Source organism: Oceanimonas sp. AH20CE76 (genome assembly GCF_039654065.1).
Taxonomy (GTDB): domain Bacteria; phylum Pseudomonadota; class Gammaproteobacteria; order Enterobacterales; family Aeromonadaceae; genus Oceanimonas; species Oceanimonas smirnovii.
This window is the reverse complement of the sequence record NZ_CP155481.1, coordinates 2,610,647-2,666,621: the sequence shown is the minus strand read 5'-3', so window position 1 is coordinate 2,666,621 and position 55,975 is coordinate 2,610,647. Positions and strand designations below refer to the sequence as shown.

General features: G+C 56.7%; 57 protein-coding genes (2 of these 57 cut by a window edge). 34 read left to right on the top strand and 23 right to left on the bottom strand.

Annotated features, from left to right (window positions below; all coding sequences use genetic code 11):
• The 3 genes from N2M06_RS13035 to pntB form a co-directional block, all read left to right on the top strand.
• Positions 1-234 carry the end of a divalent metal cation transporter gene (locus tag N2M06_RS13035; protein WP_019935214.1) on the top strand. 1,062 nt of this gene lie to the left of the window's left edge, so only the last 234 of its 1,296 coding nucleotides appear in the window; its start codon lies beyond the left edge, outside the window; the stop codon is at positions 232-234.
• 444 nt (positions 235-678) lie between these two features.
• Entirely contained in the window at positions 679-2,208 is a 1,530-nt protein-coding gene (locus N2M06_RS13030) for a Re/Si-specific NAD(P)(+) transhydrogenase subunit alpha (protein WP_026344859.1), read from the top strand.
• Between the two features lie 4 nt (positions 2,209-2,212).
• Entirely contained in the window at positions 2,213-3,589 is a 1,377-nt protein-coding gene (gene pntB, locus N2M06_RS13025; RefSeq protein ID WP_346350969.1) for a Re/Si-specific NAD(P)(+) transhydrogenase subunit beta, read from the top strand.
• 119 nt (positions 3,590-3,708) lie between these two features.
• Here the strand turns inward: pntB and uraH are convergent, their stop codons facing one another.
• Positions 3,709-4,116, bottom strand: a complete 408-nt coding sequence (uraH, locus tag N2M06_RS13020) for a hydroxyisourate hydrolase (protein WP_019935217.1) — start codon at positions 4,114-4,116, stop codon at positions 3,709-3,711.
• Positions 4,117-4,310: 194 nt separating this feature from the next.
• On the opposite strand from uraH, the gene N2M06_RS13015 reads away from it, so the two are divergent.
• Positions 4,311-4,982: a heavy metal response regulator transcription factor gene (locus tag N2M06_RS13015; RefSeq protein WP_019935218.1), complete on the top strand. Its 672-nt coding sequence runs from the start codon at positions 4,311-4,313 to the stop codon at positions 4,980-4,982.
• Entirely contained in the window at positions 4,979-6,382 is a 1,404-nt protein-coding gene (locus N2M06_RS13010) for a heavy metal sensor histidine kinase (protein WP_317075823.1), read from the top strand. Before N2M06_RS13015 ends, N2M06_RS13010 begins: the two co-directional genes overlap by 4 nt.
• Here N2M06_RS13010 and N2M06_RS13005 read toward each other — a convergent pair.
• Positions 6,333-7,883 carry a serine hydrolase gene (locus tag N2M06_RS13005; protein WP_346350968.1) on the bottom strand — a complete coding sequence of 517 codons (1,551 nt, stop codon included), beginning with the start codon at positions 7,881-7,883 and terminating at the stop codon, positions 6,333-6,335. The two genes, N2M06_RS13010 and N2M06_RS13005, sit on opposite strands and share 50 nt — an antisense overlap.
• Before the next feature lie 159 nt (positions 7,884-8,042).
• Here N2M06_RS13005 and N2M06_RS13000 point away from each other — a divergent pair, with 159 nt between their 5' ends.
• The 5 genes from N2M06_RS13000 to N2M06_RS12980 are packed head-to-tail and all read left to right on the top strand — an operon-like array spanning position 8,043 to position 12,109.
• Positions 8,043-8,723: an AzlC family ABC transporter permease gene (locus N2M06_RS13000; protein WP_346350967.1), complete on the top strand. Its 681-nt coding sequence runs from the start codon at positions 8,043-8,045 to the stop codon at positions 8,721-8,723.
• Entirely contained in the window at positions 8,716-9,045 is a 330-nt protein-coding gene (locus N2M06_RS12995) for an AzlD domain-containing protein (protein ID WP_317075826.1), read from the top strand. Before N2M06_RS13000 ends, N2M06_RS12995 begins: the two co-directional genes overlap by 8 nt.
• Positions 9,046-9,099: 54 nt before the next feature.
• Positions 9,100-9,972 carry a putative selenate ABC transporter substrate-binding protein gene (locus tag N2M06_RS12990; protein WP_346350966.1) on the top strand — a complete coding sequence of 291 codons (873 nt, stop codon included), beginning with the start codon at positions 9,100-9,102 and terminating at the stop codon, positions 9,970-9,972.
• Complete coding sequence (locus N2M06_RS12985; protein ID WP_019935224.1) at positions 9,972-10,643, top strand: ATP-binding cassette domain-containing protein; 672 nt, start codon at positions 9,972-9,974, stop codon at positions 10,641-10,643. Before N2M06_RS12990 ends, N2M06_RS12985 begins: the two co-directional genes overlap by 1 nt.
• A complete protein-coding gene (locus tag N2M06_RS12980) occupies positions 10,640-12,109 on the top strand; it encodes a hypothetical protein (RefSeq protein ID WP_026344861.1) in 1,470 nt (489 codons plus the stop codon). The genes N2M06_RS12985 and N2M06_RS12980 overlap by 4 nt, the downstream gene beginning before the upstream one ends.
• Here the strand turns inward: N2M06_RS12980 and fabG are convergent.
• From fabG to N2M06_RS12965, 3 genes are all read right to left on the bottom strand, one after another.
• Complete coding sequence (gene fabG, locus N2M06_RS12975) at positions 12,106-12,858, bottom strand: 3-oxoacyl-ACP reductase FabG (RefSeq protein ID WP_346350965.1); 753 nt, start codon at positions 12,856-12,858, stop codon at positions 12,106-12,108. The genes N2M06_RS12980 and fabG overlap by 4 nt on opposite strands.
• A gap of 207 nt (positions 12,859-13,065) precedes the next feature.
• Positions 13,066-14,328: a urate hydroxylase PuuD gene (locus N2M06_RS12970; RefSeq protein WP_346350964.1), complete on the bottom strand. Its 1,263-nt coding sequence runs from the start codon at positions 14,326-14,328 to the stop codon at positions 13,066-13,068.
• Between the two features lie 436 nt (positions 14,329-14,764).
• Positions 14,765-15,325: a tRNA-uridine aminocarboxypropyltransferase gene (locus N2M06_RS12965; protein ID WP_019935228.1), complete on the bottom strand. Its 561-nt coding sequence runs from the start codon at positions 15,323-15,325 to the stop codon at positions 14,765-14,767.
• A gap of 195 nt (positions 15,326-15,520) precedes the next feature.
• Between N2M06_RS12965 and prfC the strand changes: the two genes are divergently transcribed.
• The 6 genes from prfC (at position 15,521) to deoD (ending at position 22,235) form a co-directional block, all read left to right on the top strand.
• Positions 15,521-17,110: a peptide chain release factor 3 gene (gene prfC, locus N2M06_RS12960; RefSeq protein WP_346350963.1), complete on the top strand. Its 1,590-nt coding sequence runs from the start codon at positions 15,521-15,523 to the stop codon at positions 17,108-17,110.
• A 176-nt stretch (positions 17,111-17,286) separates the two neighbouring features.
• Positions 17,287-18,051 (top strand): TatD family hydrolase, encoded by a 765-nt coding sequence (locus tag N2M06_RS12955; RefSeq protein WP_317075830.1) that lies wholly within the window; start codon positions 17,287-17,289, stop codon positions 18,049-18,051.
• 104 nt (positions 18,052-18,155) lie between these two features.
• Entirely contained in the window at positions 18,156-19,439 is a 1,284-nt protein-coding gene (locus tag N2M06_RS12950) for a NupC/NupG family nucleoside CNT transporter (protein WP_019935231.1), read from the top strand.
• Between the two features lie 24 nt (positions 19,440-19,463).
• A complete protein-coding gene (gene deoC / locus N2M06_RS12945; protein WP_346350962.1) occupies positions 19,464-20,237 on the top strand; it encodes a deoxyribose-phosphate aldolase in 774 nt (257 codons plus the stop codon).
• Between the two features lie 38 nt (positions 20,238-20,275).
• Positions 20,276-21,493, top strand: a complete 1,218-nt coding sequence (locus N2M06_RS12940) for a phosphopentomutase (RefSeq protein ID WP_317075832.1) — start codon at positions 20,276-20,278, stop codon at positions 21,491-21,493.
• A 28-nt stretch (positions 21,494-21,521) separates the two neighbouring features.
• Positions 21,522-22,235 carry a purine-nucleoside phosphorylase gene (deoD, locus tag N2M06_RS12935; protein ID WP_019935234.1) on the top strand — a complete coding sequence of 238 codons (714 nt, stop codon included), beginning with the start codon at positions 21,522-21,524 and terminating at the stop codon, positions 22,233-22,235.
• Here the strand turns inward: deoD and N2M06_RS12930 are convergent.
• Positions 22,221-22,751, bottom strand: a complete 531-nt coding sequence (locus N2M06_RS12930) for a hypothetical protein (protein WP_346350961.1) — start codon at positions 22,749-22,751, stop codon at positions 22,221-22,223. The two genes, deoD and N2M06_RS12930, sit on opposite strands and share 15 nt — an antisense overlap.
• Positions 22,752-22,832: 81 nt before the next feature.
• Between N2M06_RS12930 and serB the strand changes: the two genes are divergently transcribed.
• Entirely contained in the window at positions 22,833-23,816 is a 984-nt protein-coding gene (gene serB, locus N2M06_RS12925; RefSeq protein WP_346352182.1) for a phosphoserine phosphatase SerB, read from the top strand.
• On the opposite strand, the gene N2M06_RS12920 is transcribed toward serB, so the two are convergent.
• A complete protein-coding gene (locus N2M06_RS12920; protein ID WP_346350960.1) occupies positions 23,776-26,055 on the bottom strand; it encodes a PilZ domain-containing protein in 2,280 nt (759 codons plus the stop codon). The two genes, serB and N2M06_RS12920, sit on opposite strands and share 41 nt — an antisense overlap.
• 71 nt (positions 26,056-26,126) lie before the next feature.
• Between N2M06_RS12920 and radA the strand changes: the two genes are divergently transcribed.
• Positions 26,127-27,497 (top strand): DNA repair protein RadA, encoded by a 1,371-nt coding sequence (gene radA, locus N2M06_RS12915; protein ID WP_346350959.1) that lies wholly within the window; start codon positions 26,127-26,129, stop codon positions 27,495-27,497.
• A gap of 37 nt (positions 27,498-27,534) precedes the next feature.
• On the opposite strand, the gene N2M06_RS12910 is transcribed toward radA, so the two are convergent.
• Both N2M06_RS12910 and rsd read right to left on the bottom strand, forming a co-directional pair.
• Positions 27,535-27,900, bottom strand: a complete 366-nt coding sequence (locus tag N2M06_RS12910) for a PilZ domain-containing protein (RefSeq protein ID WP_346350958.1) — start codon at positions 27,898-27,900, stop codon at positions 27,535-27,537.
• Between the two features lie 10 nt (positions 27,901-27,910).
• Positions 27,911-28,393 (bottom strand): sigma D regulator, encoded by a 483-nt coding sequence (rsd, locus tag N2M06_RS12905; protein WP_019935240.1) that lies wholly within the window; start codon positions 28,391-28,393, stop codon positions 27,911-27,913.
• Between the two features lie 179 nt (positions 28,394-28,572).
• Between rsd and hemE the strand changes: the two genes are divergently transcribed.
• A complete protein-coding gene (gene hemE / locus N2M06_RS12900) occupies positions 28,573-29,640 on the top strand; it encodes a uroporphyrinogen decarboxylase (protein WP_346350957.1) in 1,068 nt (355 codons plus the stop codon).
• A gap of 55 nt (positions 29,641-29,695) precedes the next feature.
• On the opposite strand, the gene mepM is transcribed toward hemE, so the two are convergent.
• Positions 29,696-31,039 (bottom strand): murein DD-endopeptidase MepM, encoded by a 1,344-nt coding sequence (gene mepM, locus N2M06_RS12895; RefSeq protein ID WP_346350956.1) that lies wholly within the window; start codon positions 31,037-31,039, stop codon positions 29,696-29,698.
• A gap of 182 nt (positions 31,040-31,221) precedes the next feature.
• Entirely contained in the window at positions 31,222-32,163 is a 942-nt protein-coding gene (znuA, locus tag N2M06_RS12890; protein ID WP_346350955.1) for a zinc ABC transporter substrate-binding protein ZnuA, read from the bottom strand.
• An 86-nt stretch (positions 32,164-32,249) separates the two neighbouring features.
• Here znuA and znuC point away from each other — a divergent pair, with 86 nt between their 5' ends.
• The 3 genes from znuC (at position 32,250) to N2M06_RS12875 (ending at position 35,121) form a co-directional block, all read left to right on the top strand.
• The gene (gene znuC, locus N2M06_RS12885) at positions 32,250-32,987 is read left to right on the top strand and encodes a zinc ABC transporter ATP-binding protein ZnuC (RefSeq protein WP_019935244.1); all 738 of its coding nucleotides are present in this window, start codon (positions 32,250-32,252) and stop codon (positions 32,985-32,987) included.
• Positions 32,977-33,765, top strand: a complete 789-nt coding sequence (znuB, locus tag N2M06_RS12880; protein WP_346350954.1) for a zinc ABC transporter permease subunit ZnuB — start codon at positions 32,977-32,979, stop codon at positions 33,763-33,765. Before znuC ends, znuB begins: the two co-directional genes overlap by 11 nt.
• A 342-nt stretch (positions 33,766-34,107) precedes the next feature.
• Entirely contained in the window at positions 34,108-35,121 is a 1,014-nt protein-coding gene (locus tag N2M06_RS12875; protein WP_346350953.1) for an IS110 family transposase, read from the top strand.
• Positions 35,122-35,510: 389 nt separating this feature from the next.
• On the opposite strand, the gene N2M06_RS12870 is transcribed toward N2M06_RS12875, so the two are convergent.
• Positions 35,511-36,083 (bottom strand): uracil-DNA glycosylase family protein, encoded by a 573-nt coding sequence (locus tag N2M06_RS12870; RefSeq protein WP_346350952.1) that lies wholly within the window; start codon positions 36,081-36,083, stop codon positions 35,511-35,513.
• Positions 36,083-37,027, bottom strand: a complete 945-nt coding sequence (locus tag N2M06_RS12865) for a D-2-hydroxyacid dehydrogenase (RefSeq protein WP_019935247.1) — start codon at positions 37,025-37,027, stop codon at positions 36,083-36,085. Before N2M06_RS12865 ends, N2M06_RS12870 begins: the two co-directional genes overlap by 1 nt.
• Positions 37,028-37,177: 150 nt before the next feature.
• Between N2M06_RS12865 and N2M06_RS12860 the strand changes: the two genes are divergently transcribed.
• The gene (locus N2M06_RS12860) at positions 37,178-37,756 is read left to right on the top strand and encodes a YjaG family protein (RefSeq protein WP_346350951.1); all 579 of its coding nucleotides are present in this window, start codon (positions 37,178-37,180) and stop codon (positions 37,754-37,756) included.
• A 17-nt stretch (positions 37,757-37,773) separates the two neighbouring features.
• On the opposite strand, the gene N2M06_RS12855 is transcribed toward N2M06_RS12860, so the two are convergent.
• Positions 37,774-38,247, bottom strand: a complete 474-nt coding sequence (locus N2M06_RS12855) for a MarR family transcriptional regulator (protein ID WP_026344862.1) — start codon at positions 38,245-38,247, stop codon at positions 37,774-37,776.
• A gap of 162 nt (positions 38,248-38,409) precedes the next feature.
• On the opposite strand from N2M06_RS12855, the gene hutC reads away from it, so the two are divergent.
• On the top strand, positions 38,410-39,117 hold the full coding sequence (hutC, locus tag N2M06_RS12850) for a histidine utilization repressor (RefSeq protein WP_346350950.1): 708 nt from the start codon (positions 38,410-38,412) through the stop codon (positions 39,115-39,117).
• 77 nt (positions 39,118-39,194) lie between these two features.
• Here hutC and N2M06_RS12845 read toward each other — a convergent pair whose 3' ends face one another.
• Complete coding sequence (locus N2M06_RS12845; RefSeq protein ID WP_346350949.1) at positions 39,195-39,731, bottom strand: YaeQ family protein; 537 nt, start codon at positions 39,729-39,731, stop codon at positions 39,195-39,197.
• A gap of 253 nt (positions 39,732-39,984) precedes the next feature.
• Between N2M06_RS12845 and hutI the strand changes: the two genes are divergently transcribed.
• The 5 genes from hutI to N2M06_RS12820 all read left to right on the top strand — a co-directional run bounded on the left by hutI (position 39,985) and on the right by N2M06_RS12820 (position 46,425).
• Complete coding sequence (gene hutI / locus N2M06_RS12840) at positions 39,985-41,190, top strand: imidazolonepropionase (protein WP_346350948.1); 1,206 nt, start codon at positions 39,985-39,987, stop codon at positions 41,188-41,190.
• Between the two features lie 45 nt (positions 41,191-41,235).
• Positions 41,236-42,945, top strand: coding sequence for a urocanate hydratase (gene hutU, locus N2M06_RS12835; RefSeq protein ID WP_346350947.1), 1,710 nt, complete (start codon positions 41,236-41,238; stop codon positions 42,943-42,945).
• A 5-nt stretch (positions 42,946-42,950) separates the two neighbouring features.
• A complete protein-coding gene (gene hutH / locus N2M06_RS12830) occupies positions 42,951-44,483 on the top strand; it encodes a histidine ammonia-lyase (protein WP_346350946.1) in 1,533 nt (510 codons plus the stop codon).
• Between the two features lie 119 nt (positions 44,484-44,602).
• The gene (locus N2M06_RS12825) at positions 44,603-45,280 is read left to right on the top strand and encodes a metal-dependent hydrolase (RefSeq protein ID WP_317075847.1); all 678 of its coding nucleotides are present in this window, start codon (positions 44,603-44,605) and stop codon (positions 45,278-45,280) included.
• A 41-nt stretch (positions 45,281-45,321) separates the two neighbouring features.
• A complete protein-coding gene (locus N2M06_RS12820) occupies positions 45,322-46,425 on the top strand; it encodes a phosphoribosylaminoimidazolesuccinocarboxamide synthase (RefSeq protein WP_317075849.1) in 1,104 nt (367 codons plus the stop codon).
• Between the two features lie 335 nt (positions 46,426-46,760).
• On the opposite strand, the gene N2M06_RS12815 is transcribed toward N2M06_RS12820, so the two are convergent.
• Both N2M06_RS12815 and crp read right to left on the bottom strand, forming a co-directional pair.
• Complete coding sequence (locus tag N2M06_RS12815) at positions 46,761-47,108, bottom strand: putative quinol monooxygenase (RefSeq protein WP_019935258.1); 348 nt, start codon at positions 47,106-47,108, stop codon at positions 46,761-46,763.
• Positions 47,109-47,184: 76 nt separating this feature from the next.
• On the bottom strand, positions 47,185-47,823 hold the full coding sequence (crp, locus tag N2M06_RS12810) for a cAMP-activated global transcriptional regulator CRP (protein WP_019935259.1): 639 nt from the start codon (positions 47,821-47,823) through the stop codon (positions 47,185-47,187).
• Positions 47,824-47,987: 164 nt separating this feature from the next.
• Between crp and N2M06_RS12805 the strand changes: the two genes are divergently transcribed.
• Together N2M06_RS12805 and N2M06_RS12800 are read left to right on the top strand one after the other, a co-directional pair.
• Complete coding sequence (locus N2M06_RS12805) at positions 47,988-48,392, top strand: OsmC family protein (protein ID WP_019935260.1); 405 nt, start codon at positions 47,988-47,990, stop codon at positions 48,390-48,392.
• 144 nt (positions 48,393-48,536) lie between these two features.
• Entirely contained in the window at positions 48,537-49,535 is a 999-nt protein-coding gene (locus N2M06_RS12800) for a cytochrome-c peroxidase (protein WP_019935261.1), read from the top strand.
• Between the two features lie 49 nt (positions 49,536-49,584).
• Here the strand turns inward: N2M06_RS12800 and N2M06_RS12795 are convergent, their stop codons facing one another.
• From N2M06_RS12795 to N2M06_RS12785, 3 genes are read right to left on the bottom strand one after another with little or no spacing between them, the layout of a single operon-like run.
• Positions 49,585-50,454, bottom strand: a complete 870-nt coding sequence (locus tag N2M06_RS12795; protein ID WP_019935262.1) for a phosphoribulokinase — start codon at positions 50,452-50,454, stop codon at positions 49,585-49,587.
• Positions 50,455-50,512: 58 nt separating this feature from the next.
• Positions 50,513-50,737, bottom strand: coding sequence for a YheU family protein (locus tag N2M06_RS12790; protein WP_019935263.1), 225 nt, complete (start codon positions 50,735-50,737; stop codon positions 50,513-50,515).
• Positions 50,737-51,717: a hydrolase gene (locus N2M06_RS12785; RefSeq protein ID WP_346350945.1), complete on the bottom strand. Its 981-nt coding sequence runs from the start codon at positions 51,715-51,717 to the stop codon at positions 50,737-50,739. Before N2M06_RS12785 ends, N2M06_RS12790 begins: the two co-directional genes overlap by 1 nt.
• Before the next feature lie 102 nt (positions 51,718-51,819).
• Here N2M06_RS12785 and N2M06_RS12780 point away from each other — a divergent pair, with 102 nt between their 5' ends.
• The 3 genes from N2M06_RS12780 to N2M06_RS12770 all read left to right on the top strand — a co-directional run bounded on the left by N2M06_RS12780 (position 51,820) and on the right by N2M06_RS12770 (position 54,493).
• Positions 51,820-52,407, top strand: coding sequence for a LysE family translocator (locus N2M06_RS12780; RefSeq protein ID WP_019935265.1), 588 nt, complete (start codon positions 51,820-51,822; stop codon positions 52,405-52,407).
• Positions 52,408-52,485: 78 nt separating this feature from the next.
• The gene (locus tag N2M06_RS12775; RefSeq protein ID WP_317075850.1) at positions 52,486-53,589 is read left to right on the top strand and encodes a 1-acyl-sn-glycerol-3-phosphate acyltransferase; all 1,104 of its coding nucleotides are present in this window, start codon (positions 52,486-52,488) and stop codon (positions 53,587-53,589) included.
• Between the two features lie 4 nt (positions 53,590-53,593).
• The gene (locus tag N2M06_RS12770; RefSeq protein WP_346352181.1) at positions 53,594-54,493 is read left to right on the top strand and encodes a LysR substrate-binding domain-containing protein; all 900 of its coding nucleotides are present in this window, start codon (positions 53,594-53,596) and stop codon (positions 54,491-54,493) included.
• A 193-nt stretch (positions 54,494-54,686) separates the two neighbouring features.
• Here the strand turns inward: N2M06_RS12770 and rlmJ are convergent, their stop codons facing one another.
• The 3 genes in view from rlmJ to N2M06_RS12755 are tightly spaced (at most 11 nt apart) and all read right to left on the bottom strand, a layout consistent with a single transcriptional unit that may run on beyond the window.
• On the bottom strand, positions 54,687-55,526 hold the full coding sequence (gene rlmJ, locus N2M06_RS12765) for a 23S rRNA (adenine(2030)-N(6))-methyltransferase RlmJ (protein WP_346350944.1): 840 nt from the start codon (positions 55,524-55,526) through the stop codon (positions 54,687-54,689).
• A gap of 11 nt (positions 55,527-55,537) precedes the next feature.
• Entirely contained in the window at positions 55,538-55,954 is a 417-nt protein-coding gene (locus N2M06_RS12760; RefSeq protein WP_019935269.1) for a TIGR02444 family protein, read from the bottom strand.
• Positions 55,951-55,975 carry the 3' end of an ABC transporter ATP-binding protein gene (locus tag N2M06_RS12755; protein WP_346350943.1) on the bottom strand. The gene runs 1,874 nt beyond the window's last position, so the window shows 25 of its 1,899 coding nt (coding positions 1,875-1,899); its start codon lies beyond the right edge, outside the window; its stop codon occupies positions 55,951-55,953. The genes N2M06_RS12760 and N2M06_RS12755 overlap by 4 nt, the downstream gene beginning before the upstream one ends.

Genomic DNA, 55,975 nt, shown 5'->3' with positions numbered 1-55,975 from the left:
TTGATCATCATGTTTTTTAAAGGGGCGCTGCTGGCCATGCTGGAGTTTGCCATGATCTCCGCCTTTATCAGCGCCCTGGTGTTTGCCTGGCTGAACCTTCGACTGATGCGTTTGCCACAGGTGCCGGAACGCTACCGGCTGGGCAAGGGCATGGTGGCTCTGAGCCGGGTTGGCATTCTGTTCTTTGCCGGTTTTAATCTGCTGTTTGGTTATTGGTATTTGTTTGTGAAATAAGGCTTGCCGGCCCTGTGGTTCCGCAGGGCCGGCTGCGTTATACCGCTATTCCCGCCTTATGTGATCCTGCTCGCTAAATGACCACTTGGCCGGCACTGGATAAGTGTTACCTTACTCATTGAAAGTCAGAGCCTATCGAGGCTCGCGGAAAGATCAATTTATCTTTTTTGACCGTAACCAGTATATTGGCTTTCACGCTGTATTTTTCCTACGCACTACCTTCACTTAAAATTAATTGTATGTGTTTTAGGGTGTTTTTGTATCCAGTATCGCCTAAAAATACAAAAAAAATTACTAGGTATGCGTTGGTAAAGTAAATGCGTTGTAAAAAAACGTCATTTTACTGGTGTGACACAGGCAAGGCTGCCGGAAGTTGAAGGAACAGCTTGCTGAAAACCGGGCGTGTTTGCCCGGGGTAATATCAACAAGGATCAGGGAATTATTATGTTAATCGGAATTCCAAGGGAAACGCTCAGCGGAGAGACACGGGTGGCCGCCACCCCCAAGTCCGTTGAGCAGCTGCGCAAACTGGGCTTTGAGGTCAGCGTCGAGCAGGGCGCGGGCAGCAAGGCCAGCTTTGAAGACGCTGGCTATCAGGCCGCCGGCGCGCAACTGGTAAATGCCGACGACGTCTGGCAGGCCACCATTATTTACAAGGTGAACGCGCCCACTGCCGACGAAATTGAGCGGCTGCAGGCAGGTACTACTCTGGTCAGCTTTATCTGGCCGGCGCAGAACCCTGAGCTGGTCGAGCAGCTCAAGAACAAAGGCGTGACCGTACTTGCCATGGACATGGTGCCGCGTATTTCCCGCGCCCAGTCGCTGGATGCGCTGTCGTCCATGGCCAACATTGCCGGCTATCGTGCCGTGGTGGAAGCCGCCCACGAGTTTGGCCGCTTCTTTACCGGTCAGATCACCGCCGCCGGCAAGGTGCCGCCGGCCAAGGTGCTGGTGATCGGTGCCGGTGTTGCCGGCCTGGCTGCCATTGGTGCTGCCGGCTCTTTGGGTGCCATAGTGCGCGCCTTTGATACCCGCCCTGAGGTAAAAGAGCAGATCAACTCCATGGGGGCCGAGTTCCTGGAGCTGGACTACGAGGAAGACAGCGATTCTTCCGACGGTTATGCCAAGGAGATGAGTCAGGCCTTTATCGACGCCGAAATGGCCCTGTTTATGGAGCAGGCCAAAGAGGTGGATATTATCATTACCACAGCGCTAATCCCTGGTAAGCCGGCCCCCAAACTGATTACTGCCGACATGGTGGCTGCCATGGCTCCGGGCTCTGTCATTGTGGATCTGGCCGCCCAGAACGGCGGTAACTGTGAGCTGACCAAGCCGGGCGAGCTGTTTGTGTCCGACAACGGCGTCAAGATCATCGGCTATACCGATCTCAACGGTCGCCTGCCGACCCAGTCCTCCACCCTGTACGCCACCAACCTGGTTAACCTGGCCAAGTTGCTGTGCAAGGAAAAGGACGGCAATATCCATGTCGACTTCGACGACGTGGTGCTGCGCAATATGACGGTAGTAAAAGACGGTGAAGTCACTTTCCCACCGCCGGCCATCAGCGTGTCGGCGGCCCCCAAGGCTAAAGCGGCTGCTCAGCCTCAGGCCGAGCCTGAAGCCAAAAAGCCAAGCAGGCTCAAATATTACCTGGGCGGTGCCGGCATTGTGTTGTTTGCCTGGCTGGCGGCGGTGGCACCGGCTGAGTTTCTGTCTCACATTACCGTGTTCGTGCTGGCCTGTATCGTGGGCTACTACGTGATCTGGAACGTGTCCCATTCCCTGCACACGCCGCTGATGTCGGTCACCAACGCCATCTCCGGCATTATCGTGGTAGGGGCCTTGTCCCAGGTGGGATCGGAGAGTGGTTTTGTTAGCTTTATCGCCTTTGTGGCGGTGCTGATCGCCTCCATCAACGTGTTTGGCGGTTTTACCGTGACACATCGCATGCTGAAGATGTTTAGGAAGGGCTGATTAAATGTCACAAGGATTAGTAACTGCATCTTATATCGTGGCCGCCGTGCTCTTTATCATGAGCCTGGCCGGTCTGTCCAGGCAGGAGTCGGCCAAGGCCGGTAACTGGTATGGCGTGGCGGGCATGACCATTGCCCTGCTGGCCACCATTTTTAACCCCGAGGTCACCGGCCTGGGCTGGATTATCGTGGCTATGGCCATTGGGGCCGCTATCGGCATTCGCTTTGCGCTCAAGGTGGAAATGACCGAAATGCCGGAGCTGATTGCTATTCTGCACAGCTTTGTGGGGCTGGCTGCGGTCTTTGTGGGCTACAACACCTATATCGATCACGGTGACCTGTCCGGTGCCATGCTGAACATTCACAATACCGAAGTCTTCCTTGGTGTGTTTATCGGTGCGGTCACCTTTACCGGCTCCATCGTCGCTTTTGGCAAGCTGCGCGGCCTGGTGTCCTCCAAGCCGCTGACCCTGCCGCACCGTCACAAACTCAACCTGCTGGCAGTGGTGGTGTCGGCCATGCTGCTGATCTGGTTTGTGCAGGTGGAAGGCTCTACCTTCGCTCTGCTGGTGATGACACTGATCGCCCTGGCCTTTGGCTGGCATCTGGTGGCCAGCATCGGCGGTGCCGACATGCCGGTGGTGATCTCCATGCTCAACTCCTACTCGGGCTGGGCGGCGGCGGCGGCGGGCTTTATGCTGTCCAACGATCTGCTGATTGTGACCGGCGCCCTGGTGGGCTCCTCCGGTGCCATTCTGTCCTACATCATGTGCCGGGCCATGAACCGCTCCTTCATTTCGGTGATCGCCGGTGGCTTTGGCTCCGACGGCACAGTGTCTTCCGGTGAGGAAGAAGAGGGCGAATACACGGAAGTGAACGCCGAAGATGTGGCCGACATGCTGAAGAATTCCAGCTCGGTGATCATCACTCCCGGCTATGGTATGGCGGTGGCCCAGGCCCAGTATCCGGTGGCGGAGCTGGTATCCAGGCTGTGCGCGGCGGGCGTCAAGGTGCGCTTTGGTATTCACCCGGTGGCGGGTCGTCTGCCCGGCCATATGAACGTGCTGCTGGCGGAAGCCAAGGTGCCCTACGATGTTGTGCTGGAAATGGACGAGATCAACGACGATTTCGACGATACCGATACCGTGCTGGTGATTGGTGCCAATGACACCGTCAACCCCTCGGCGGCGGAAGACCCGGCCAGCCCCATCGCCGGCATGCCGGTGCTGGAAGTGTGGAAAGCCCAGCAGGTGGTGGTGTTCAAGCGCTCCATGAATACCGGCTATGCCGGGGTGCAGAACCCGCTGTTCTTCCGGGAAAACAGCGTTATGCTGTTTGGCGACGCCAAAGACAGCGTGGACAATATTCTGCGCGCGCTGTAAGCGCCGGAAACGATTCGAGGGACGCTGCGGCGTCCCTTTTGTTTTGCATGTACAGATAAAAAAGAGAGCCGAAGCTCTCTTTTTTATTCAGGACCTGGTGTTCACTACAGCTGCACAGATTAGTTGCCGCGGTAGGTAGAAAAGCCGTAAGGGCTCAGCAGCAGCGGCACATGGTAATGCTCTACCTGGCCATCGGCACTGAAAATTACCGGAATTTCGGGGAAGAAGGTGGCTGTGTCGTGCTTTTCAAACCACTCACCGGTTTCAAACGTCACTTTATAGGTGCCTTTTTCAAGCTCCTTGCCTTCCGGGTACAGGGCGGTAATACGACCCTGTTCGTTGGTGATGGCACTGTTAAGCTGTACCCAGTTATCTCCCTGCTTCTGCTCCAGTACTACCTTCACATCGGGGGAAGGCAGACCATTTTCCAGGTTGAGTACATGAACGCTCAGCGGGTTGCCGGCAGCGAAGGTCAGGGTGGATACACCGGCCATCATGGCGCCGGCCAGAACATGTTTAAAATTCATGGCGATTCTCCGTGGTTAAGATTGGGTATAGCGTCACTGCTTGTATGTTCGCCGTGTCTGGCGAGATGGGCTCATCATGCCTGAGCTCGTCTTGCAAACCGCTTACTGCTTCATTACAAAACTGTCATTCGGCCGGCAACACACGGTTCTAATGGTAGACTGGCTTTATTAAATGGCACTGAGCGAGGCTGCATATGCGCATTCTGGTAGTAGAAGACGAAGCCAAAATTGCCGATTACCTTAAAAAGGGGTTTACCGAGTCCGGTTATCAGGTCGAGATAGCCAAAGACGGGCTGGAGGGGCGCTATCTGCTGGAAGAAAGCGTCTTTGATCTGGTGATCCTGGACATTATGCTGCCGGGGCTGAATGGCTGGCAGTTGTTACAGTTTATTCGCAGCGAAAGCGATACGCCCGTTATTTGCCTGAGTGCCCGGGATGCGGTGGAAGATAAGGTTCGTGGCCTGGAGCAGGGGGCCGATGACTATCTGGCCAAGCCGTTTTCGTTCGCCGAGCTGCTGGCCCGGGCCCGCAAGTTGTTGCGCCGGGGCAAGCCGGCCGAGCCGGTGTTTTATCAGCTGGCGGATCTGCAGCTGGATCCGCTGGCACGCCGGGTCAGCCGCAGCGGGCAGCGCATTGATCTTACCAATAAGGAATTTACTTTGTTACAGCTGCTGCTGTCTCATCAGGGCGAGGTACTGTCGCGTACTTATATTGCGTCACAGGTATGGCATATGAATTTTGACAGTGACACCAATGTGGTAGACGTTGCCATTCGCCGGTTGCGGGCCAAAATTGACGACGGCTTTGAGCCCAGGGTCATTCATACTGTGCGTGGCATGGGCTATGTCTGCGAGCTGAGAGAATGAAACAGATCCTGTCTTCGTTAAGTTTCAGGCTGGCACTGATGTTTGCGCTGGTCAGTGCCGTGCTGCTGGGCAGTATTGGTTTTTATCTCTATTTTTCACTGGAGCGTGAACTGGCCTGGCGGGATGATCAGAGCCTGCTCGGGCGTCTGGAACACATGCAGGCGCTGTTGACAAGCAGTGACAGTATCAAGGATTTACGCGACCGGCCTACGCTTTATGCCAATATGCTGGGCAATGAAGACAGCCTGTTATGGGTGCTGGATCAGGATGGTGAAGTACTGATCTCGGTGAATCCGGCCGGACTATCGGTACCTGTTGGCCTTTCCGCCGGGCAAACCCGTCTGGGTTATAACGAGGAAGGTAATGCCCGCCTTGCGTGGCATTACCTTAAACAAGGTAACCTTAATCTGATGTTGGTGGCGGGCAAGCTGCTGGCGCCAAGAGAGCAGATGCTGGCCGCCTACCGCCTGCGTTTGTTACTGGCGCTGGCAGGAGGGGCGCTGATAGCATTTTTATTGGGTTGGCTGGTCAGCCGGCGTGGCTTGATGCCGGTACGACGGCTGGCTAAGCAGGCAGGAGCCATTGATGTTCGCGAGCTGCACCGGCGTCTGAATACACGGCAATTACCTGAAGAGCTGCGTGAACTTGGCCATAGTCTCAACCATATGCTGGCTCGCCTGGAAGAGGGGTTTGGCAGGCTGTCGCGTTTTTCGGAAGATCTGGCTCATGAGGTCCGCACTCCGCTCAGTAATCTGATGGGGCATACCGAACATGTTTTACGCCGGAACCGCAGTACGGAAGAGTATGAAAGTTTGCTGGCGTCTCACCTGGAAGAGTATCAACGGCTGAGCCGTATGATTAACAGTATGCTTTTTCTGGCTCGCACCGAGCAGCCTCAGGCAGTGATTCAAGCTGAAGCGGTCACCCTGTCTATGCTGGTTGAACAGTTGTGTGAATATTTTGAAGGCATGGCAGAAGAGGCTGATACCAGCCTGGTTAACCAGGCCCACGGTGAAGTGTGGGCTGATCAGGAGCTGCTGCGCCGGGCGCTGGCCAATTTGCTGGCCAATGCCTTGCGTTATGGTGAGCCGGGACAGCCTATAGTGATTGGCAGTGAACACACTAGCAACAGCACTGTGATCAGCGTACACAATCACGGGCCGGCCATTGCCGCTGAGCACCTGCCCCGGCTGTTCGACCGCTTTTATCGCTGTGATCCTTCCCGCACTCAGGGAGGGGATACGGGTGGCCTCGGGCTGGCCATTGTCGACTCCATCATGCAGCTGCATGGCGGTAACGTCAGCGTGCGCAGCGATAACAGGGGCACAGTGTTTATGTTGCATTTTCCCATCAACGTTGCCATCGAGCCAGGCCGTGCTGATCCAGATAAGCGATGGTAAAGCCGGTCGCCTTGCCATTTTCCACAGTGAAATGCACCGAGCTGCGCGAACCTGCAGGCGCATTTTCATTATTGGGTTCAATGGCAAAGGTGTTACCACTCCAGTGAGTAAGGGGCAGCGGCACTCTGGCCGGCCCCAATGTCAGCAATAGTGCCCCTTGTTGCTGAGTGATAACGGCGGGGCCAAAATATGTGCTTTTATATTCACCGGTATAAGATTCATTTGCCTGTGCCGGCGTGGGAGATGCCGGGGCTTGCTGGCCTGCCAGATCTCCCACCGGCTGATACAGGGTCTTCATGGGCTCACGGTAGGCAGCATACCAGTCACGTTGCGGGCTGCCATAGCGTACTGTATCGGTAAAATCGGCAATCAGGCTTTCAGGCACGCCCACAGGGCCGCCGTTGGTGAGCACGACCATACCTATGTCTGCGGCCGGCCAGAGCTGAAACGCCGTGCTGGCACCCAGCAAAAATGCTCCCGAGTGGCCCAGGCGCAGATCGCCGGCTTCATCAAACCCCACATTAAACCCATAACCATAAAAAGAGGGTGGTTTCAGCAGACTGGGCAGCGGTTTATGCAGAGTTTGCGGGCTCATGGCCGGCAGCAGGGCCGCTTGTGTCAGTAAAGCTGATTCCCCCTTGCCGGTGTTGAGCAGTAATTTCAGCCACAGTGCCAGATCAGCAACCGATGAGGACACACCACCGGCAGGGGACTGAGCATCCGGAGTTCGCTGATAGAGCGGCAGAAACTGCTCATTTTCAAATGCATGCAAGCTGGCCCGGTTATCATGCGCCAGATAATCCTGATAGCGCGCACTGGTGCGCGTCATGCCCAGCGGCTGAAACAGGCTGGCTTCAGCCAGTTGTTCCCAGCTGGTGTTTGCGGCTGCAGCAACGGCTTCTGCAGCAGTGGTAGTGCTGAAATTGGCATAAGCATGAGACAGGCGAAAAGCGGTCAGGGGCTGTTGCTGCAGCCTGGCTATAATCTGCGCTCTGGAAAAGCCGATATCTTCCAGCTCGTCGCCGGCGGCAGCGGGCAGGCCAGAGCGGTGCGCCATCAAGTCCCCTATGGTGGCCTGCCTGGTTACATAGGCTGAGGCCAGTGCAAAATCGGGTAAATAGTCTGACACCGGATCATGCCAGCCGAGCTTGCCCTGAGTGATCTGGGTCGCGGCAATGGTAGCACTGATGGGTTTGGACAAAGACGCCAGCTGAAACACGGTATGTTCGTCCACCGCCCCGGGTTCGCCTTTCTTTCTGATACCAAACCCTTTGGCGAACAGGGTTTTATTATTATGCACCACGGCCACGGCAATGCCCGGTACGCCACTGCGCTGCTGAGTGCTGGCAATGTAGCCGGGCAGTTTTTCCAGCGCGGCTAATACGGCATCCTCTGAAACGTTTTGTTGGGCCTGTGCCAACACCGGCGTTGTGCTGACACCCAGAGCCAGTACAGTAACCAGCATGCTGGCTCTGGCAGAAAACAGTGATATGACGCCCATAAAGAAAGTCCGTTAAAAATGAATGAGTTCAAGATTATGCACAGCCGGCCAGATACGCCAGTCAATCAGAGCATGGATATAGGCCGGGGCTGGCCTTGCTGATTGCCAATTCATTAATAAACCCTTATTTTACAAAGGATTAAATAAAGGAGCAGAATAATGACAAGCAAAGGCGGGCTAGTGTCGCTGACACTGCCGGTGATGATGGGATATTTGCCGCTGGGAGCCGTGTTTGGCGTGCTTTGGGTGGATGCCGGGCTGACCTGGTACTGGGCACCGCTGATGAGTGTGCTGGTGTATGCCGGTGCCATGCAGTATCTGGCGGTGGGCTTGCTGGCTGCCGGCATTGGCTGGGTTGATCTGGCAGTAGCAGCGCTGCTGGTCAATTTCCGTCACTTGTTCTATGGCCTGTCGCTTTATCATTTGCTGCCCAAAGGCGTGATTGGCCGGCAGTACTTTATTTTTGGCATTACCGACGAAACCTATTCTCTGCTCAGTGCCTCGGGCAGAGTAAAAGATCCTGAAACCGCACTTTGGGTGGTATTGCTCAATCAAAGCTACTGGGTGCTGGGTACCCTGATTGGCATGGTGCTGGCAAAGGGATTACCGCCGGGCCTGCAGGGGCTGGATTTTGCTCTGACAGCACTGTTTACCGTGCTGGCAGTAGAGCAGATCCGCGCCAGAAAAGACTGGGGAGCAGTAGCGCTGGGCGTGGTGGCTGCGGCTGTCTCTGCCATTTGGATGAGTGAGTACTTCCTGCTGGCTGCCTCCCTTATGCTGGTGCTGGTATTGCTGGCCTGGCCCGAGCACAAGAAAAAGGAGAAGCCGGCGCATGTCTGATGTGGATTATCTGTGGGCCGCGCTGATCATGGGGGGCGTTACCTTTGCTCTGCGCGCATTTCCCTTTGTAGCCAGAGGCGTTATTGCTCATCATCATCGTATTCAGGTCCTGGGCCGGCGGCTTCCGGTGGCCATGATGGTATTACTGACCCTGTATGCGGTAGGAGTGCATCACTGGAGTTCTCCTGCCGATGGCCGGGATCAGTTAATTGCCGTTGTGGTCGTGGCGGTGCTGCAATTATGGCGGCGGCAGGCGCTGACCAGCATTCTGGCGGGTACTCTGGTCTATATGACACTGGTTAATGGCTGGATTGGACTCTGAACCGGGCTGTTTTCGGCTATAATGCCGGTCTTTCTTGTTTAAAAGGAACCGAACATGAGTATTTCTGTACCCGTACGTCTGATGGGGCTGGCTGCCCTGTGTCTGAGTGGCCTGAGTCAGGCTGAGACCTTTGTGTTTACTGCCATTCCGGATCAGGATGAGCGCCGTCTGACCGAGCGTTTTGGCAAAATTGCCGACTATCTTTCCGAGCAGCTGAACGTAGACGTGAAATATGTTCCGGTAAAAAGTTATCCGGCCGCGGTCAGCGCTTTTCGTAACGATCAGGTTCAGCTGGCCTGGTTTGGCGGCCTGACCGGCGTGCAGGCCCGGGAACTGGTGCCCGGCAGTGAAGCGATTGCACAAGGTGCGGAAGACACAGCTTTTGTCAGCTATCTGATTGCTCATGCAAGCACGGGCCTGGCTGCAAGTGAGCAGTTACCTGCTGAACTGGCCGGCAAGCGCTTTACCTTTGGCGACAAGGGCTCTACCTCCGGCCGCCTGATGCCCGAGTTCTTTTTGCGTGAGCACTTTGAGCAGGCTCCGGAAACTTTGTTCTCCCGGGTGGGCTTCTCCGGTGATCACAACCGCACCATCAGTCTGGTGCAGTCCGGTGCCTATGAAGTGGGTGTCGTGAACTACGCAGTATGGGATGCCGAGCTGGAAAAGGGCAATATTGATGAAAGTAAGGTTAAAGTGATCTGGACCAGCCCGGAGTATCCCGATTATCAGTGGAGTATTCGTGGCGATGTAAATGCCCGCTTTGGTGACGGCTTTAAAGAAAAAGTGAAGCAGGCACTGCTGGAGATGAAAGATCCCGAGCTGCTGGCTGCCTTTCCCCGCTCCGGTTTTGTGAATGCGACCAACGACGATTACGCGCCCATTCGTGATACTGCCGTGGCCATTGGCATTATGGATCCTGAACAATAATGAGCGAGCCTGCCAGCCTGTTTCAGTTCCATGATGCCAGCCTTGGCTATGCCGGGCAGCCGGTATTGGAAGCGCTGAATCTGAATGTAAGGCAGGGAGACAAAATCGCCCTGCTGGGTGAGTCGGGCACCGGTAAAAGCACGCTACTGCGCCGGCTGCGTGAACTGCGGCCGGATGAAGTTGCCTGGTGTCCGCAGCAGCCCGGCCTGGTGCCTGTGCTGAGTACCTTTCATAACATTTATATGGGGCGACTGGCAGGCAATCCGTTCTGGTATAACCTGGCCAATCTGGTGAAGCCATTGGCCGGGCCCAAAAAAGAAATTACCGGGCTGGCCAGCCGGCTGGGTCTTTCCGGTCAGCTATGGCAACCGGCAGGAGCGTTATCCGGTGGTCAGCAAAGCCGGGTCAGTCTGGGCCGGGCCCTGTATCAGCAAAAGCCGGTGTTCATTGGTGATGAGCCGGTGTCGGCGCTGGATGAGCGTCAGGCTGCCGACCTGCTCACATTGGTGTGCGAACGCCACCAGACGGTGGTACTGGCGCTGCACAACGTGGAGCAGGCACTTACTCACTGCACTCGCATTGTGGGACTGCGCCGGGGAAGGCTGGTGCTGGATGCGCCCAGCCGTGATCTGACGCCTGCCCAATTACGGGCTTTATATACTTCCTCATGACAACTTCTGCTTCAATGGGGCGAACCAGCCTGTTGTTTGTGGCGCTGGCGCTGCTGTGTCTGCCCTGGGCGGATTTTTCCATTACCGCTGTCGATCCCTGGTTTGAGCTGAGCCGTCTTGGTGCCGGCTTATTGCTACCTGCCTGGCCAGATACAGAAGTACTGCTGGCCGCATTGGCCAATACGCTTTCCTTTGCTCTGCAGGGGGTGGCGCTGGGGGCTGTGTTGGGGCTGGGCCTCGCCTGCGGCTATCGATCGGCGGGGGTGCGCCGGCTGGCAGCAGGACTGCGGGCAGTGCACGAGCTGTTCTGGGCTTTGCTCTTTATGCAACTGCTGGGGCTGTCGGCGCTGGCGGGTGTACTGGCCATCGCACTGCCCTACGCGGGCACCTTTGCCAAGATTTACGGTGAGCTGTTTGAAGAAGCAGATCCGGCCCCCGAGCAGGCACTGGCGGCGGGCTTTGGCCGCTTGACCCGGCTTGTCTATCTGCAATTACCGCTGTGCTGGCGGCAGATGGCGACTTACACCGGATACCGGCTGGAGTGTGGTATTCGCAGCTCCGCGGTGCTGGGTTTTATTGGTCTGCCCACCCTGGGCTACCATCTTGAATCTTTGTTGCGGCAGGGATATTACGATGAAGCCGCCGCTTTTTTTTATGCGCTGGTGCTGATTATCGCTACCCTGCGCTGGTGGTTGCGAAGCCGGCTGGTGCCGCTTTATCTGCTGGCCGCCATTATCTGGCTGCCGCCGGTGGCCAGCCTGAACTGGTCGCTGATGGCCCGTTTTTTTACCGAAGACATTATTCCGGCTCCGCTGAGGGCAGGGGACTGGGCCGGGCTCTGGCCCTGGTGGGCGCAGTTATGGCAGCAGCAGGCAGGGCCCGGACTTGCCAACACCCTGGTGCTGGCACTGGTGTCACTGGTACTGACCGGTATGCTGGCACTGGTATGGTTTCCGGCCATTTCCCGGCGTTTTGGCAATGCCGTCAGCCGACACGCCAGTCATGGCTGGCTGGTGCTGATGCGCTCACTGCCAGAGTATTTACTGGCCTTTGTAGGCATGTTGCTGCTGGGGCCGGGCATGCTGCCGGCCATGCTGGCGCTGGGGCTGCATAACGGGGCCATCATCGCTCATCTGCTCGGGCATCATCTCAACACCCTGAGCCTGCGGGAAGATGCACCGGGCGGTCTCAATCTGTATTTTTTTGAGGTGCTGCCCCGGCTGTATCGTGCCTTTATGGCCTACAGTCTGTATCGTTTTGAGAACCTGATCCGCGAAACGGCAATTCTGGGCATGCTGGGTATTCCCACGCTGGGCTTTTTTATTGATTCGGCCTTCAGTGAATTTCGTTTTGACCGGGCCATGGCGCTGCTGCTGGTGTGCGCCGGACTGAACATACTGGTCGATGTGGCAGCCCGCCGGCTGCGGCAGCGGCTGCACCTGGGCAACCGCGCCGAGGTGCTTTAAAGCACCAGGCCCCCATCAATTTTCAGTACCTGCCCGGTGATGTAGCGGGCCCGCTCACTGGCCAGGAACAACACGCCCTGGGCAATGTCGGCAGGCTCACCCAGGTGGCCAAGGGGAATGCGGGCAGTCAGTTTATCCAGCACCTTTTGCGGCACTGACTGGGTCATTTCTGTATTGATAAAGCCGGGGGCGATGCAGTTGGCTCTTATGTTTGCGCCGCCCCGGGCCAGTTCTTTTGCCCAGCCTTTGGTCATGGCAATAATACCGCCCTTACTGGCAGCGTAGTTGCTCTGGCCGATATTGCCGTCGGTGCCCACGATGGAAGAAATGCTGATAATACTGCCGCTGTGATGCTGCTGCATCAGTGGCAGCATGGCCTGAGTCGTTAAAAATACTCCCTTCAGATTGACCTCCAGCACGCTGTTCCAGTCGGCTTCAGTCATGCTGCCGAGCAGCGCATCCCGGGTAATGCCCGCGTTGTTTACCAGCACATCAAGGCGGCGCTGCTCGCTGTAAATGCGTTCATTAAGTCGTGCCAGCGCAGTTTTGTCACATACATTCAGCGTAACAGCAGTAACATTGTCATACTCTCTCAGCCAGTTTTCTGCCGGTGTCATATCGATATCACAGGCGTAGACCCGGTTTGCGCCGGCCTGAGCCAGGGTTTCACTGATACAGCGGCCCAGCCCGCGGGCAGCGCCGGTGACCACACATACATTGCCTTGCATATCCTGAGTCATGCTGTTCATCACGGATTCCTTATTAAGGTGGTGCCATTTAAGGCTGAAGCAAAGCAATGATAGTATAATTTTTGCGTTGCAGTATATTTTTTGGCCTTATATAAAAGGCTGTTTTATTTCTTGTTGTGCAGCGCAGTGTTAAGCGTGACTGAAAAATAACAGACACAAAAAAGCCCGCACAAGGCGGGCTTTATAACTACGGAAGTAGTGTAATGCTTACTGACCGTTCCAGGCGGCGACCAGAGCACGCTCTTCATCGGTCATGCCGGTGATGTTACCCAGCGGCATATATTTGTTAGCCACAACCTGCTTCACAGTACCGGCCTGCAGCAGCAGATGCTCTTCGGTATCCAGCATGACGCCGGCAGGAGCTGCAGCAAAACCGGGTTGGCTAGGGTTAGCTGCATGGCATTGTACGCAGCGGCTTTCCATTACCTGCAGTACCTGAGCAGTGGTCACTGCGGCTGCGGCAGGGGCGGCTGCCTCTTCGCCGGCAGCGGCAATTTCAGACTGAGTCGCAGCCGGAGCAACTGCAGCAGGAGCCGGGGTGGATTTGGGCGCGCCAATCCAGATAGCAACCAGCAGCAGTGCAACACCGGCAATCGGGTAACCCGGACGAATGTGACCGGCGTGCATCAGCACGAAGTACTGACGGATCAGAGCACCGGCAAAGATGAACAGGGTCATGATCACCCAGGACAGTTCATGGCTGTAGGTGAAGGAGTAATGGTTACTCAGCATCAGCAGCACAACAGGCAGGGTGAAGTAGGTGTTGTGCACGGAACGCTGTTTGCCACGCTTGCCGTCAATCGGGTTTGGCGTTTCACCGGCTTTCATGGCAGCCACCATGCGGCGCTGGCCAGGAATAATCCAGAAGAATACGTTGGCAGACATGGCGGTAGCCATCACCGCACCGGTCAGCAGGAAGGCAGCACGGCCGGAGAAGATATGAGTGCTCAGGTAAGCCACCACCACCATCATGACAGCAACCGCCACGGACAGAATGCCGTCGCGCTCCATGTTGGGGCTGATGCGCTTACACAGCTCGTTATACACGATCCAGCCCAGCAGCAGGAATGCCAGCGCGGCAATGTTAGCCTGCCAGCCAGTCATGTTGGCGGCCCACTCCCAGGGAGAATTGCGGTTAACCAGGTAGAAGCTGGGCTTGGTCAGATACAGCAGGGTGAACAGACCAAAACCTGACAGCCAGGTGGTGTAAGACTTCCAGAACGACCAGTGCAGGTCTTCGGGCAGCTGCTCGGGGCTGGTTGCATATTTCTGGTTGTGGTAAAAACCACCGCCGTGCACGGCCCACATTTCACCGAACACGCCTTTTTTCTTGCATTCTTCAGACTTGGGCGGACGCAGGCCGTTGTCGAGCATTACGAAATAAATGGATTCCCCTACCCAGGCAATGGCGGCAATCACGTGCAGCCAGCGGAGCAGCAGGTTACCAAAATCCAGCAGATACGCTTCCATGATGGTCTTACCTTCTCTGTTTCATTTGTATTGTTTGAGACCCTAGCGCATCGAAACAGATGCCCTGCCACTGGCGGGAGCTGAGACCACATGCGCTGCCTTGTGATTATCAAACTGTATACAGTTCAAAAATTAAACTGTTGACAATTTGTATGGTGATTTTTTTCAAAAACATGAACTTTGTCAACATTCATTAACAGTTATTTTTCTTGCATTTGCAACCATTTGGTTGGGTTTAGTGCAGGTTGACATGAAAAAGTAAAAGCTAATCAATGGTTTAAAGTTTTACCCTGAGGGAGATCACCAATTTGACCCACGAGTGAACTTTAAACGGCCGACATCATAGCGCATCTGCTTGTCGCTGCAACTATGCCGGCACGTCAGATTGAGACCGGAATCAGGTCATTATGTTTACATATGAATTCTCGGGCGGTATTCAATCGGTCTGGTAGCTCCTGAACTGAGCGACTCTGCAGGCGAGTAAATGGTGCAGGTGAGCAGGTTCAAAATCCGGGGCAAGCGCATTGAGCACATGGGCTACGCTTTCCAGCGTAGACAAGTTTTGCCCGCCGGGCCCTTTGCGCATGAGATAACGGCCGGCAGGGGCCCGGCTGAAACTGAGCTGTGGCAGCGTATTCAGCCAGGGATTAAGGTAACGCAGCAAGCGGGTTTTGCGCCAGGTGCCATCGAGCACGATCAGACCGCCAATATCGGTTCTGATGCCGGGCTGTGAATCCACATCGGCGGCATTTTCTCCCGGATACAGCAGCCACCAGCGCCCTTGTGCCGGTGCCGGGAGCGGCGGCATGCGCTCTGCGACTATCCGTTGCAGGCCGGGCAGGGCCAGCTGCAGTAATGGCACTGTGCTTTTGGCGTGTCTGGCTTCCTGCGGATGTTGCAACACTACCACCGGCAAGGGGCAGGCCTGAGCGTTCACCTCGGCACACAGACAGGTGCGTTCCGGCAGAGCACAGCGGGGGCAGACAAGGCGGGACATATACCATCCTGACTGAGAAAAGGCCGATCATAACGGTGCAGAACCAGGGAAGAAAGTGCGAGGCGGCATCAGATGCATTGTGAAGCGTCGCCGAATAGGCGAAAATACTCACAGTTCAAATAACCCCAGCGGATTTCATGTTTTAAGGCGCTTTCGCCGCCGGCTCCGGTCCGTGTCAACCCAGAAGATTACACCATGTCAAACAGCACCATAGCGCAGGAAATTGCCAAGCGCCGCACTTTTGCCATTATTTCTCACCCTGATGCCGGTAAAACCACTATCACCGAAAAAGTGCTGCTGCACGGTCAGGCCATTCAGAGTGCCGGCACCGTCAAGGGCCGGGGGTCTGGCCAGCATGCCAAATCTGACTGGATGGAGATGGAAAAGGAGCGGGGGATCTCGGTCACGACTTCTGTGATGCAGTTCCCCTACAACGACTGCCTGGTTAACCTGCTGGATACCCCAGGCCACGAAGACTTTTCGGAAGACACCTACCGCACCCTGACGGCAGTAGATTCCTGCCTGATGGTGATCGATGCTGCCAAGGGGGTGGAAGACAGAACCCGCAAGTTGATGGAGGTGACCCGGTTGCGGGATACCCCCATCATTACGTTCATGAACAAGCTTGACCGGGACATTCGTGATCCCATGGAGCTGCTCGACGAAGTAGAAACCGAGCTGAATATCATGTGCGCGCCGGTCACCTGGCCCATTGGCAGCGGCAAGCTGTTCAAAGGGGTGTATCACCTGCACCGGGATGAGACCATTTTATATCAGTCCGGTCAGGGACATACCATTCAGGATGTACGCATTATCAAGGGACTGTCCAACCCTGAACTGGACGAAGCCGTGGGCGATGGCCTGGCCGAACAGCTGCGGGAAGAGCTGGAGCTGGTGATGGGGGCTTCCAACGAGTTTGATCAGGAGCTGTTCCTGGCTGGCGAACTGTGCCCGGTATTTTTTGGTACTGCGTTGGGCAACTTTGGTGTGGATCATATGCTGCAGGGCCTGACTCAATGGGCACCGGCCCCTCAGCCTCGCCAGACCCACGAGCGTGAAGTGACGGCTGACGACGACAAGTTCTCTGGTTTTGTGTTCAAAATACAGGCCAATATGGATCCTCGCCACCGCGACCGTATCGCTTTTATGCGCATTGTATCGGGTAAATATACCCAAGGCATGAAGATGAAACACGTGCGCATCGGCAAGCAGGTGAGCATTTCCGATGCAGTCACCTTTATGGCCGGTGATCGTGAGCGGGCGGAAGAGGCGTATGCCGGCGATATCATCGGACTGCACAACCACGGCACTATTCAGATTGGTGATACCTTTACGCAGGGTGAAGACCTCAAGTTTTCCGGTATTCCTAACTTTGCCCCTGAGCTGTTCCGCCGTATTCGTCTGCGCGACCCGCTCAAGCAAAAACAGCTTCTCAAAGGACTGGTGCAGTTGTCGGAAGAAGGTGCTGTACAGGTATTCCGGCCACTGGATAACAACGATCTGATTGTGGGTGCCGTGGGGGTGCTGCAGTTTGATGTCGTGGTGGCCCGCCTGAAGGCAGAATATAATGTTGATGCTCTGTACGAGTCTGTCAACGTGTCCACCGCCCGCTGGGTGTATGGCAGTGATGCTAAAAAACTGGACGAATTTCAGCGTAAGGTATCTGCAAACCTGGCCTTGGACGGCGGCGACAACCTCACCTATATCGCCCCCACCATGGTGAATCTGAACCTGACCCAGGAACGTTATCCGGATATTCAGTTCAGCAAAACCCGGGAGCACTAAGGCATATAAAGTCCTGCAGCCGCCTGACGGCTGCAGGATTTCATCAGGCGTCGCTTTAGCCGGCGCAACCCCTCCGGTCATTTTTTCCTTAAAGGTGTTACACACCTTCTGCCAACTAAAGTGGCAGCTACAATACAGCTACCTTGAAGAAGTCTGCAGATATCGTGTTTTAACGTATGAAACTCACCGACACTCACTGTCATTTCGACTTTGACGCCTTTGCCGATAACAGGGCCGGCCACTGGCAGCGGGCGCAGGCTGCGGGTGTGCACCGGCTGCTGATCCCGGGCGTGGAAGAAGCCCAGTGGCCCGGACTGCCCCGCTTGTGCCGGCAGTTGCCCGGCACCCGCTATGCGCTGGGCTTGCACCCCTGGTGGCTGAAAACGGCGTCTGATCAGTGGCAGCAGAAGCTGATAACAGCGCTAAATAGCGCCGGTAACGATTGTGTGGCCATTGGCGAAACCGGGCTGGATATGGCCTGCAAGGTGCCCATGGAGAAGCAGGAATACGCCTTTGTATTCCAGCTCCGGCTGGCCTGCGAGCGCGGCCTGCCGGTCGTCATGCACAGCCACAAAACCCACGACGTGCTGCTGAAGTGGCTGCGTCGTTACCCGCCGGTGGGCGGTGTGGTACACGGCTTTGCCGGCTCGCTGCAACAGGCACAAAACTTCTGGAAGCTGGGTATTCATATCGGCGTGGGTGGCACCATTACCTATGAGCGGGCGCAAAAGACCCGTAATACCATGGCTGCCATGCCAGCGGAGTCTCTGGTGCTGGAAACCGACGCTCCCGACATGCCGTTGTGCGGCTTTCAGGGCCAGCCCAATCATCCGGAAAGGCTGCCGCTGGTGCTGCAGGCACTGGCGGATATTCGCCAGCAACCGCTCCCGGAGCTGGCTCTGACATTGGAGCAAAATGCAGCGCGATTGCTGCAGTGGTAACGAGGCTTTGCTCATAAAACCATCATTTCATTGAAATAAAGCTCGAAAATAGCCAGCTTTTCTCTACCCTGTGAGAGTCGGTCCTCAGTTTAAGGAAGAAGGCGATGACCCTGATCATGAGTGTGGTGGGCATGGCGGTGCTGGTGCTGATTGCTCTGCTGTTTTCAACTAACCGCAGCGCAGTCCGGCTTCGTACCGTGGCCGGTGCCTTTGCCATTCAGGCGGGGCTGGGAGCGCTTGTTCTGTATGTGCCTGCCGGCCGGGAAATGCTGACGTCATTATCCGATGGGGTGGCCCAGATTATTGCCTATGCCAATGACGGCATGAGCTTTTTATTTGGCGGCCTGGTGGGGGACGCTGCCTTTGAAAGCGGCCTGGGCTTTATCTTTGCGGTACGGGTGCTGCCGGTCATTATCTTCTTTTCGTCACTGATTGCAGTACTTTATTACGTGGGCATCATGCAATGGATTATTCGGCTGCTGGGGGGCGCGCTGCAAAAGGCGCTGGGCACCTCGCGTACCGAATCGCTGTCGGCCACCGCCAATATCTTTGTGGGGCAGACCGAAGCCCCCCTGGTGGTTCGCCCCTATATTGCCCGCATGACCGAATCGGAGTTGTTCGCGGTCATGTGCGGTGGTCTGGCGTCGGTGGCCGGCTCCGTACTGGCGGGTTATGCCTCTTTGGGGGTGCCGCTGGAATACCTGATTGCTGCTTCCTTTATGGCCGCGCCCGGTGGTCTGCTGTTTGCCAAGTTGTTGCTGCCGGAAACCGAAAAACCGGTCGCACAGGAGCACAGTGCCGCCGACGCCGCCACTGCAGATGATGAGCGTCCTGCCAATGTGATTGATGCCGCCGCCTCGGGGGCCAGCGCCGGCATGAAGCTGGCGATGAACGTGGGGGCCATGCTGCTGGCCTTTATTGGCCTGATTGCTCTGATCAACGGCATGCTGGGCGGCATTGGCGGCTGGTTTGGCATGGAAAATCTCAGTCTGGAGTGGTTACTGGGCTGGCTGTTCTCACCGCTGGCGTTTTTGCTGGGAGTGCCCTGGGAGGAAGCCCGGCTGGCGGGCTCCTTTATTGGCCAGAAACTGGTGCTGAACGAGTTTGTGGCTTATGTGAATTTTGCCCCGTACCTGTCGGACGATCTGCTGCTGGAAAGTACCGGACAGGCCATGAGCGAACATACGCGCGCCATTATTTCCTTTGCTCTTTGTGGCTTTGCCAACCTGGCCTCGGTCGCCATTCTGCTTGGCGGCCTGGGTGGTATGGCCCCCGGCCGGCGGCACGATATTGCCCGTCTGGGGCTGAAGGCAGTGCTGGCAGGTACCCTGTCCAACCTGATGTCTGCCACCCTGGCCGGTTTTTTTCTGGCACTGGGTGCGCTTTAACACATCGTTACAGGAGATAACCCCATGAGCAAGGCAGACTCCGCCATCCGCATCCTGAGCCTGATGGATCTGACCAGTCTTAATGACGACGATACCGATGCGAATATCATTGCACTGTGTCACAGTGCGGTAACCACTGCCGGCAGCCCGGCGGCATTGTGTGTGTATGCGCGGTTTGTGCCTTTGGCCAAAACTACACTGCAAGAGCTGGGAGTGGCGAATCATATCCGCGTGGCCACCGTGACCAATTTTCCTGCGGGTGATAGTGATATTGCCGCTGCTGTGCAGCAAACCCGGACAGCCATCGCAAACGGGGCTGATGAGGTGGATCTGGTGTTTCCCTGGCGGGCGCTGATGGCCGGAGACGAGCACATTGGCCTGGCCATGGTCAAAGCCTGCAAGGCCGTCTGTGGTGAACGGCTGCTCAAGGTGATTATTGAAAGTGGTGAGCTGGCCGAGCCGGTCTTAATACAGCGGGCCAGTGAGCTGGCCATTGAGGGTGGAGCCGACTTTATTAAAACTTCTACCGGCAAGGTGGTGGTGAATGCCACTCCTGAAGCGGCAGAAGTGATGCTTAACGTGATTCGCGACAAGGGTGGTCATATCGGCTTCAAGGCTGCTGGCGGAGTGCGCACGCTGGAGCAGGCAGAGGCTTATCTGGCGCTGGCCGCGCGCATTATGGGGCCGGAATGGGCCACGCCGGCGCGGTTTCGTTTTGGTGCTTCCGGCCTGTTGCGTGACCTGCTTAAGGTGTTGCAGCTACCTGAGCAGCACGCCAATAAAACGGCCGGATATTGATCTGATTGATGCCGCTGGTAAAGGCGGAAGGAGACCCGATGAAACGCGCTATTGTGCTGGTACTGGACTCTTTTGGTATTGGTGCCGCTCCCGATGCCGCCAAGTTTGGCGACGCCGGTGCCGATACCCTGGGGCATATTGCTGCCGCCTGTGCCGAAGGCCGGGCCAATGATGGCCGCAGCGGCCCGCTTCACTTGCCCAATCTGGCCCGGCTGGGGCTGTTTCATGCCCATGCCGGCAGCACGGGAGCAGTGGCTAAAGGGGTGCAGCTGCCCGCCGAAGTGACCGGCAGTTACGGCTATGCCGCCGAGCTGTCGTCGGGCAAGGACACACCATCGGGGCACTGGGAAATTGCCGGTGTGCCCGTGCTGTTTGACTGGGGCTACTTTACCGACACCGACAACAGCTTTCCCGCATCCTTGGTGAATGATCTGGTCAGTCAGGCTGGTTTACCGGGCATTCTCGGCAATTGCCATGCCTCGGGCACCACCATTCTGGAACAGCTGGGCGAGGAGCATGTGCGCACCGGCAAACCCATCTGCTACACCTCGGCCGATTCGGTATTTCAGATTGCCTGCCACGAGCAGTACTTTGGCCTGGAACGGCTCTATGCCCTGTGCGAGATTGCCCGGAAATTACTGATGCCGTACAACATCGGCCGGGTTATTGCCCGGCCCTTTGTGGGCGAGAGTGCCGTCGATTTTGTGCGCACCGGTAACCGCCGGGATTACAGTATTGAGCCGCCGGCTTCCACAGTGCTGCAGAAGTTGACCGACGAGCTCAACGGCGAGGTGGTGTCCATCGGCAAAATCGCCGACATTTACGCGCACTGCGGCATCACCCGCAAGATCAAGGCCAGCGGCCATGATGCCTTGTTTGACGCCACTCTGAGTGAGCTGAGCCGGGCCGGCCACAATACCCTGATAATGACCAACTTTGTGGAGTTTGACTCAAGCTTCGGCCACAGACGAAACGTGGCGGGATATGCGGCTGCGCTGGAAGCCTTTGATCGTCGTCTGCCCGAGCTTCTCGGCCAGCTTGCGCCTGATGATCTGCTGATCCTGACCGCGGATCACGGCTGTGATCCCACCTGGCCCGGCACCGAGCATACACGGGAATATATTCCCGTGCTGGCCACCGGTGCCGGTCTTGAGCCGGGTTCGCTGGGCCAGCGGGATACCTTTGCCGATATCGGGCAGACACTGGCAAATTACTTTGGAACCAGCCCCATGAATTACGGGCGTTCCTTTCTCTGAACTTTTTATTCGTTAACGGGAAGAGACAATGGCGACTCCTCATATCAAGGCTGAGCGTGGCGATTTTGCCGATACTGTGCTGATGCCCGGCGATCCGCTGCGGGCCAAATACATTGCCGATACCTTTCTTGCCAATGTGCGCCAGGTGAATGGAGTGCGCAATATGCTGGGCTTTACCGGCAGCTACAAGGGCAGAAGCGTATCCGTGATGGGTCATGGCATGGGCATTCCTTCCGTGTCCATTTATGCCAAGGAACTAATCACCGAGTTTGATGTAAAAAAACTGATTCGAGTAGGTTCCTGCGGTGCAGTACGGGACGACATCAGGCTGATGGATCTGGTGATTGGCCTGGGAGCCAGCACCGAATCAAAAGTGAACCGCACTCGCTTTATGGATCATGATCTGGCGGCCATAGCCGACTTTGCGCTGACTCAGAATGCAGTGATGGCGGCTAATAACCTTAGGGTGCCGGTCAAGGTGGGTAACCTGTTTTCGGCAGATCTTTTCTATACCCCGCAGAGCGAGCTGTTTGAGCTGCTCAGGCGTTACGGCATAGTGGGTGTCGAAATGGAAGCGGCGGGTCTTTATGGTGTGGCGGCGGAATACGGTGCTCAGGCGCTGACCATCTGTACCGTGTCGGATCATATTCTGCGGGGCGAACAACTCAGCGCTGACCAACGCCAGACCGGTTTTGATCAAATGATGGAAGTTGCGCTGGAGTCGGTGTTACTGGAAGTCTGATGGCCGGCGCAGGCGGAGCAGGGTAAAGACCAGCAGAGCGCCCAGCGCGCTGGTCAGGGGCAGCAGCCAGCTCAGGTGCTGATATATACGCCGCCAGATGGATACCTGCTCATCATTCAGTGCAGCACTGGCCATATTGAGTTGCAGAAAGCCGGCAATGCGCTCCTGCTGGTAAATAGCACGCACATAATCCCGGCTCTTGTTGCTTTTATTGGGGGTGACGGCGGCCAGCAGACGTCCGCCACCGTCGTACAGACGTGCCCCCAGCACAAAAGGCGACTGGCTGAGCTCGGTGACCAGCTGCTGCTGGGCATCGCTGTCTTCGGCGGTCAGTGCCCGCAGTGCCTGAAATTCGGCAAAGTCGGCCAGGGCCGACGCCGAGTTTTGATACGGCAGCCGCTGCCAGCGCTGGCCCAGCTGGTTCAGTGCCAGCCACTGCTGTAGTGCCAGCAGTAGCAGCAGCAAGGCTGCCAGCGGCCCGAGCCAGCGTTTGTAATCTGATGGAAGCTTTCTCATGACCGCCAATATTGTCTCTTGCCTGCTTAAAAAGCAATACGCTACCCTGAGCGCCGGTTTGTCGTCATGAAAGGAAGAAAAGTGGCACTGTTTCTAAATGAGTTGCACGAGCGTGTGGTGCAATGGCAGGGCGTGCTGGCCCAGCAAACATATCTTTGGCAGCAGGGTAAATGGATAGCAGGGCAGTTGCCGGCTACCGGTGGCTGGCTGGTTTTGCTGGCGGAACAGCTGAACAAGCAGGCATTTGTCAGCAGCCTGCAGGTGCTGGATGAAGCCGGTGTAAACGCTGAGCTGTGCAAGGTAGAGACGGTGGCAACTCGTGAGCTCGCCGTGCTGCGGTTGTCGTCCTGGTCTCCTGCGCTCAAGGCCGCGCTGCAGCAGCAGGCAACCGACTGGGATGTAGCCTGTGTATCTGAGCTGCCGTCAAGTAACCAGCCCGGTCTGGTGCTGATGGATATGGACTCCACCGCCATTCAGATTGAATGCATAGATGAAATTGCCGCGCTGGCAGGTGTGGGTGAAGAAGTAGCCGCCGTGACCCGAGCTGCGATGGAAGGGGCACTGCCGTTTTCTGAAAGCCTGCGCCGGCGGGTGGCAGCACTGGCCGGTGCCGATGCCAGTATTATTGATGCTGTCATTGACCGCATGCCGCTGATGCCGGGACTGACCGAGCTGGTGACCGGTCTTAAGGCCATGGGCTGGAAAGTGGCGATTGCTTCTGGTGGCTTTGTGCCCTTTGCCCGCCATCTGCAGCACCTGCTGGGGCTGGATGCCGTGTTTGCCAATACCCTGGAAATTGTCGACGGCAAGCTGACCGGCAGAGTGCTGGGCGACATAGTGGATGCCGAGGCCAAGGCTCGTATTCTGGAAACGCTGGCTCAGCAGCACGGCATGGCGCTCAGCCAGACAGTGGCCATTGGCGATGGTGCCAATGATCTGCACATGCTGGCTAAAGCCGGTCTGGGCGTGGCCCTGCATGCCAAGCCGCTGGTACAGGAGCAGGCACCTGTATGCCTGAACCAGCTCAGTCTTGAGGGGGTGTTGGGGCTGCTGCGGGCCCGTTAAGCTGTACTCTTGCCCGTGCCAGATCGGTAATGTTGAAGATCTGGCACTGTAACGCCAGCTCCGCCAGATTTTGTTCCAGCAGTTGGGTTTTATAGAGTGATACCTCAGCCAGCTGATTCCATTCCGGTACATTTAACGTCAGCTGACGTAATTGCAACCGGTTCACTGCAGCAAGACACACAGTGACTCTGTCCTGGCCTGCCATCAGTTGCTGCTGCTGCTCTGCGGCCGGGTTAACCTGCAAGAGTGAAGTCTGATCTGCTTTTTCTGTTATCCATAACTCGGTTACCAGATGGCTTTTGCCATCTGGCCGTTGCAATGCACTTGCCATGGATTGCAGCAGCTGACGAGTAATCAGCAATCCCAGCTGCGCCAGCCTTTTATCGTCGGTGAGCATGGTCATCAGCCGCTGCCGCACCGGACTTGCCAGGCTGCCCTGTACGTAAAACCCTCCATCGTTGCGGCCCAGTAAAAAGGCCGGTCCGGACAGCTGCTGCAATGCCTGCCGGATCAGCCATCTCATCCAGGCGGGTTGCTGGCTTCCTTCGGCTCTTGCCCGCAGCTTGTCCTGGTTCTGGTTCAGCAGTGCACTGAAAAAACGGCTGCCACCGTGGCCTTTAGCCCCTTGAATGGCATGCAGATGCATCACCTTACCGCCCTGGCTGATATTGACTACCCGGTAGGGTAACTTTTTCAGGTTCCAGTCCGGGCTGAGTTTGTTCAGCTCCGGCAGGCTGATGTGAACAGTGGCCGGCAAGGTCAGCTCAACCGGCTGCGGCAGCATCAGTTTCATGCCTGCGACGGAAATATCTTCACTGGCACCGTGTAATGGCTTGTCGTCCAGCAGTAATTCTACCGGCGTTTCAAAACGAAACCGGGTTTCCTTGCGGGCTGGTGACTGACGCAATAACACGGGGGTTATTTGTTTTGCCGGTGATGTCAGCAGCCAGGGCAGCAGCAAACGGCCATTTGCCGGAAGCAGTGTTCGGGGCTCCGGTGCCGGCAAGGGTGTTAACCATAATTGCCATTTGAGTGGTGAAAGCCGCTCCTTGCCCAGCAGATCCAGGTTTTCGGTGATCTGATCAGTAAACAGTACGGGCCGAATGCTCAGATGATAAAGCTGCAGGGTACCTGCACGTTGGCCTTCGCAGATAAACTGTTGTAGCAACTGCTTTTGCAACAACTGACTTTGCTCGGCAGCAAAATAATAGCTGTCCTTTTTACCCTTCAGTTTAAAACCATACAGGAACACAGGCTCATGCTGGCGCGCTGCCATGGCAAGAATTCGTTCGGGAGGCAGCAAGACCGGCAACAAATCACCTGCCTGCTCGTGACACCAGTATTCCAGCAGTTTTTTACCGAAGCGGTTACACAGTATTTCCTGTAATTCGCCCTGCTCATCAAAAAATAATGACTGCCCCAGCCCGGACTCCAGCAGCGTCTGCCCCCAGCACTGCGCCAGCGCTGTACTATACAGATCTTCGGCATTCTGTCCGTAACGTGCCCGGTTTTGTTCGATAAACAATGACAGCGCCTCTTGCCAGGCGGAGTCCGGCTCTATGCGCTGCAGCGCAGCCCGTTCCTGGCGCTGCGTTTTTTCCTGTTCTTTGGCTGAGACAGGCAGCTGTGTCAGCTGAAAGCACTTTGGCTCAGCCAGACAGGCAAATTCCGGCAGCTCGGCAAGCGCAGGAAAAGATACGGATACTTTTTGGGGCAGGATCAATCCGGGGGGCACCGTCAGCATGATGCCACTGACTGAAATATCCAGGGTATTGACCTGAATATGGCCATCTTCAAGATGCAGCTCAGCCGGAGTAACAAACTGCACCCTTGGCTCTTTGCGCCGGGTGCCGAAACCGGGCTGATGCCAGGGAGTGGCATTAAACAACGCCGGTTGTTTGCGCATGGCAGCCAGATCAGCCAACAAGGTTTCGTAGAGGCCCCGGGTATAATCACCGTTATATTGCCCCAGCAGCTGCATAAAACGCTGCTCCAGTTTGGGGGGAAGCATATGGTTAAGGCCACGATGAAATACCTGGCGGCATTGTTCCGGAAACAGCTGCTGTAAATCCAGCACACGCAGGCAGGGCGCTTTCAGCCGGTTGATTTCAGCGGCCAGCTGGTAGCGGGTTTGAGCATCAGCATCGGGTAATAAGCCTGCCAGCAGGGTCTCTGTGTCCTGCTGATAACTTAGCGGGATAAGACGGTTTAGCAAGGCTTTATAAGGGCTGAAGTCCATATCAGTACAGGCTTGAGTGAGCGAAAAACTTAAGCCAGTATAACAGCTTGTTAATTAATGAGTGAGGCAGCATGGCCAAGTCTAAAACCGCTTTCGTCTGTGGCGAGTGTGGTGCCGAATTTCCCCGCTGGCAGGGACAGTGCTCTGAATGTAAAGAGTGGAATACCGTCAGCGAAATCCGGCTGGCCCCGGCCACATCTTCTGCAAGCCGCAATGCCCGTTTTTCCGGTTATGCCGGCGTGCAGGAAAGCAAGGTGCAGACCCTGAACGAAATTGCCATGACCGAAATTCCCCGCATTGACAGCGGTTTTCGCGAGCTGGACCGGGTGCTGGGCGGCGGTCTGGTGCCGGGCTCTGCCATTCTGATTGGTGGCAACCCGGGGGCGGGCAAAAGTACCTTGCTGCTGCAGGTAATGTGTGGTCTGGCCGGACGTATGAAAACGCTTTATGTTACCGGCGAGGAGTCATTGCAGCAGGTAGCCATGCGAGCTCAGCGGCTTAATCTGCCCCGGGATCAGCTGCGCATGCTGTCGGAAACCAGTGTGGAGCAAATTTGCCATGTGGCCCGGGAAGAAAAGCCGGCGGTCATGGTGATCGACTCGATTCAGGTGATGCATGTGGCGGATGTGCAGTCGGCCCCGGGCTCGGTCAGTCAGGTGCGGGAAGCGGCCGCTCAGCTGACCCGTTTTGCCAAGCAGCAGGGGGTGGTGATCCTGATGGTGGGGCATGTGACCAAAGACGGCACTCTCGCCGGCCCCAAGGTGCTGGAACATTGCATTGACTGCTCGGTACTGCTCGATGGTGCTGCCGACAGCCGCTTTCGTACCCTGCGCAGCCATAAAAACCGCTTTGGCGCGGTCAACGAGCTGGGGGTATTCGCCATGACCGAAACCGGCATGAAAGAAGTGAGCAATCCTTCTGCCATTTTCCTCAGCCGGGGCGAGGAAAACGTTAATGGCTCTGTGGTGATGGTGATCTGGGAAGGTACCCGTCCCCTGCTGGTAGAGCTGCAGGCGCTGGTAGACTATTCCCAGCTGGCTAATCCGCGCCGGGTAACCGTGGGCCTGGAGCATAACCGGCTGGCCCTGTTGCTGGCGGTGCTGCACCGTCATGGCGGTATGCAGATGGCGGATCAGGATGTGTTTGTTAATGTGGTGGGTGGCGTGCGGGTAGAAGACACCAGTGCAGATCTGGCATTGTTGCTGGCGCTGGTATCAAGCTTTCGTGACAAGGCGTTACCTAAAGAGCTGGTAGTGTTTGGCGAAGTAGGGCTGTCAGGAGAAATTCGTCCTGTGCCATCGGGGCAGGAGCGGCTGATGGAAGCTGCCAAGCACGGCTTTACCCGCGCCATTGTACCTTGGGCCAACCGGCCCAAGCAGGCTCCGGAAGGTATGGAAGTGATCGCCGTTAAAAAACTGGAAGAGGCGCTGGAAGCACTGTAATTGCCGGGGCTGCGCGCCGGCGTCAGGCCGGCGTGCCTTATTGGTCTTCTGCCAGCAACTGTTCAAACTGGCGGTGCAGTAACTGCTCGTTGCCCAGATTGAGCTCTACCAGCCGGCGCAAGCGAGTGGCACTGTCCAGATCCAGTTGTTTACATTCCAGTCCCAGCAGATGATTTTCATGATGACGCTGGTATCCGTGCATGGTGATCTGGCTGCCATCATCGAGCATAAGCTGCAGGGTCAGCTCGCTGTCGTCGTCACTTTGCCAAAGCACACTGAGCGTCAGCAGAGCGCCGTGCAGGGAAATATCTCTTACCTCTGCAGGAAAGGGATGACCGTCGGGGTCGATCAGCAAGGCGCTGGCGTTAAACTCAATGCGGCTGAATGCTCTGCGTTCACTCATAACGGCTCCTTCAGGCCGGTTCACCGGAAGCGGGTTCGCTGGTATCCAGGTGATCGGCAAGACGAATGGCCGTAACAAGGCGATCTTCCAGAGAGAAACGCTCTTCCAGTACCTCACCAAGCCGGTTTAAATCCTGATCAAGCTCCATCATGACCTCGTCATCGGCCTCGTGGTACTTGTCATGAAAGTTGAGTGCTTCATCTGTATTACGTTTAATACGCGGATAAATGCGCTCTGCCAGCACACGGGCGTTACCCGTTGAAGCTTCATAGGCGGCAAGCACGTGGTCATAGACTTCAAAATGACCGGCAGACACATAATCTACCAGCTGACCACAGAACTCATGCAGCTCTTCATTGGCGGGCAGCGTTTTCTTGTTGGTAGAGAGGCGAATATATTCAACGAGTAATTGCTGACGTGCATTCAGAAAGGTGTCCAGTGCCTTGTGTATTCCGCCAAGCCTGGCTTTGGTTTGTTCCAGTTTCCCGAGCATGGTTCCCTCCGTGGGCTGCCTGATGGGCTCAGCTTCTATAACTAATGAAAAGTGATGCCGGGGTCAATAGCCAGTGGTGAATTTGTAACCGGAGCGGGAGCCAGAGCCGGCTTTTTCGCGTTCCTGTGCGGTGATGGTACAATGCGGCCAAATTTTGTCACCCGATGCGGAAACACGGAATGAAACCACTCAAGAATGATACTTATCTGCGTGCGCTGATGCGTCAGCCGACCGATTACACTCCGGTATGGATGATGCGTCAGGCTGGTCGTTATCTGCCCGAATACAAGGCAACCCGGGCCGAAGCCGGCGATTTTATGTCTTTGTGCCGTAATGCCGAGCTGGCCTGTGAAGTGACTTTGCAGCCGCTGCGTCGTTTTCCGCTGGATGCGGCCATTCTGTTTTCCGACATTCTGACCATTCCCGATGCCATGGGGCTGGGCCTGTACTTTGAAACCGGTGAAGGTCCGCGCTTTGAGCGTCCGGTTACCTGTGCTGCTGACGTCAAGCGCATCGGTATTCCCGATCCGGAAGGCGAGCTGGGCTATGTGATGAACGCAGTGCGCACCATTCGCCGCGAGCTGCAGGGTGAAGTGCCGCTTATCGGTTTTTCCGGCAGCCCCTGGACTCTGGCCACCTACATGGTGGAAGGCGGCAGCTCCAAGGCCTTTACCAAAATCAAGAAGATGATGTATGCCGAGCCGCAGACGTTGCACCTGCTGCTCGACAAGCTGGCTGACAGCGTCATCAGCTACCTCAATGCTCAGGTGGCGGCAGGGGCCCAGTCACTGATGATCTTTGACACCTGGGGTGGCGTGCTCACGCCGCGGGACTACAACGACTTCTCGCTGCAGTATATGGCCAAAATAGTCGATGGTCTGACCCGTGAAGCCGATGGCCGCCGGGTGCCGGTGACACTGTTCACCAAAAATGGTGGTCAGTGGCTGGAAGCCATTGCCGCCACCGGCTGTGACGCCGTGGGTCTGGACTGGACCATTAATATTGCCGATGCCAAACGCCGGGTGGGCGATAAGGTGGCGCTGCAGGGCAATATGGATCCGTCCATGCTGTATGCTTCCCCTGAGCGCATCGAGCAGGAAGTGGCCACCATTCTGGACGGCTTTGGCCATGGCCCCGGCCATGTGTTTAATCTGGGCCACGGCATTCATCTGGATGTGCCACCGGAGCACGCCGGTGCCTTTATTGAGTCTGTCCATCGTCTGTCTCGCCCTTATCACGCCGGCTAAGCCAGGGCACAGATATAAAAAAAGCGCCGAAAGGCGCTTTTTTTATGCTGGTATATTAACTGGCACCAAGCTGTTGCTTGAGCTGTTTGACCCGGGTCAGGAAGGCTTGTTTTTCCTTACCGGTCAGGCCTTCGGCCATGGGCAGTTTAACCTGCATGGGGTCGACGGCTCTGTTGTTGACCAGAAACTCGTAATGCAGGTGCGGACCGGTAGAGCGGCCGGTGTTGCCCGACAGTGCAATGCGTTCACCGCGGCGTACCTTGTCACCGGGTTTAACCAGGAATTTGCTCAGGTGCAGAAAACGGGTGGTATATTTACGGCCGTGACGGATCACCAGATAATTGCCTGCCAGCCGGTGGCGAACGGCTTTAACCACAACACCGTCACTGGGTGCCAGCACCGGTGTGCCGGTAGGAACGGCAAAGTCAGTGCCCTTGTGCGGCCGAACCCGACCGGTAACAGGATGCTTGCGATGCAGGTTAAAATTGGAGCTGATGCGGGAGCTGTGCTTAAGCGGTATACGTAAAAAACCACGCTCCATGCTGTTGCCTTCGGCATCATAGAAATTGCCGTCTTCATGGCGGAACACCTGATAAGTGCGACCGCCATTAACAATTTCAACAGCCTGAAGTTCAGATTTGCCGGTGCTCTCGCCTTCTACAAATTCACGCTTGACCACCACTCTGAAGGTATCGCCCTGGCGCAGGTCACGGGCAAAATTCAGCTGCCACTGAAACAGGTTGGCCACTTTCTGGATTTGACCGGCAGACAGGCCGGCACTGCGGGCACTGAGATAAAAGCTGCCATTGATGGTGCCCTTGAGGCTGCGGCTTTCCCAGTGGCTTTCCTCGGTTTTCAGCCGGCTTTCATAGCCATCGCCATTACGGCTGAAAATGCGGGTATGCATAATATCCCGCTGCAGTTTGAACTCCTGCAGCAGGTTGTCCTGGTCAATCAGCAGATACAGGGTCTGGCCCGGACGCAGACCGTCGAGTACTCTGTTTTCATCGGCATCCAGCAGCTTGTACATAGTGGCCAGAGGCAGACCAAGACCGTTAAAAATGGTGCTCAGAGTATCACCGTTCTGCACAACATATTCCTGCCATTCGGGTTCCTGGGCAGCAATTTCATCCAACGCATCCACCGGCTCAACCGCGCCGATATCATCATTGGGCAGTGCGTAAAACTCGGTACTGTCAACCCGCTCTTGCTGAGGAACATGCAAAGCAGCCGGAATACTGATCCGTACCGGCTTGTTCATCAGCTCGCCGGGTGTAGGTATCAGAGCGGCAGTAGAAAGGGTCAGACCACTAAGCAGAACAATGCCATACAGGTGACGCTTGGGCAGGGGAGAGGGCATGTCCTGCAGTCTGCTTTGTATCGGGCGGAAAAACTTCATCCGGGTTACCTGTGCCTGTGAAAACTACACGATGCAAGCGTGTTGTTATGACTTTCTAATACAAAAAGCGATAAAAACACCATTTTTAATTACAAAATGGCCCGTTACATGACGGGCCACCAAGGTTAGTGCATCACTTGATATGAAAGTTCGGCATTATACAAAAAATAGTGTCCGAGTGTTTATCTTTCATTCAATAAACAAGCGGCCATATCGTCCGCCAGCTTTAACATAAAGTGGAAATAGCCGTCTGAATCTGGCTTAACCGCCGTGGCCAGAGGATCCAGTTCAGCCACCCTGGCCTGGGTTCCTCGTACGACTGCATTGACTACCGCTGGCCGGAACTGAGGCTCGGCAAACACGCACTCGGCGTTCGCCTGCTTCAACGCCTCATGAATGCTGGCCACGGTTTTGGCACCGGGAGCCCGCTCCGGGCTAATGGTAAAATGCCCGCGAGAAGGAATGTGGTAGTGCTGCTCCCAATAGCCATAGGCATCATGGAATACAAAGTATCCTTTGTCTCTGGCCGGTGCCAGGCGTGCCGACACCTGTTCGTCAGCCGCCGCCAACTTTGCCTCAAAGCGCATCAGGTTTTGTTGATATCGATCAAGGTTGGTGTGATCCAGCTCACCCAGGCGAGTTGTGATCATTCGAGCAATCTGCAGCGCATTGTGCGGATCCAGCCAGATATGAGGATCCCGGTCGCCATGATGATGATCATGGTGATCTTCCTGCTGAGTGATCACGATTTTCCCGTTATCATGGTGCTTGTCTTCATCATGATGATGCTCGTCATGAGGTTCATGTTCATCATGGTGATCATGAGGTGACAATCTGTTCATTAATGCCAGGCTGCCCGAATGATCTTTCAGCAAAGGCTCAAGAAACTGTTCCAGCTCCGGGCCCACCCAAATGACCAGATCAGCGTCATTGATACGGTGCAGATCAGAAGGCTTAAGGGCATAGTCGTGCGGTGAAGTACCCGGCTTTAACAGCAGGGCGGCAGGCTCGCCGCCGTCGGTAATGGCATTGGCAATCAATTGCAGGGGTTTGACCGTGGTCAGCACGTTCACGGCATTGGCCTGGCCGGCAAAGAACAGACCGAGAAAAAACAGGGCTCTCATGGCGGGTACACTCTGGATGATGAATGGAGTTTATCTGAATCGAAATGTTATAATATTACAAATGCTGAAGTAAAGGCGTATCGCCAATGACCAAACTGGTAGAGCTGACCAACGTCGGCCTGGAGGCTGACGGTAACGTCATTCTCGATAGTATTTCTCTTAGTCTGCACAGGGGCGAGATCCTGACCGTGGTCGGCCCCAACGGTGCAGGTAAAAGTTCATTGATCAAACTGGTGCTGGACTTGCGCAAGGCAACTCAGGGCCGGCTGTGGCGCAAGTCCGGTCTGCGGGTAGGGTATGTGCCGCAGAAACTGCATCTTGATCCTGTGCTGCCGCTCACGGTGGCGCGTTTTCTGAGTTTGTCCTGCGGCCGCCGGCTGACAGTGGCACAGGCGCTGGCCCGGGTAGGTGCTGAGCGGCTGGCCGAGCGGGCCATGCAGGCACTGTCCGGCGGCGAAATGCAGCGTATTCTGCTGGCCCGGGCGCTGATGATGGCACCCGAGTTGCTGATTCTCGATGAACCCGCTCAGGGGGTGGATGTGCACGGCCAGACCGAGCTGTATGCGCTGATCCAGCAGCTGGCCGGTGAGCTGCAATGCGGTGTCCTGATGGTGTCTCATGATCTGCATCTGGTGATGGCCAGTACCCACAGAGTGATTTGTCTCAACCGTCATGTCTGCTGCCACGGCGAGCCCGAACAGGTAGCCCGTCATCCTGAATTTGCCCGTTTGTTCGGCCGGCCTGAGCTGGCACAGCTGGCGGTGTATACCCATCATCACGACTGTGACGACGAACACCACGGAGATGTGCGCCATGTGGGATAGTTTTTTGCTTTACGCCTTGCTGGCGGGCCTGGGTATCGCCTTGCTGGCCGGGCCATTAGGCAGTTTTGTGGTGTGGCGGCGCATGGCCTACTTCGGCGATACCCTGGCTCACTCCTCCCTGCTGGGTGTGGCCATGGGCCTGCTGCTGCAGATTAACCTGACTCTGGCGGTGCTGGTAGCCTGTGTGCTGCTGGGTCTGTTGCTGGCCGGACTGCAGCGTGGCAGCCGGCTGGGCACGGATACTCTGCTCGGCATTCTGGCCCACACTTCCTTGTCTCTGGGGCTGGTGGCTCTGGCCTTTATGGATAATATCCGGGTCGATCTGATGGCCTATCTGTTCGGGGACCTGCTGGCCATTCAGACCTCCGATCTGCTCTGGATTTATGGCGGTGGTGCCCTGTTGCTGCTGGTGCTGCGCAAGTTCTGGAGCCCGCTGTTGTCCATTACTGTCAGCGAAGAGCTGGCCCGGGTGGAAGGTCTCAAGGTAGAGCGGCTTAAACTGCTGCTGCTGCTGATGATAAGCGTCTTGATTGCGGTGGCGATGAAGTTTGTGGGGGCGCTGATTATTACTTCACTGCTGATTATTCCTGCCGCCACCGCCCGGCGCTTCAGCCGCACGCCCGAACAAATGGCAGCACTGGCCTCGGGCATCGGCGTGCTGGCGGTACTTGGTGGCCTGCAGCTGTCGGTAAGCTACGACACCCCCACAGGCCCGTCCGTGGTGGTGGCCGCCGCTACTCTGTTTCTGCTGTCTCAGGTGGTGCCGAAACGGGGCTGATGTGTCAGTCGCAACTTTATAGTGTCTGTTTTGCCGTGCCTATCGGTCGGACAAAGGGCACTACTTCTCCGGCACGCCGTGAACCCATCCCTGGGGGCTCCGTTGCGCCATCCATGGCGCAAAGGGCACGGCGAAGCAGACACCCTTTGCCCTCCCTGAGCTGGCACCCTGCTGTCTGCTGCTCTCCAACCGGCAGCTCTGTAATTTCACGAAGTGACAGCGGAGATTGCCGTAGCCGACCGTCAAATGCCATGGATGATGAGATGGACACCTCTTGGGTAAGCGGCGTCGTAATGCGCCATATTTGGGTTGAAGCTCAAATAACCACAAAAGGTGTCCGATATGAACATTACACTCATTGGTCTCGATTTGGCAAAAAATGTGATTCAGGTTTGTGGCGTCAATCAAGCTGGCAAGGCGATATTCAATCGCAAGGTGACCCGGCATAAGGTATTAGAGCTGCTTAGTCAGTACCCTCAGGTACCCATTGCGATGGAAGCCTGCAGCGGCTCCAATTACTGGGGGCGCACCCTGCAACAGCGGGGTCACCCAGTGATGTTGCTGCCACCTCAACATGTGAAACCCTTCGTCAAAGGCAATAAGAACGACCGTAATGATGCCTTTGCCATCTGTGAGGCGGCACGGCGCCCCAATATGACGTTTGTCCAGCCTCGCACGCTGGAGCAGACCGACATCAGCCTGGCGCACCGGCTGCGAGAGCGCCGTGTTGGGGAGCGAACCCGGTTGATTAACCAGTTACGGGGCTTGCTCAATGAATACGGCATTGTCTTGGCCGGCGGTAAAGAAAACCTGAAGCAGGCCATGCCCTTGCTGCTGGAGGATGCCAGTAACGAACTGACGCCACGGGCGCGAGCCTGCTGTCAGGATATGATGGAAGAATGGCGGCAGCTGGATGAGGCTATCCGGCGCTTGGATAAAGACATCGAACAGCAATGTCGCGATAACGAGGCCTGCGCCCGACTCACCGACATTCGAGGTGTAGGCGCGGTAACTGCAACCGCCATGGTCGCCTTTGTCGGTAACGGCAGTCAGTACCGCAATGCCCGGCACTTCTCCGCCAACCTCGGGCTGGTGCCGAAAGAGCACTCCAGCGGTGGTAAGCAAAAGCTGGGCAGCATTACCAAGCGTGGCAATGGGTACTTACGCAAGCTGTTGATACAAGGTGCTTGGTCAATTATCCGGCATCTGAATAAGGCGACAGACCGGTTCTCACTGTGGGTCAAACAGCTGGTCGAGCGTCGAGGCAAGCAGCGCGCTGCGGTCGCCACGGCCAACAAGCTGGCACGGATTATCTGGGTCATGCTGTTCAGGCAGGAGCACTATCGGGCAGCCTGAGCTGACATGAAGAAACCGAATTAACCCCCGTTTAGCAGGAAGGAAAACAAGAGGTTATCACCCCGACGAAACGCGATGTGGAAAACGTGAATGAGGCAACAGGTTAAACCGGCCCTTGCAAACGCCGGGCAAATGTCAGGAGTCTGAACTCCGTAGGGACGATAGGCAGCAAGGGCGCGGTTCTCATTAGGGCCAGAGTGAGCCAAAGACTCACTCATCAACACAGGCCGAATATACGGGTGCAGTTAATCCTGGTCGCCAAAAAACACGGAAACCCCACTGGCGAAAAGCGAGGTGTCCATATATGGCATTTGCCGAGCGTTACATGGAGGTACTTGAAGCGTGTCGGCGGAGTGCAACCGTGCTGTCGCTTCGCATTGCTGAGGCTTTCAGCTTTTCAGAACTTCATGCACCCGTGCTCGCAGGACTGGCAGCTCTTCCTGCTCGAACCAGGGGTTTTTCGTCAGCCAGTGGCGGTTGCGCGGAGACGGGTGAGGCAGGGGCAGGCGTTCCGGAGCGAATTCCTGCCAGTGGCGTACGTTTTCGGTAAGAGTGGAATAGCGCTTACCCAGATAATAACGCTGAGCATACAAACCGATAAACAGCGTCAGCTGAACATTGGGCAGGGCCGCCAGAATACGCTTATGCCAGGCGGGTGCGCATTCGGGACGGGGCGGCAAATCGCCACTTTTGCCCCGGCCGGGATAACAAAAACCCATGGGCATAATGGCAATCTGCTCAGGATCGTAAAACTGCTCGCGGCTTACCTGCAGCCAGCGGCGCAGCGTATCGCCGCTGGGGTCGTTCCAGGGAATGCCGGTTTGATGCACTTTTGTGCCCGGGGCCTGGCCGATGATCAGAATACGCGCTCCCGTGCCCAGCTGCACCACAGGGCGCGGCCCCAGAGGCAGATGAGCTTCACACAGCCGGCAGGCGCGTATCTCGGCAAGCAGCGTTTGCATCAATAACCCAGATCGAAGTTCACCACGCCTTCCATGGTTTTGCCTTCAATAAACTTCAGATAGTTGCGGCTGAACCGGGTCACGATTTGATCCGGAAAGCTGTAGCCCGAGTTATGGGGGGTGATCACTACATTGGGCATGTCCCACAGCGGGCTGTCTTGCGGCAGCGGCTCGGTGGCAAACACATCCAGCACGGCGGCACCAATACGGCCGGTGCGCAGGGCATGCAGCAGGGCGGTTTCGTCCACCGCATCCCCCCGGCCCACGTTACAGAAAATCACCCCAGGCTTGATGTGATTCAGCCGGTCTTCATCAAACAGCTTGCGGGTCTGGGGAGTAGACGGCAATACGCTGACCACCACATCGGCCTGGGGCAGCACCTTGTTCAGCGCTGGCGGCTGAAAGGTACGGTCAAAGTTGGGCGCTTCGCGGCCGGTGCGGCTCATGCCCAGCACCTTCATGCCAAAATGACGGGCGGTACCGGCCACATGCTGGCCAATGCTGCCGGTGCCCAGGATCAGCATGGTTTTTCCCGCCAGACTCTGGTATGCGATAGGCTGCCAGTTATGATGACGTTGCTGCTCCCGGTAATGACGCAGATGGCGGGTTAGCGACAGCAGATGAGCAAAGATATATTCACTCACCAGCGGGCCAAAAATACCACGCACGTTGGTCAGCTGATAGTCCTGGCGAAGGCCCGGGCCCAGCAATACATCCACGCCGGCATAAGTAGACTGCACCCATTTGACCTGTCTGGCTTCCTTCAGCCAGGGCTTAATGCGGGCAGGCTCGCCCAGCAGAATGTCAGCCCGTTCCAGACCGGCACGAATTTCGTTTTCATTGCCGGGCATCAGCACCGTCAGACCCGGCAGATAGGCCTTACTCAGCAAATCCTGATAGTGATGATTGTCCTGGCTGAGTAGCAGCAGGGTATGATTGGCCATACCTTTCTCCTTGAAATGGGGTGTTCGCCGGTTTTTATGAGACAATGACACAGGCAAAATCTTATACCAGTGTTTGCGCCGTAAATTGTGAGCCTGAAGGCAAACGGTTTTTAAGTAAACGGCAGCAAACCCAACTACAAGGAATTTCGCGTGTTCGGCGATAAATTTTATAAAAAGCTCAACAAACTGACGCCCTGGCAGCAAACCGTGTTTGCGCTGGCGCTGGCTGAGCGCATGTATCCTAATTACCGGCTGTTTGCCGAGACCGCTGGTTTTGGCGACGGTAACCGTTTTCGTCACTGTCTGGATGTACTCTGGACCTATCTGACAGTCAAGGGCTCCCGGGTGGATTTATCTGCTGAGCTGGAAGCATTTGAGAATATTATTCCGGATCCGAACAAATTTGAATCCTATGGTGCCTGGCCGGCACTGGATGCCTGTGTGGCGCTGGGAACGGCCTACAACTCGGTGATTTGCCGCATCGGCGAAGAAGCGGTGGAAGCAAGTAACGCGTCTCTGGGCACGGTCGCCGGTTTTGCCGAGCTGATGGCGGAGCGGGAGCTGGAAGAGCATGAACTCTACGAGCATGAGCTGATAGAAGCCGAGATGGAATTTCAGGTAGAGTTGCTTGAGCGGGTGGCTCAGCCAAGGGATGCCGATACCATTCTGGCAGTGCGGGACTTTGCCGCACAGGGCGGTGTGTCCAATATTGGTATCGGTCTGGAGTAAATAAGGTGGCTGCGCGGTTATTCGCGCAGCAGGCTGCCCACCTGCAGCATGGGGGCCACGTCCAGATCGTGGGCGTTCATCATGGAAGAGATACGCTGCAGCGACGACAACAGCAGGTTTTGCTCCCATTCATCCAGCGACTGAAAGCGCTGTATAAAGCTTTCCTGCAGCGGCCGCGGTGCGGTTTTCAGCTTTTCCACGCCGTCTTCGGTGAGCACAGCGTGCACCTTGCGTTTATCGGTCTGGCTGCGCTCACGGCGAACCAGATTTTTCTGCTCCAGCCGGTCAATAATGGTAGTGGCGGTGGCCTGACTCATATTGGTGGCTTGAGCCAGTTTACGCATGGTGATATCACCATGTTCGCTGATGGACTGCATCAGCAGCAACTGAGGGCCGGTAAGACCGGACGCCTTGCTGAGCTGGCGTGAATGCAGATCGATGGCGCGAATGATCTGGCGCAGGGCCACCAGTACCTCTTCATGTTTTTCCACAATCAACCTGTTATCTCTGGAATTAAAGGCGGGCTTGCCGAAATTGCGCGCACCATAGCGCAAAACCGGTAAAGTGAAAAGATCCGCCTTGTGGATTACAGATCTCTGACGTGACTCATGATTAATTGTATGTACAATTGAGTTTCACCAGCAGGAGGCCATGTGACCCCTTCCATTCCCCTTTATCAACAGATCAAGCAGCATATTCTGGCCCGTATCGAGTCGGGGGAATACCGGCTTCATCAGCAAATTCCCCCCGAGCAGGAGCTGGCTGAGCAGTTCAGGGTCAGCCGAATGACTGCCCACAAGGCCATTCGCGACCTGGTGCAGGAAGGCTATCTGATGCGCCGGGCCGGGCTGGGGACCTTTGTCACCGAGCCCAAGGCGGAGTCCCCCCTGGCCGACATCAATAACATCGCCGATGAGGTGCGAAGCCGGGGCCATGAATACGCCAACAACGTGCTTGTGCTCGACAGCCGGCGCGCCGATGAGGAAGTGGCCTTGCAGATGGGCATGCGGCTCAACGCAAAAGTGTTTCATTCGGTGCTGGTGCACCTGGAAAACGGCGTGCCCATTCAGGTGGAAGAGCGTTCCGTCAATCCGCAGCTGGCGCCGGGGTATCTGCAGTGTGACTTCAGCCGCCAGACCCCCAACGCCTACCTGATGGCCCAGTGTCCGCTGTCGGACATGGAGCACATTGTCGAGGCCCGGCTGGCGCCGGCCAACATCAGTGACTGGCTGCAGATTTCATCACAGCAGCCCTGCCTGCTGGTGATCCGCCGCACCTGGTCGCTGAACCAGCTGGTGAGCTTCGCCCGGCTCTGGCACCCTGGTAACCGCTACAAACTGAGATCCACACTCAAGTTATAGGGAGCAGTGAATGGGGAATAGGGAGTTGGGATTCCCTACTCCCCACTCCCTATTCCCTGCTCCCTATTCCCTGAAAGTTACCGCCAGCGGGTCAGTTGCAGATCCAGGCTGTGGCTGCCGTCGGTAAGCTGAATTTCCTCTTCCTGCAGGGTGGCGAACAGGTCCATGCTGCGCTGGCACAGTTCCCCCAGTTGCGCCGGTTGCGGATCGGCCAGATGGAAAATCTCCAGTCTCGGCAAATGACCCAGCTCCACCTTGTGCTTGTTCCACCATTCATCGGCACTACGGCCGCCATAGCTGTAAATCACCACTCGCTCGGCCCGGGACAACGCCTGCTTGATGCGCTTGACGCTGGGTTCACCCAGCTCCACCCACAACACAATGCGACCGTCGGGGGCCCTTTGCCACAGCTCGGGCTCGTCGTCGGTGCTCAGCCCCTTGGTAAAGCTTAAATCTTCATCGGCATGGCGCATAAAGGCCAGCAGCCGCACCATCAGGCGAATGTCGGTTTCGGACGGATGTTGAGCCACGGTCAGGCTGTGAGCCTCGTAATAATGGCGGGTCAGATCACTGATATTGATGCGCACCTTGCGCAGGGTGGCGGAAAGGGCCATGAAGGGATTCCGTATAAAAGCGGACATAGTAGCGGCAAGCGGCGTACCGGGCCAGTCTGCGCCGTACTCGACCACGGATTTTTCGGCATGTTATTCAGTTTTATGTATATACAAATACCATGTTCGCCTTTCTCATATGTAAAATAATTGTGTGATCCGGATCCTTTATTCCTACTTTGTCTGATTTTTTGGTTGCCAAGGCGGGCATTGTTCTTTTAAATGTATATACAAATAACGCAGAAAGGAGCCTGTCATGTCACAACCGGATCGCCTCTGGATCAACGTCACCCTGTTTGACGGCCTTAATAGCGCCGCTCAACCCATGGCGGTGGCGGTAAAAAATGGTCTGATCGAGCGGGTGTGTGCCATGAGCGAGCTGCCGGCCAGCGAACAGGCTGCCGGCGAGGTGATTGACGCTCAAGGGCGAGTGCTGACTCCGGGGCTGGTGGACTGCCATACCCATCTGGTGTTTGGCGGCAGCCGCGCCGGCGAGTTTGAGGCCCGGCTCGAAGGCAAGAGCTATGAAGAGATCGCCCGTGCCGGCGGCGGCATTCTCAGCACGGTGCGCGCCACTCGCGTGGCCAGTGAAGAGCAGCTGTTTGCCGCTGCCCTGCCACGCCTTGAGGCGCTGATGAGTGAAGGCGTGACCACGGTGGAGATCAAGTCCGGCTACGGCCTGACCGTGGAAGACGAACTCAAAATGCTGCGGGTGGCCCGCCGCCTCGGCCATGAGCGGCCGGTGCGGGTGGTGACCACTTTGCTGGGGGCCCATGCCCTGCCGCCGGAATATAAAGATGATGCCGACGGCTATATCGATCTGGTGTGCACCCGCATGATCCCGGCGGCCGCCGCCGACGGGCTGGCGGATGCGGTGGACGTATTCTGCGAGGGCATTGGCTTTTCTGTGGCTCAATGCCAGCGGGTGTATGCCGCCGCCAGGCAGCATGGGCTGGCCATCAAGGGTCACACAGAGCAGCTGTCCAATCTCGGCGGCAGCGCTGCCGCGGCCAGGGCCGGGGCGCTGTCGGTGGATCATATCGAGTATCTGGACGAAGCCGGCGTCAGGGCGCTGGCCGAGGCTGGCACCGTTGCTACCCTGCTGCCGGGCGCCTTTTACATGCTGCGTGAAACCAAAGTACCGCCCATTGAGCTACTGCGTCGCCATGGCGTGCCCATGGCTCTGGCCACCGATGCCAACCCCGGTACTTCCCCTATTTTCAGCCTGCGGCTGATGCTGAACATGGCCTGCACCCTGTTCCGGCTCACGCCGCAGGAAGCCCTGAGCGGCGTCACCGCCCACGGTGCCCGCGCTCTGGGGCTGCATGAACAAACCGGACGCATTGCTCCCGGCCTGCAGGCGGATTTTTGCCTGTGGAACACCCGCAACCCGGCGGAGCTGGCCTACAGCGTGGGGCTGCCCACCCTGGCCCAGCGCGTGCTCGCCGGCAACATCCACTGAATTGAAACAACCGTACTCATTACGACACTGAAGAGGGAATTTTCCATGACTCAGCACACCCCGTCACAGCAAGATCAGCGCCACGATCCCAGCCGCGTCATCAAGGCGCCCACCGGCGTTAACAAAATCTGCAAGAGCTGGCTCACCGAAGCCGCCTACCGCATGCTGCACAACAACCTGCACCCGGACGTGGCCGAGCGCCCCGAGGATCTGGTGGTGTACGGCGGCATCGGTCGTGCCGCCCGCAACTGGCCCTGCTTTGACCGCATTGCCGAGGTGCTGACCCGTCTGGAAGATGACGAAACCCTGCTGATCCAGTCCGGCAAGCCGGTGGGCGTGTTCAAGACCCACGCCGACGCCCCCCGGGTGCTGCTGGCCAACTCCAACCTGGTGCCCCACTGGGCCAACTGGGAGCACTTTAACGAGCTCGATAAAAAGGGCCTGATGATGTACGGCCAGATGACCGCCGGATCCTGGATCTACATCGGCTCTCAAGGCATTGTGCAGGGCACTTACGAAACCTTTGTGGCCATGGCCAAGCAGCACTTTAACGGCGACGCCAAAGGTCGCTGGATCCTCACCGGCGGTCTGGGCGGCATGGGCGGTGCCCAGCCCCTGGCGGCCACCATGGCCGGCTTCAGCTGTATTGCGGTGGAATGTGACGAAACCCGCATCGACTTCCGTCTGCGTACCCGTTACGTCGATAAAAAGGCCTATAGCCTGGATGAAGCGCTGGGCATCATCGATGAAGCCAAGAGCAAGGGCGAGGCAGTGTCCGTGGGCCTGCTCGGCAACTGTGCCGACATCTTTCCGGAAATCGTGGCGCGCGGCATAGTGCCCGACGTGACCACCGATCAGACCAGTGCCCACGATCCCCTGAACGGCTATCTGCCCAAGGGCTGGACCATGGACTACGCCGCTGAGATGCGCCGCAAGGACGAAGCCGCCGTGGTGGATGCCGCCAAGGAGTCCATGGCCATTCAGGTGCGCGCCATGCTGGCGCTGCAGGAGCGGGGCTCGGCCACTACCGACTACGGCAACAACATTCGCCAGATGGCCAAAGAAAAGGGAGTGGACAACGCCTTTGACTTCCCCGGCTTCGTGCCGGCCTATATTCGCCCGCTGTTCTGCCAGGGCATAGGCCCGTTCCGCTGGGTGGCGCTGTCCGGGGATCCGGAAGACATTTACAAGACCGACGCCAAGGTGAAGGAGCTGATCCCGAATGATCCGCACCTGCACAACTGGCTCGACATGGCCCGGGAGCGCATCAGCTTTCAGGGGCTGCCGGCGCGGATCTGCTGGGTGGGTCTGAAGGATCGCGCCCGTCTTGGCCAGGCATTCAATGACATGGTTAAGAACGGCGAGCTCAAGGCGCCCATAGTAATAGGCCGGGATCACCTGGACTCCGGCTCGGTGGCCAGCCCCAACCGGGAAACCGAAGCCATGAAGGACGGCTCCGATGCTGTCTCCGACTGGCCGCTGCTGAACGCCCTGCTGAACACCGCCGGCGGTGCCACCTGGGTGTCGCTGCACCATGGTGGCGGCGTGGGCATGGGCTTCAGCCAGCACTCGGGCGTGGTGATCGTGGCCGACGGCACCGACGCCGCCGCCGCCCGCCTGGGCCGCGTGCTGCGTAACGACCCGGGCACCGGCGTGATGCGCCATGCCGATGCCGGCTATGATATTGCCATTGATTGCGCCCGGGAGCAGGGCCTGGATCTGCCCATGGTGAATGGCTTGAGCAAGAAGGACTGAACACGATGAACACACTGACCATCAACCCCGGAAAAATGACCCTAGCGCAAATGCGCCAGGCCTATCAGCAGCCGGTTAAGCTGAGCCTGGACTCCAGCACCCATAAGGCCATTCAGGCCTCGGTGGATTGCGTGAACCGCATGGTGGCGGAAGACCGCACCGTCTATGGCATCAACACCGGCTTTGGCCTGCTGGCCAACACTCGCATCAAACCCGAAGATCTGGAAACCCTGCAGCGCTCCCTGGTGCTGTCCCACGCCACCGGCCTGGGCGAACTGGTGAGCGACAATCTGGTGCGACTCATCATGGTGCTCAAGATCAACGGTCTGGCCCGGGGCTTTTCCGGCATTCGCCTGGAAGTGCTGGAGGCACTGATGGCGCTGGTTAACCATGAGGTCTACCCCTGCATTCCCGGCAAAGGATCCGTGGGCGCCTCCGGCGACCTGGCGCCCTTGGCCCACATGAGCTGCGTGCTGCTGGGCGAGGGCCATGCCCGCTATAAAGGCGAGATCATCAGCGCCGGTCAGGCGCTGGAAATTGCCGGGCTCAAGCCCATGGGGCTGGCGCCCAAGGAAGGCCTGGCGCTGCTCAACGGCACCCAGGTGTCCACCGCCTTTGCCCTGCGTGGCCTGTTCGAGGCGGAAGACCTGTTCGCCGGCGCCATTGCCGTGGGCGGCCTGACGGTGGAAGCCACGCTCAGCTCCCGCCGTCCGTTCGACCCGCGCATTCACGAAGTGCGGGGCCAGCAGGGGCAGATCGACGCCGCCGCCGCCTACCGTCATGTGCTGGGTGAGTCGAGCGAGATCAGCCGCTCCCACGTGAATTGTGCCAAGGTGCAAGATCCGTATTCCCTGCGCTGCCAGCCCCAGGTGATGGGCGCCTGCCTGACTCAATTGCGTCAGGCCGCCGAGGTACTGCTGATTGAAGGCAACGCCGTGTCCGACAACCCGCTGGTGTTTGCCGACGACAACGACGTGATTTCCGGCGGCAACTTCCACGCCGAGCCGGTGGCCATGGCCGCCGACAATCTGGCTCTGGCCATTGCCGAAATCGGCTCCTTGAGTGAGCGCCGGGTGTCGCTGATGATGGACACCCATATGTCGGGCCTGCCGCCCTTCCTGGTGGAAAACGGCGGGGTCAACTCCGGCTTTATGATTGCTCAGGTGTCGGCAGCAGCTTTGGCCTCCGACAACAAGGCGCTGGCGCACCCGCACTCGGTGGACTCGCTGCCCACTTCCGCCAACCAGGAAGACCATGTCTCCATGGCCCCCAACGGCGGTCGCCGGCTGTGGGACATGGCGGAAAACACCCGGGGCGTGCTGGCCATTGAATGGCTGGCAGCCTGTCAGGGGCTGGACTTCCGCGGCGGAATGAAAACCACCGAAGTGCTGGAGCAGGCGCGCCAAACCCTGCGTGAGCGGGTGAGCTATTACGACAAGGACCGTTTCTTTGGTCCGGATATCGAGCAGGCCAACGCCCTGCTCAAGGCCAACGTGCTCAGCCATCTGGTACCGGCAGGACTGTTGCCGAGCCACTGAGCCGGACAGATAGGGACGCACTGTTGCACCGTCACGGGGCTGCCTCGGCAGCCCCTGTTTTTTTGTCCAGTAGTCCCATGCTAGACTCGCCTCTTTCTTAGCGCCGGGAAAGGTGGTCGATGGCGAATTTCAGAACTCATATTCAGGTGGCAAGCGCCGCCAGCGGTTTGCTGGCCGCCGGTATGGTGTGGGCAGAGGAAGTGACCTTAACTCAGGCTTGTCTGTTGTGGCTGGCGGGCAGTCTGGGCGGTATTTTGCCGGATATGGATTCGGACTCATCCCGCTCTTTGAATATCGTATTCCGGCTGTTTGGTGCCCTGGCAGCGACGCTGGCGTTATTGTTTGGCCAGCAGCATTTGTCGCTGGTTGATACCCTGGTGCTGGGGGCGGTGGGTTATGGCCTGGTACGCTATCCGCTGTGCTGGTTTTTTGCGCATTTCACCGTGCACAGGGCCAGCCTGCATTCGTTGCTGGCCAATGCGGTATTTGGTCTGATGACAGTGGTGGTAGCCGATCGTTTGTTTAGTCAGCCATCAGATATGGCCTGGTTTACCGGCCTGTTTGTGTTTCTTGGTGCCTGCATTCACCTGCTGCTGGACGAGCTGTACAGTATCGATCTGGAAGGCCGACGCATTAAAAAATCCTTTGGTACTGCCTTCAAGCTGATTGAGTGGCCGGCACCGCTGCCCAACCTGCTGTTGCTGGCACTGCTGGCGGGCGCAATCTGGCTGGCACCGGCTCAGCCGGACCTGGGCGGCCTGCTGGTGCGGCTATTGCCGGTTTCTCACATCTGGTAGAATGGCGGCGCTTAATACCCCCCATATACAGGACAACAGTGATGAGCCTCGCAGACAAGGTTTTGGCCGTTAATAATGATCTTCCCATTCGAACCCACCAGCCGGTACACAGCGGTAAGGTGCGCTCCGTTTACTGGCTGACGGAAGCAGACAGCCGCCGGCTGATCCAGGAAAAAGGCTATAAAGTCGCCCCCGATGCGCCGCTGGCGATCATGGTGATCAGCGACCGTATCTCCGCTTTTGATTGCATCTGGCACGGCGAAGAAGGTCTTAACGGCGTACCGGGCAAGGGCGCGGCGCTGAATGCCATCTCCAATCACTGGTTCCGTCTGTTCAAGGAGCAGGGCCTGGCCGACAGCCATATTCTCGACATTCCCCATCCCTTTGTGTGGATAGTGCAAAAGGCCACCCCGGTCAAAATTGAAGCTATTTGCCGTCAGTACATCACCGGATCCATGTGGCGCAGTTATGAAAAGGGTGAGCGGGAGTTTTGCGGTATTCGTCTGCCCGAAGGGCTGAAAAAGGATCAAAAGCTGCCTGAGCTGCTGATGACGCCATCCACCAAGGGCATTCTCAAGGGTATTCCCGGCGTGCCGGAAGCGGACGACGTCAACATCACCCGCCAGAACATTGAAGACAACTTCGCCGCCTTTAATTTCAAAAGCCGGGACGACATCGCCACTTATGAGCGGCTGCTGAAAGAAGGCTTTGAGGTGATAAGCCAAGAGCTGGCGAAAATCGATCAGGTGTTTGTGGATACCAAGTTCGAGTTTGGCTATGTCACCGACGATCAGGGCAACGAAAAGCTGATCTACATGGACGAGGTGGGCACGCCCGATTCATCCCGCATCTGGGATGGACCGGCCTACCGGGAAGGTCGAATTGTGGAAAATTCAAAAGAGGACTTTCGCCAGCTGCTGCTTAAGCATTTTCCCGATCCGGACATTCTGCTCAACAAGGAGCGCATGCCCGAGCGGGAAGCCCTGGCCGAGAACAATGCCCTGCCGGTAGAAGTGCTGATGAACATTTCCCGCACCTATGTGGGCATTGCCGAGAAAATCACCGGCCAGAAACTGGAACTCTCTGACAATCCCAAGGCCGACATTATCGCCATTCTGCGCGATCAATACGGCCTGGTGGACTAAGCCCGGCGTCAGTCGGACAAAGGGACGGTTTCACGACACGCTTCGCTGAATTGCCACTCACTAAAAAGCCTGCTGCGAACATAATAAATGTTCGTTCAGGCGTTTTAGTTCATCACGGCGAGTAAGCTCGCCCCCTGGGCGCTCGGCAAATGCATCTGACCGCCAGGGATGGTGGGAATGCCGAACATGCAGGAGCAATTTTCGGCCATGGCATTTGATCGGTCGTGAAACCGCTCCCTTTACCCTCCTTGCGAGCATTGGCTTGGTAGGTTGGGATGAGCGAAGCGAATCCCAACATTTCTTGCCGTAATGCTGCTGCTTCCTCTTCTGCTCACTCAAAAGCGCGGTGCGTCAAAGTCTTCCGGTTCGTCGGTGTAGATACACACATTGTGCTCGGCCACCAGCCCGTCGGGGCTGACGCAGTGGGCTTCAAAAAACGCCTGAATACCGCTGCGCTGGCAGTGGGCCTCAAAACTGGCCATATCGGCCCAAATCTCGTTAAACACCAATGGAAAGCTGTGGCCACCGGCAAAGGGGCTGTCAACATGACGGGTGACCCGATACTGAATACAGCCGTCTTCACGCAGGGTATCGCTTTCAAGCGCCTGTAACACACGAAACAGCTCCTGCTCCTTGCCCGGTTTGGGTTTGAATGCGGCAATGCAATAAACTCGGCTCGACATCATTTTTCCTTAAGGTTGATATAACCAACAAAAACGCCACCCTGACGGTGGCGTTAATACAAACGGCATAAGTAGATCAGCGGGTACCGAACACCACTATGGTTTTGCCGTGGGCGGTGATCAGATTCTGCTCTTCCAGCATCTTCAGAATACGGCCCACGGTTTCCCGGGAGCAGCCCACAATCTGGCCAATTTCCTGACGGGTGATCTTGATCTGCATACCGTCGGGATGGGTCATGGCGTCGGGCTGACGGGCCAGGCTCAGCAGGGTTTCTGCAATGCGGCCGGTTACGTCCAGGAACGCCAGATCGCCCACCTTCTGGCTGGTGGTCTGCAGCCGGCTGGCCATCTGAGCCGACAGCCGCATCAGAATTTCCGGATTCACCTGGATTAACTGACGAAATTTCTTGTAGGAGATCTCGGCCACTTCGCAGGGAGATTTGGCGCGGACCCAGGCGGTGCGTACCGGGTTGTCTGTGTCTTCAAACAGACCCAGTTCACCGATAAAGTCACCCTGGTTCAGGTAAGAGAGGATCATTTCCTTGCCGTCTTCATCCTTGATCAGCACGGCTACTGAACCCTTAACGATGTAGTAGAGGGTTTCTGCCTTTTCGCCCGCATGGATCAGCGAGCTTTTGGCCGGATACTTGTGAATATGGCAATGTGACAAAAACCATTCCAGGGTCGGGTCACTTTGGGGCTTGCCGATAACCATGAATATACCTCTTGAGACGGGCTGGGCTACAAAGGCTCAGCCTTATACCTAATTGCGTGGGTGAGCGGCTAGCATAAAAGGCTTGGAGACCTTCATCAAGAGCCGCGCCGGTTTTCTACTACTAAAGCAATAGGCTATTATGCCTGTTTTTATAAGGAGATGTTATGAAAGCAAAAGTCAGCTGGTTGCGGGACATGTGCTTTGAAGGCGAATCCGAGTCAGGACATAAAATCATTCTGGACGGCACCAACCCGGGCGAAGGGGCCAGCCCCATGGAACATGTGCTGCTGGGTGCCGGCGGCTGCAGTGCCATTGATGTTGTATCTATTCTGGAAAAAGGACGCCAGGTTATTACCGGGTGTGACGCCGAGCTCAGTGCCGAACGGGCGGAAAATCCCCCCCGAGTATTTACCCGCATTCATCTGCATTTTGTGGTAACCGGTCACGAGCTGTCAGAAAAACAGGTGGCGCGGGCAGTCGAACTGTCGATGGAAAAATATTGTTCCGTGATCAAAATGCTGGAAAAGGCGGTTGAAATTTCTTCTTCCTTTGAAATTAAAGCAGCCTGAGGCTCAGGCTGTATTGAGTATGGAACAGAGTGCTGACTGATCTGGGTCAAATTGAGTCTTTCTGTTTTTGATTATGCTGGGCGAAACCAGAACCATAACAACAGTCTCGTGGCTGTCATTCGCCCATCATCAGAAGGAAGCAACATGAAAATGACACTGACCAGTCTGGCCGTCGGTCTGCTGTTGGCAGGCCCTGCGGTTTATGCTCAGGGACCACGCAATGAGCCGGTACAGCCAATACCAGCTGCTGAGGTAAGCGATGCAGCCATGGCGGAACTGGGAAAAAAGCTGTTCTTTGATCCTCGCCTGTCCCGCTCGGGTTTTATTTCCTGCAACTCCTGCCATAACCTGTCGATGGGAGGAACCGATAATCTTAAAACGTCCATTGGCCATAACTGGCAACAAGGGCCGATCAACTCGCCTACGGTACTGAACTCCAGTCTCAACCTGGCTCAGTTCTGGGACGGTCGTGCCGCGGATCTCAAGGAACAGGCAGGCGGGCCCATCGCTAACCCGGGTGAAATGGCGTTTACTCATGAGCTGGCCATCGGAGTGCTGCAGTCCATTCCCGGTTATGTTTCCGAATTTGAGACGGTGTTTGGTCAGTCCGAGCTGGATATCGATATGGTCACCGACGCCATTGCCGCTTTTGAGGAAACCCTGGTGACTCCTGACTCGCCGTTTGATCAGTGGCTGAAGGGAGATGATAACGCCCTGAGCGCTCAAGCCCTGGCCGGTTATCAGTTGTTCAAGCAAAGTGGCTGTGTGGCCTGTCATAATGGCCCCAATCTGGGCGGCACGTCTTTTCAGAAAATGGGGGTGGTGGAGCCCTATCAGTCCGACTCTGATGCCATTGGCCGTGCTGCCGTTACCGGTAAGGATGCGGATCGTTTTACCTTTAAGGTGCCGACCTTGCGTAATGTGGAGCTGACCTATCCCTATTTTCATGACGGCGAGGCAGCGACACTGGAAGAGGCGGTAGATATTATGGGGCGGTTACAGCTGGGCCGGGTTTATTCGAATCAGGAAGTCAGCCAGATAGTGGCGTTTCTGAAATCATTGACTGGTGAGCAGCCCCGTTTCGAGCTGCCGATATTACCGCCGTCGACTAACCAAACGCCTGCACCCGAGCCCTTTGGCTAACAGCTGACATGCCTCTTTTCAGGCCCGGCCATGCCGGGCCTGTTTGTATTCAGCGGATTTTTCCGGTTTCCAGCAACTGCTCCAGCATGGGGCGCAAAATCAGCTCCATGGCAAAGCCCATTTTGCCGCCGGGCACCACTATGGTGTTGCGCCGGGACATAAAGGCACCGTCGATCATGGCCAGCAGGTAGGGAAAATCCACGTTCTTAATGCCACGAAAACGAATCACCACCATGCTTTCATCCAGGCTGGGGATCACCTTGGCACTGAAGGGGTTGGACGTATCTACCGTGGGCACCCGCTGAAAGTTGATATGGGTGCGGGAAAACTGCGGCGTAATAAAGTTGATGTAGTCTTCCATGGAGCGGACGATGGAGTCGGTTACCGCTTCCCGGGAGTGGCCGCGCTCAGCGGTGTCACGAATGAGCTTCTGAATCCACTCCAGGTTAACAATGGGTACCATGCCCACCAGCAGGTCGACATGTTGGGCCACGTTGTGCTCGCCGGTGACCACACCGCCGTGCAGGCCTTCATAAAACAGCAGGTTGGTATCGTCGGGCAGCTGTTGCCAGGGAGTAAAGGTACCCGGCATCTGGTTAAAGGGCACGGCCTCATCAAAAGTATGCAGGTAGCGTCGGAACTGACCGGTGCCGGTATCGCCATATTCCTTGAAAAACTGCTCCAGCAGCTCAAAGTCGTTGGCCTCGGGGCCAAAATAGCTGATATGCCGGCCCTGCTCTCTGGCCCGGCGAATGGCAACATCCATTTCCGGCCGGGTATAGCGGTGAAAGCTGTCACCTTCAAGCATGGCGGCTTTCACACCCAGCTGGGCAAACATGGACTGAAACACTTCAGTAGAGGTCGATGTGCCGGCACCCGAAGAGCCGGTCACCGCTATAATGGGGTGCTTGGCAGACATGACAAACCCTTAAATTGATGAAACCGACAGTGTTTATACGCAGTGCTCAGGGCCAAGGTCAAGGTTTGTGAGCGAAACGCTGTGCCGGCACTATGTTCACGGTTTCATGCAACTCACTATAAACAATGACCGCATCACCCCGCTCAAGTTGTTGTTTTACTTCTAATACTTTTTGTCCGAGCGAGATATCCTGCTCGCCATACTCTGTGCCTTCCTGCAGTACAAAGTGTTCAATCAAATTCTTGAGCGTGTCGTCGGACAAATCGCGATGGGAGATAATCATCAATCGTGATCCTGAGTGAAAAGTAAGTGTTGCTGCAGCCAGCCGGGTATCCGGTGCTCCAGCCAGTAACGTGGTCGCCAGGGAGCGCCGTGCATAAAGCCCACATGGCCACCATGACGGCTGAGCTCATAGGTAATGGCCGGAGGCAGGGCGTCTGCTTCCGGTATTACTGCATCTGTCATAAAGGGATCGTCGGCGGCATGCAGCACCAGCGTAGGCGTGATGATATCAGCCAGCCGTGGCAGACCGGAGCAGCGCCGGTAATAGTCATCCGCATCGTTAAAACCATGAATGGGGGCAGTCAGGCGGTTATCAAACTCCCGCAGGCTGGCAATGGCGTTAATGTCGGTATCAATACCGGCATGGCGATGACGGGCCAGTTTTCGCTGCCAGTTATATTTCATGCGATTCAGCAAATAACGCTGATAAATCCGGGACAGTCCGCGGTTAATGCGATCGGCACAGGCTGCCAGCTGTAACGGGGCTGATACCACCACCGCTGCACACAGCGGATTCCGGTGATATTTAGCCAGATAATTTACCAGCATATTGCCCCCCAGAGAATAACCGATAGCCGCCATGACTCTGCCTGGAAAGCGCTGGCGCAGTGTGCTGAGCACAAAGGCTGCGTCTTCTGTTTCACCGGAGTGATAGGCTCGCAACAGCCGGTTGGGCTCGCCACTACAACCGCGAAAATGCATTAATACCGGCTGCCAGCCCTGATGGTGTAAGGCTGCCATCATGCCCTGTACATAATGAGACTGCACATCGCCTTCCAGGCCATGAAACAGCACTATCAGAGGGCGGGCTTCATCTTGCAGCGGCATGGCCCAGGCCAGATCTATAAAGTCACCGTCGGGTAAGTCAAGCCGCTCGTTTTGGTAGTGCTGGCGCTGACGGTGCAGATAACGGGCAAGAATGGTTTGCAGATGAGCATTACGCGCCCACCAGGATGGCTGAAACCGGCTTGGATGGATCATGGCAATGAGCTCAGAGGGAACAATGCACCTAAAATACTGGGCGCAGACGCTAAAATCGAGTAAAACAACGCTCTCACCGAACACATTACTGGTAACCCTGTCATGGATATCTCTTTGCTGGGGCCGGTGGCAGGTTTTGCGCTTGCTGCCTGTGGTACACCCGGCCCCAATAATATGTTACTGGCCAGCTCCGGCACTCATAATGGTTACCGGTCGTCACTCAAACTGTTGCTGGGTATCATGCTGGGGCTGCAGCTGCTGCTGCTGTTCACCGCGCTTGGGCTGGGCCGGTTGTTTGAGCTGTGGCCGGCGCTGCAATGGGGCCTTAAAATTGCCGGCAGTGGTTACTTGTTGTGGCTGGCCTGGCGCATTGCCGTGGCCCCGCCACCGAACAGTCATGAATCCGGTATGCGCTGGTATCAGGGTGCCCTTTTTCAGTTTCTGAACCCCAAATCCTGGTTAATGGCCATTTCTGCCATCAGCGGGTTTACCCTGGCAGGTGAACAATACTGGCCTTCGGCCTGGACGGTGCTGGGAGTGTTTTTAATGTGCGGCATCGTCACTGGTCACTTATGGACCTTGATAGGAATGCGGGTACGGCGCTGGCTGCACACTGATGTTCACTGGCGGCGGTTTAATAGTGTTATGGGAGCGCTGACGGCGGCCTGTGTGGTGATGATCTGGTACTGAATTTGCCCTTAACCGTTATCCTTTGAGCGCAAAGGGTGTAAAATCTGGCCGGTTTTTTGTCTTCGATTCTGGGCTTTCATGGTTTCTGACACAGATTTATTTAAAGATATTCGTCCTTATAATGATGACGAGGTGGCTGGCGCTATTGCCCGGCTGATTGCAGACGACGAGTTTATCGGTGCCATTGCCCGCTATCGCTATGGTGGTTTGTCCCGCATAGGCGGTGGCTTGGTCAAGGGACTGATTCGCCTTTACCTGACCTGGCGCTGGCGTCGGGTCACCAGTGTGCATCAGGTGCAGCTGGAGGTAGCCCGTTTTATGGAAAAAATGATAGCGGGCACCACTCAGGGCGTCAGCTATTCCGGGCTGGAGCATCTGGACCCGAATGCCGGCTATCTGTTTATCTCCAATCACAGAGATATCGCCATGGATCCGGCCTTTGTCAACTGGGGCCTGTATACCCATCAGCTGAATACGGTGCGCATTGCCATTGGCGATAACCTGCTGCGCAAGCCCTGCGCCACCGAACTGATGAAGCTCAACAAGAGCTTTATCGTCAAGCGCTCCGCCAAGGGGCCGCGGGAGATGATGAAGGCGTTCAGCGAGCTCTCTGCCTACCTGCGTCATTCTCTTGATGAACAGCACTCTATCTGGATTGCTCAGAAGGAAGGGCGGGCCAAGGACGGTAATGACAAAACGGATCCGGCCATTCTTAAAATGTTCTATATGGAAGGGAAAAAGCAGAAAATTCCCTTTAACGACTACATTAGCAGCCTGAACCTGGTACCTGTCTCCATATCGTATGAATATGACCCCGGTGATGTAGCCAAAGCCCGGGAGCTGCACGCCAAGGAAACGGCCGGTGCTTATGAAAAAAGCGAATTCGAAGATATTCAAAGCATAGTGCAGGGCATTACCGGCCATAAAGGTCGGGTTCATGTGGCTTTTGGCAAGCCGCTGAACACAGACGCAGATAATGCTGATGAGCTGGCCCGCGAGATAGATCAGGAAATACACGCCAACTACCATTTGTTTCCCAGCAATTTACTGGCAGCCGGCCAGACAGTGGGAGTAAATGACGCCGAGCGACGAGCCTTTGACGCACACATGAGCCAGGTACCTGCCGAGCTGCGCGAGCGGGTGCTGGCCATGTATGCCAGGCCGGTACTGAACAAGGGCTGACGCGCTGAACCCCCGGCTTGTTACTGCCAACCGGCTGAGCGGGCTGCGGGTATTTGCCGTGGCTGCCCGCCATGGTAGTTATTCCGCTGCTGCTGACGAGCTCTGTGTGACTCAGGCGGCAGTCAGTCAGCAGATCCGCAATCTTGAATCTTCCCTTGGTTGCCGGCTGTTTGTGCGTAAGGGGGCTGGCATGGTGCTTACTTATGAAGGCCGCACTTTACTCCCTTTTGCCGAGCAAGGGCTGGCAACGCTTGAACAAGGTCTGAATCAATTGCTGTCACCTGCTGCCGGCCCGCTGCAGCTTAGTGTGTTGCCTTCTTTCGCGGCGCGCTGGCTGATGCCAAGATTATGGCGCTTTACCGAACTTCACCCTCATCTTGAGCTGCGGCTGCAGCCCAGTCAGCAACTGGCCGACTTTGCCGCTGGCGAAGCGGATCTGGCCATTCGCTATGGCGAAGGTAATTATACTGGTCTGCACAGTGACTGGCTGATGAGTGATACTGCCTTTCCGGTGTGCGCGCCGGCGCTGGCGGCACAGCTACAGCGGGTAGAAGACCTGATCAGGCTGCCGCTGGTGGCGGGCCCGGAATACGCCGGAGTAAGCTGGGCCAACTGGCTGGCCCTGAGCGGTAATGAGCACATATTGCCCCACTGCCGCCAGCTTACTGTGGGTGATGGTAATCTGGGGCTGGAGATGGTGCTGGCAGGGCAGGGCGTGGCGCTCAGCCGCTCTGTGCTGGTGGCCGACTTGCTGCGCGAGGGCAGGCTGTGCCGTCCCTTTGCCACCGAGCTGACACCCCAACACCGCTACTATCTGGTGTGGCGTCCCGACTCTTCACGCCTGAACGACATTGCTCTGGTGCGGGACTGGCTGAAGCAGGAGGCGTTAAAAAGCAGGGAGTAGGGATTGGGGAGTGGCAGGAGTTGTATTTAACAGTCAGCACTGAGGCTTCACGAAGTAACAGCGGGGATTGCCGTAGTCGACCGTCAAATGCCACGGATGGCATTTGCCGAGCGTCCCATGGATGGGCTTGAAGCGTGTCGACGGAGCGCAACCGCGCTGTTGCTTCGCATGATGTTCTGTTCGAGTTTTCTCTTTATTTCAGCCATTCCAGGGTAAAGCCGGCCTGCTCGTCCTGAGCCAGGGTCTGGCTTAAGGAGGGCAGTAGTTCGGCAAGCTTTTCATCCAGCTTCCAGGGCGGGTTGAGCACTATCATGCCGGAGCCATGCATGCCAAAGTCATCGGCCTGGGCCTGCACACTCAGCTCGGCGCACAGCACTTGCTCAAAGCCGAGCTGTGCCAGTGCCTGTTTCAACCCTTCACTGCGATCCACGGCCTTGGCCAGCAGCGGATACCAGACCGCGTAAATGCCGATGGGCCAGCGCTTGTGGGCCTTTTTGAGAGTATCGGCCACGCGCCGGTAGTCTTCCTTCAGCTCATAGGGCGGATCAATCAATACCAGACCGCGCTTGGGCGTGGGCGGCAACAGGCCGACCAGCCCTTCAAAGCCGTCTCTGTGATGAATGGCCACGCCGTCGCCGCTCAGATTCTGGCGCAGCAGCTCTACTTCGTTGTGATGCAGCTCCATCAGGTTGAGCCTGTCCTGGGGGCGCTGAAAGTGCGCCCCCAGCAGCGGTGAGCCGGGATAATGCTCCAGCGCATCGCCGGCATTGATGGCGCGAATGGCATTGAAATAGCCGGAAAGTTGCGGCCATTTCTCCTGTTCGTTCCAGAGCCTGGCAATGCCGCCCTGATACTCGGCCTTTTTCTGAGTCCATTCGTGGCTCAGGGTATAGCCGCCGGCACCGGAGTGAGTGTCGATATAGCTGTAGCCCTTGTCCTTGGCGCAAAGGGATTCAAGAATAAAAGCCTGCACCGCGTGTTTGAGTACATCGGCATGATTGCCGGCGTGAAAGGCATGACGATAACTAAGCATAAAAGTCTCTCTTAACCGGCAAGTTTAAGCTGCCACAGGTGAGCATTATCCACCTGTAACGTATTGAGGTAAGCAAGCAGGGCACCGCTGCCCGGCACGGCTGTCAGCACAGTGAGCAGCTCTTCCTGCTGCCAGCGCTCCAGCTCCAGCTCGTGCTGCAACAGCTGAGCATAGTCGTCGGCACCGAGTTCAGGCTTCAGCCGCCGGCGCAGACTCCGCCAGTGGGCAAACATGCCCCGCCGGCTTTCAAGCAGCGGCATAAAAGGCGCAAGTTCTGTGGTCTGCCCTTGCTCTTCCAGCAGCAGTAATAACAGCAGCAGATTTACATTGGCACCATAATCATCCTGCAGCTCCAGACAGGCGGCAGCTACACCGGGGCGGCTGTAATGCTGTTCGCTGAATTTCCACAGCTCATCGGCGTTAATCATGGCTGCTCCAGATCTTCCAGC

Coding starts and splice junctions, on each gene's coding strand:
- N2M06_RS13030 (WP_026344859.1), top strand. CDS start 679: ATGTTAATCGGAATTCCAAGGGAAACGCTCAGCGGAGAGACACGGGTG.
- pntB (WP_346350969.1), top strand. CDS start 2,213: ATGTCACAAGGATTAGTAACTGCATCTTATATCGTGGCCGCCGTGCTC.
- uraH (WP_019935217.1), bottom strand. CDS start 4,116: ATGAATTTTAAACATGTTCTGGCCGGCGCCATGATGGCCGGTGTATCC.
- N2M06_RS13015 (WP_019935218.1), top strand. CDS start 4,311: ATGCGCATTCTGGTAGTAGAAGACGAAGCCAAAATTGCCGATTACCTT.
- N2M06_RS13010 (WP_317075823.1), top strand. CDS start 4,979: ATGAAACAGATCCTGTCTTCGTTAAGTTTCAGGCTGGCACTGATGTTT.
- N2M06_RS13005 (WP_346350968.1), bottom strand. CDS start 7,883: ATGGGCGTCATATCACTGTTTTCTGCCAGAGCCAGCATGCTGGTTACT.
- N2M06_RS13000 (WP_346350967.1), top strand. CDS start 8,043: ATGACAAGCAAAGGCGGGCTAGTGTCGCTGACACTGCCGGTGATGATG.
- N2M06_RS12995 (WP_317075826.1), top strand. CDS start 8,716: ATGTCTGATGTGGATTATCTGTGGGCCGCGCTGATCATGGGGGGCGTT.
- N2M06_RS12990 (WP_346350966.1), top strand. CDS start 9,100: ATGAGTATTTCTGTACCCGTACGTCTGATGGGGCTGGCTGCCCTGTGT.
- N2M06_RS12985 (WP_019935224.1), top strand. CDS start 9,972: ATGAGCGAGCCTGCCAGCCTGTTTCAGTTCCATGATGCCAGCCTTGGC.
- N2M06_RS12980 (WP_026344861.1), top strand. CDS start 10,640: ATGACAACTTCTGCTTCAATGGGGCGAACCAGCCTGTTGTTTGTGGCG.
- fabG (WP_346350965.1), bottom strand. CDS start 12,858: ATGAACAGCATGACTCAGGATATGCAAGGCAATGTATGTGTGGTCACC.
- N2M06_RS12970 (WP_346350964.1), bottom strand. CDS start 14,328: ATGGAAGCGTATCTGCTGGATTTTGGTAACCTGCTGCTCCGCTGGCTG.
- N2M06_RS12965 (WP_019935228.1), bottom strand. CDS start 15,325: ATGTCCCGCCTTGTCTGCCCCCGCTGTGCTCTGCCGGAACGCACCTGT.
- prfC (WP_346350963.1), top strand. CDS start 15,521: ATGTCAAACAGCACCATAGCGCAGGAAATTGCCAAGCGCCGCACTTTT.
- N2M06_RS12955 (WP_317075830.1), top strand. CDS start 17,287: ATGAAACTCACCGACACTCACTGTCATTTCGACTTTGACGCCTTTGCC.
- N2M06_RS12950 (WP_019935231.1), top strand. CDS start 18,156: ATGACCCTGATCATGAGTGTGGTGGGCATGGCGGTGCTGGTGCTGATT.
- deoC (WP_346350962.1), top strand. CDS start 19,464: ATGAGCAAGGCAGACTCCGCCATCCGCATCCTGAGCCTGATGGATCTG.
- N2M06_RS12940 (WP_317075832.1), top strand. CDS start 20,276: ATGAAACGCGCTATTGTGCTGGTACTGGACTCTTTTGGTATTGGTGCC.
- deoD (WP_019935234.1), top strand. CDS start 21,522: ATGGCGACTCCTCATATCAAGGCTGAGCGTGGCGATTTTGCCGATACT.
- N2M06_RS12930 (WP_346350961.1), bottom strand. CDS start 22,751: ATGAGAAAGCTTCCATCAGATTACAAACGCTGGCTCGGGCCGCTGGCA.
- N2M06_RS12920 (WP_346350960.1), bottom strand. CDS start 26,055: ATGGACTTCAGCCCTTATAAAGCCTTGCTAAACCGTCTTATCCCGCTA.
- radA (WP_346350959.1), top strand. CDS start 26,127: ATGGCCAAGTCTAAAACCGCTTTCGTCTGTGGCGAGTGTGGTGCCGAA.
- N2M06_RS12910 (WP_346350958.1), bottom strand. CDS start 27,900: ATGAGTGAACGCAGAGCATTCAGCCGCATTGAGTTTAACGCCAGCGCC.
- rsd (WP_019935240.1), bottom strand. CDS start 28,393: ATGCTCGGGAAACTGGAACAAACCAAAGCCAGGCTTGGCGGAATACAC.
- hemE (WP_346350957.1), top strand. CDS start 28,573: ATGAAACCACTCAAGAATGATACTTATCTGCGTGCGCTGATGCGTCAG.
- mepM (WP_346350956.1), bottom strand. CDS start 31,039: ATGAAGTTTTTCCGCCCGATACAAAGCAGACTGCAGGACATGCCCTCT.
- znuA (WP_346350955.1), bottom strand. CDS start 32,163: ATGAGAGCCCTGTTTTTTCTCGGTCTGTTCTTTGCCGGCCAGGCCAAT.
- znuC (WP_019935244.1), top strand. CDS start 32,250: ATGACCAAACTGGTAGAGCTGACCAACGTCGGCCTGGAGGCTGACGGT.
- znuB (WP_346350954.1), top strand. CDS start 32,977: ATGTGGGATAGTTTTTTGCTTTACGCCTTGCTGGCGGGCCTGGGTATC.
- N2M06_RS12875 (WP_346350953.1), top strand. CDS start 34,108: ATGAACATTACACTCATTGGTCTCGATTTGGCAAAAAATGTGATTCAG.
- N2M06_RS12870 (WP_346350952.1), bottom strand. CDS start 36,083: ATGCAAACGCTGCTTGCCGAGATACGCGCCTGCCGGCTGTGTGAAGCT.
- N2M06_RS12865 (WP_019935247.1), bottom strand. CDS start 37,027: ATGGCCAATCATACCCTGCTGCTACTCAGCCAGGACAATCATCACTAT.
- N2M06_RS12845 (WP_346350949.1), bottom strand. CDS start 39,731: ATGGCCCTTTCCGCCACCCTGCGCAAGGTGCGCATCAATATCAGTGAT.
- hutI (WP_346350948.1), top strand. CDS start 39,985: ATGTCACAACCGGATCGCCTCTGGATCAACGTCACCCTGTTTGACGGC.
- hutU (WP_346350947.1), top strand. CDS start 41,236: ATGACTCAGCACACCCCGTCACAGCAAGATCAGCGCCACGATCCCAGC.
- hutH (WP_346350946.1), top strand. CDS start 42,951: ATGAACACACTGACCATCAACCCCGGAAAAATGACCCTAGCGCAAATG.
- N2M06_RS12825 (WP_317075847.1), top strand. CDS start 44,603: ATGGCGAATTTCAGAACTCATATTCAGGTGGCAAGCGCCGCCAGCGGT.
- N2M06_RS12820 (WP_317075849.1), top strand. CDS start 45,322: ATGAGCCTCGCAGACAAGGTTTTGGCCGTTAATAATGATCTTCCCATT.
- N2M06_RS12815 (WP_019935258.1), bottom strand. CDS start 47,108: ATGTCGAGCCGAGTTTATTGCATTGCCGCATTCAAACCCAAACCGGGC.
- crp (WP_019935259.1), bottom strand. CDS start 47,823: ATGGTTATCGGCAAGCCCCAAAGTGACCCGACCCTGGAATGGTTTTTG.
- N2M06_RS12805 (WP_019935260.1), top strand. CDS start 47,988: ATGAAAGCAAAAGTCAGCTGGTTGCGGGACATGTGCTTTGAAGGCGAA.
- N2M06_RS12800 (WP_019935261.1), top strand. CDS start 48,537: ATGAAAATGACACTGACCAGTCTGGCCGTCGGTCTGCTGTTGGCAGGC.
- N2M06_RS12795 (WP_019935262.1), bottom strand. CDS start 50,454: ATGTCTGCCAAGCACCCCATTATAGCGGTGACCGGCTCTTCGGGTGCC.
- N2M06_RS12790 (WP_019935263.1), bottom strand. CDS start 50,737: ATGATTATCTCCCATCGCGATTTGTCCGACGACACGCTCAAGAATTTG.
- N2M06_RS12785 (WP_346350945.1), bottom strand. CDS start 51,717: ATGATCCATCCAAGCCGGTTTCAGCCATCCTGGTGGGCGCGTAATGCT.
- N2M06_RS12780 (WP_019935265.1), top strand. CDS start 51,820: ATGGATATCTCTTTGCTGGGGCCGGTGGCAGGTTTTGCGCTTGCTGCC.
- N2M06_RS12775 (WP_317075850.1), top strand. CDS start 52,486: ATGGTTTCTGACACAGATTTATTTAAAGATATTCGTCCTTATAATGAT.
- rlmJ (WP_346350944.1), bottom strand. CDS start 55,526: ATGCTTAGTTATCGTCATGCCTTTCACGCCGGCAATCATGCCGATGTA.
- N2M06_RS12760 (WP_019935269.1), bottom strand. CDS start 55,954: ATGATTAACGCCGATGAGCTGTGGAAATTCAGCGAACAGCATTACAGC.